This is a genomic window from Stappia sp. P2PMeth1 (genome assembly GCF_900185735.1).
Classification (GTDB): domain Bacteria; phylum Pseudomonadota; class Alphaproteobacteria; order Rhizobiales; family Stappiaceae; genus Stappia.
Window position 1 is genome coordinate 1 of sequence record NZ_FYAW01000040.1, and the last position, 56,518, is coordinate 56,518.

Genomic DNA, 56,518 nt, shown 5'->3' on the forward strand with positions numbered 1-56,518 from the left:
TGGAAGAGATGCTTGGACGTGTCCATGCCGATGCGCGTAATCTCGTTCATTGGGCGGCTCCTTCGATGTGTTGGGACCATCATCTTGGCGCAAAACGGCGCCGGATGGGGGCCGTCCACCCCAACGGAACCGGCGAGCCACGGCGGTCATGGTGTCTTTCGGGAGCGCGTGGCGAGGGCCGTGCGATGGCACGCGATCACCTCCGGCTGTCGTCCCGGTTTCGGCCCAGCCGAAGACCGGTCCGGCCCACTTCTGCACGGCCGCAGCCGTGTTGTCGATCCGCCGCACACGGCCCTCGGCCGGGTCGAAGAGATCCAGCCAATCCTTGGAAACATCGCATCCCACGTAGCGATCGAATATAGTCATGAGGCCTGTCCCTGTGATGCGAGGTCTGATGCAACCAGCCTCGTGCAACTGTTCAGGTTGATCATGCGAAGCGGGACGGGGCCAATGCCGGCTCACGGTCTCACAACGACCAGGGGCCCAACGGCCTCCGTCCCGCAAGCATCATGACACAGCCCGGACATACAGGGACCCAGTAACCACAGGTCGTGCGGCTCAGGCCTCGGCGCCGGGACAAAGACGCATCCGCCGGCGGCCTTGCCACGCTCCCCAGCGGATACTGGATGCCTGCCTTCGCAGGCATGACACCAGAGAGGGAGGCGGCGCTTCCCGCCTCACGCCGGCCGGGGCGCCTTCTACCCGGGGCCGGCGCGCGCGCCTCACGCCTCGCGCCAGTTGTCCCCGGCGAGCGCGATGATTTCCGCGTGGATTGGCGCCGGGATCGACACCCCCTCGCGGGCGGCGCGGGCGCGCGCCTCGATCCGGCGCGAGCCCGGCAGGCGCACCCCGTCCTGCGCCTCGATCGCCGCGACCAGCGTCGCCATCCGCTCGCCATAGGCCCCGTCGGAACTCAGGCCCGGATCGATGGCGATCACCGTCTGGCCGAGGTCGGGCGCCGCCCCCTCGCCCGTGAATAAGCTGGAGGCCTCGAAGGCAAGGCTGGCGCCGACCAGCGCGGCGGCCATCACCTCGACCATCAGCGCCAGCGCCGCGCCCTTGGCCTCGCCGATGGGGATCATCGTGCCGGCCATGCCGGCATCGGCATCGGTCGTCGGGTTGCCGTCGACGTCGAGCGCCCAGCCTTCCGGGATCGACTTGCCGGCCTTTTGCGCCGACAGGATGCGCCCGCGCGCCACCCGCGAGACGGCGAGATCGATGACCAGCGGCGCCCGCCCCTCGGACAGCGGCGCGGCGAAGGCGATCGGGTTGGTGCCGAACAGCGGCTTGCTGCCGCCCCAGGGGGCGATGGCCTTCGGCGCATTGCCGAAGACGAAGGCGACGAGGCCCTTTTCGGCCAGCTTCTCGCAATGGGCGCCGGCCTGGCCGAAGTGGTGCGAGCGGCGGATGGCGGCAAGGCCGATGCCGGTCTCCGCGACGATGCCGGGCAGCGCGTCGATGACCAGATCGAAGGCCGGATAGGCAAAGCCGAGGCCAGCATCGACCCGCAGCAGGGCCGGCGCGGGGCGCGAGAACTCCGGCACCGCATGGCCGTCGACCTTGCCGCTTCGCGACTGCGCCGCGTAGGAGGGCACGCGCGACAGGCCATGGCCGGCCTGGCCGTCGGCCTCGGCGGCAACCAGGGCGCGGGCGACGGCTTCGGCGTTTTCCGGCGAGGTGTCGGCGGCGATCAGGGCGGCGCGGGCCAGCGCGCCGGCCTCGTCCAGCGTCAGGGAGATCATGGAGGTCATGGAGGTCATGGCGAGCTTTCGTCTGTGGGGGCCGGCGGCGGCAGCGCGCCGGGTCTTCCCGCCGTTTAGACCGCTTCGTCCCGCGCGAAAAGGGGAAAGCCGCGCGTGTCGCGGCCCCGGCACGCCGCGAAACGCGCCCCGCCGGCTGGGGGTATCTCCCGGCTTTGCGTTGCTGGTTGCCGGCCGGATGCCTATGATTGCTCAAGAATCCCGGTCGACGGGTGGCGCGCGGCCGGGCATTCCAGATCCCCGTCCCTCGCCGGTGCACCGCCTTGCAGGACCTGCGCAAGGCCTCGCCCCAGGGCCCTCGCACGAGATACCGGCCGCCTCCCGCGCATGCGGCCGCGACAGCACAAGGGCCGGCCCGCACGGGCCCGCCAACAACAACGGGAGCGCAAGCATGATCAGCGACCACAGGCTTTTCAGGCAGTCCTGCCATATCGGCGGATTGTGGACCCATGCCGACACCGGATCGGTGATCGAGGTCGACAATCCGGCGACCGGCGAGATCATCGGCACCGTGCCGCGCTGCGGCCGGGCCGAGACGGCGCGGGCCATCGAGGCCGCCTATCTCGCCTTCCAGGACTGGAAGGCGACGACGGCGGAAGAGCGCGCCACCCTGATGCACAAGCTGTGCGACGCGATCCTTGCCAATCACGACGCGCTGGCGGAAATCCTCACCACCGAGATGGGCAAGCCGCTGGCGGAGGCAAAGGGCGAAATCGCCCTCGGCGTCAAATATGTCCGCTTCTTCGCCGAGCAGGCCAAGCGCATCGACGGGGACATCATCCCCTCGCCCTGGCGCGGCAAGCGCATCCTGGTGACCAAGGAGCCGGTCGGCGTCACCGGCGCGATCACGCCCTGGAACTTCCCCCACTCGATGATCTCGCGCAAGCTCGGCGCGGCGCTTGCCGCCGGCTGCACCATGGTGATCAAGCCGGCGAGCCAGACGCCGTTCTCCGCGCTCGCCCTTGCCGCGCTCGCCGAGGAAGCCGGCTTCCCGCGCGGCGTGGTCAACGTCCTCACCGGCTCGGCCGCCGAGATCGCGGCGGAGATGTGCGAGAACCCGCATCTGCGCAAGATCACCTTCACCGGCTCGACGGAAGTGGGCAAGAAGCTCGCCTCCCACGCCTCCGCCCATATGAAGAAGATCTCGATGGAGCTCGGCGGCAACGCGCCCTTCATCGTCTTCGACGACGCCGATCTCGATGCGGCGGTCGAAGGGGCGATGGTCTCCAAGTTCCGCAATTCCGGCCAGACCTGCGTCTGCGCCAACCGCATCTATGTGCAGGCCGGCGTCTATGACGCCTTCGCCGAAAAGCTCAAGGCCGCCATCGCCGCACTCAAGGTCGGCAACGGCCTGGAAGCGGGCGTGACGCAGGGACCGCTGATCGACGGCAAGGCGGTGGAAAAGGTCGAGGAGCACATTGCCGACGCGCTCGCCAAGGGCGGCAAGGTGCTTGCCGGCGGCACGCGCCACGGCAATGGCGGCCGCTTCTTCGAACCGACGCTGGTCGTCGGTGCCACATCGGAGATGAAGGTGGCGCGCGAGGAGACCTTCGGGCCGCTCGCGCCCCTCTTCCGCTTCGAGACCGAGGACGAGGCGGTGGCGCGGGCCAACGACACCGAATACGGCCTTGCCTGCTACTTCTACACCCAGGATCTGGGCCGCGCCTTCCGCGTCATGGAGGCGCTGGAATACGGCCTCGTCGGCGTCAACGAGGGGCTGATCACCACCGAGGTCGCGCCCTTCGGCGGGGTCAAGGACTCCGGCGTCGGCAACGAGGGCTCGAAATACGGCGTCGAGGACTATCTCAACATCAAATATGCCTGCGTCGGCGGGCTGGGGCTGTAACGCCCCCGCCTCCCGCACCGGACACGCGAAGGGCCGCCCTGGGGTGGCCCTTTTGCTTTTCAGGTCAACGAGTTGCGCGCCCGCACCTCGGCGAGCATGGCCGCGACATCGGCAACCAGGAGATCGGCGACGCGGGCGGCGATGCGTGGCAGCGCGCGGCGGGAACTGATGGCGAGCGCGATGCTCTGCGGCACCACGTTCTGGCCCGTCACCGGAATGGCGACGAGGCGTCCGTCCAGCAATTCCTGCGCCGTGTCGAGTTCGGAGGTGAGCGCGGCATGGCTGCCGGAGACGACGAGTTGCTTCAGCAGTTGCAGCGAGTTGGTGACCACCGGCGGGCGGTTTTCCGAAAACATCCAGCCGTGCCGCGCCTCCAGCATGCGGCGGATCGCCAGCGACGGGCTCTGCACGACGATCGCCTGGTCGCGCACCCTGGAAAGGCTCACCTCGCTCATGCCGGCCAGCGGATGGCCCGGCGCGACGACGCAGTGCAGCGGCAGTTCCGCGCTCCACACCACATGCAGGTCGCGATGCGGGCGCAGGTTGAAGGCAAGCGCCACGTCCGCGTCGCCCCGGTCCAGCACGGTCAGCGCATCGTCGGGCGTTGCGATCTCCACATCGATGCGCACCCTCGGATACACCTCGGCCACATGGTGCAGGAAGCGCAGCAGCACGCCATTGACGAGGCTGTCCATCGTCACCAGACGGATATGGCCGAGGCTGACGCCCTGCATCTGCTTGACGTCGGACCACAGGCGGTTCTCGTCCGCCCGCCAGCGCCGCGCCAGCACCACGAACATCTCGCCGACCGGCGACAGGGTCATGCCCGTGGTCATGCGGTCGAACAGTTGCTCGCCGAGCCGGTCCTCCAGCAGCTTGATCTGGCGGTCGATGGCCGAGGCCGCAATGCCGATGGCGCGCGAGGCGGCCTGGATCGAGCCGTGCTCGGCGACGGCCTCGACATAGTGAAGACCGCGGGGGACGAGGTGCAGCGACATGGGCCATCCTGATTTCTAGAATGCAGGATTGTCGATAATGTCATGGATTGCAATGACGAGGGCCGGCTAGCCTCAATCTGTCAGCCACCGGACGGCAAAGGGCCGCCATGACCTCCGCCCTCGACTTGCTCAACTCGGCCCCCCGCGAAACGGCGCTTGCGCTGCTGGAGCCCTTGGTCGAGCGCTCGCCCTGGGTGGTGGACCTGACCGTCGACCGCCGCCCCTTCGCCGACGATGCGGAGCTTGCCGCCGCGCTGGCGGACACCATCCTTGCGGCCTGCCCCGAGCGCCAGCGGCGGCTGTTTTCCGCCCATCCCGAGCTCGCCGGCACGGAAGCAGCCGAAGGTCGCATGACCGACGCCTCGACCGGCGAACAGGCGCGTCTCGGCCTGCTGGCGCTCACGGCCGCCGACGCGGCCCGGCTGCGCGCCCTCAACGCCGCCTATCGCGCGCGCTTCTCCCATCCTTTCATCATCGCCCTGCACCGCGTGCCGGACCTTGAGACCCTGCTTGCCACCTTCGAGCGCCGCCTTGCCGCGCCAGCGCTGGAAGAGCATGCCGCCACACTGGAAGAGATCGCCTCGGTGATCCGCTCCCGTGCCGCCCGCGCCTTCGGGCCGGGCGCGAAACCGCCCCGGACCTCCGTCGCCGCAACCCTGGAGCACCCAGCCATGAAAGCCATTCTCCCGCTTGTCGCCTCCACCGCCCTCGTATTGTCGGCCGCGATGGCCGACGCCAAGGACACGATCCGCGTCGCCGGCAATTTCGCCACCGAGCATTCCTCCTCGCTCGCCATCGCGAAGTTCGAGGAAGAGCTCGAACGCCTGTCCGGCGGCGAGATCGACGTCAACGTCTTCCCGGCGCAGCAGCTTGGCGGGGCGGCCGAAAACGTCCAGGCAGTGAAGATCGGCGCCATCGAGATGATGTGGGTCGGCACCGCCTACCTGACGCGGACGGTCTCCGAACTCGAGGTGATCGGCCTGCCCTTCCAGTTCCCGAGCCGCGAGGCGGCCTTCGTGATCGCCGACGGGCCGGTCGGCGCCGCCCTCGACGACATGCTGGCGAAGGAAGGCATGACCTCCCTCGGCTATATGGAACTGGGCTTCCGGCACCTGACCAACAACGTTCGGCCCGTGGTCGCCATCGGCGACATCGAGGGGCTGAAGATCCGCCTGCAGCCGAACGAGACGCACCTTGCCACCTTCCGCGCGCTCGGCGCCAATCCGGTGGCGATGGACGTGAAGGAGCTTTACTCGGCTTTGGAACAGGGCGTCATCGACGGACAGGAAAATCCCTTTGCGATCATCAACGTCGCCGGCTACGCGGAGGTGCAGAAGCACGTCTCCAACACCGGCCACTTCTTCGACTTCATCTCCGTCGTCGGCAATCGGAAGTGGTTCGACGGCCTTGCCCCGGAAAAGCAGGCGATGATCCGCGAAGCCATGGCGACCGCCGTCGCCTATCAGCGTGAGCTGGCGGCCGAGCAGGACGCGGCGGGTCTGGCGCAGTTGACGGCCAAGGGCATGACCTTCACCGAGGTTTCGCCGGACCTGGCGGCGGCCTTGCGCGAAAAGACCGCCGGTGTCGCCGCCGAGACCAAGGCCCGCCTCGCTCCGGAGCTGGTGACGCTGCTGGATGCCGAGACCGCCAAGCTCGGCATGTGACCCGATGGCGCCCGACCGCCTTCTCACCTTCATCCTCGCGCGCGCCGACACCGGCGCGCGCTTCCTGGTGATCCTTGGCGCCGCCGCCATGGTGGTCGTGGTGTCGGCGCAGGTGGTGATGCGCTATGTCTTCAACGGCTCGTTCGACTGGGCCGACGAGGTCAGCCGCATCGCCTTCGTGTGGACGATCTTCCTGGCGATCCCGCTCGGCATCCGCGACGGCACCCATGTCGGGATCTCGATCCTGGTCGAGCGCCTGCCCGTGCCGCTGCAGCGCCTTGTGGCGCGGGCGACCAGCGCGCTCGCCGCCGTGCTGATGGGCGTCGTGTTCTGGACCACCATCGGCGTGGCGCTGGCCACCTGGTCCGAGCGGCTCGGCGCGCTCAACGTCACCTCGAGCGTCTTCTTCTTCCCCGTCATCGTCGGCGCGCTGCACTCGGCCCTGCATCTCGTCCATCTCGCGCTGGTCCCGATGGAGCGCCGGCCATGAGCCTTCTCGTCATCGCCACCTTTCTCGTGCTGGCCCTCCTCGGCATGCCGCTCGCCTTCTCGCTCGGCGTTGCGGCGCTCGCCGGCCTCTGGCTGACCGGCATCGACGTCGCCGTGCTGGCGCCGCGCCTGATGAATTCGGTCAACTCCTTCCCCTTGATGTCGATCCCGCTGTTCATGATCGCCGGCGAGCTGATGCTCAAGGGCGGGATCATGGACCGGCTGGTCGACTTCGCCAACGCCTTCATCGGCCGGGTGCGCGGCGGGCTGGCGCAAGTGACCATCGTCGCCGGCGCCGGGCTCGCCTCCGTCTCCGGGGCCGCCGTCGCCGACGCCTCGGCCCTGTCGTCGACGCTGGTGCCCTCGCTCCGCAAGCAATACGGCCTCGGCTTCTCCACCGGCATCGTCGCGGCCGCCGCCAATCTCGGCCCGATCATTCCGCCCTCCGGCGCGATGATCGTCTATGCCTTCATGGCCGGATCCAGCGTCTCGGTCGGCGGCCTGTTCATGTCCGGTGTGGTGCCGGGGCTGATCCTGTTCGCCCTTTTCATGGTCCTGTGCTGGCTGATCGCCTGGAAGCGGAACTACCCGCTGGCCGGCACGCCGGTGACGCTCTCCAACATCCTGCGCGAGCTCAGGCGCAGCCTCGTCGTCTTCCTGATGCCGGTGCTGGTCATCGGCGGCATCGTCGGCGGTGCCTTCACCCCGACGGAAGGGGCGGCCGTCGGCGTCTGCTACGCGCTGTTCCTCGGCTTCTTCGTGACGCGCAAGCTGAGGCTCGCCGACCTGCCGGTGGTGCTGCTGACCGCCGCCAGGACCTCGGCACTGGTCGGCGCGATGATCGCCTTCGCCTCGACGGTGACCTTCCTCTTCACTATCGACCTGCTGCCGATGAAGCTCGCCGGCCTGATGCAGGGCGTCACCGACAGTCCGTTCCTGTTCCTCTGCCTCATCGCGGTGCTGCTGCTCGTCATCGGCATGTTCCTGGAATCCAACGCTGCCTACATCATGCTGGTGCCGCTGTTCCATCCGATCGCGCTGCAATACGGCATCGATCCGCTGCATTTCGGCTTTCTCTTCGTCTTCAACCTGGTGATCGGCATGCTGACGCCGCCGGTCGGCGTGGTGCTGTTCGTCGTCTGCGGCATCACCGGCGTCAGGATGGGCGAGTTGGTGCGCGAGAGCTGGCCCTTCATCGCGGCGATGTATGCCGTGCTGCTGGCCTGCATGGTCTTTCCTGGCATCGTCACCTGGCTGCCGGGGAGGCTGGGCTATTGATGCGCCTCCTGCTGCTCAACCCCAACACCACCGAGGCGCTGACCCGGCGGCTCGCACGCAGTGCCGCCGAGGTGCTGCCGGCCGATGTCGTGCTGCTGCCCCTCACCGCGAACCGAGGCTTTCCCTATATTTCCTCGCGCGCGGAGGCCCAGATCGCGGGGGCAGCCGTGCTGGAAATGCTGGCGGAGCAGGAAGGGCGCTTCGATGCCGCGGTCATCGCCGCTTTCGGCGACCCCGGCCTTTCGGCGGCGCGCGAGCTCTTCGACCTGCCGGTCACCGGGCTTTGCGAGGCAGCGATGCTGGCCGCGCTGGCGCTGGGACAGCGCTTCGCCTTCGTCACCTTCTCTCCCCGGCTCACGCCCTGGTACGAGGAGCAGGTGACGCGCGCGGGGCTTGGGTCCCGCTTCGCCGGCACCTTCACGCCGGATGCCGGCTTCGGCTCCATCGCGGCGGTGGCGGAGGAGATGCGCGTGCCGCTGGTTAAGACCTGCCGCCGCGCCGCGGCCCGCGCCGACGTCCTCATTCTCGGCGGCGCACCGATCGCCGGACTGGCCAGCGAGATCACCGAGGAGGTACCGGCCGTGCTCCTCGATCCGGTGAAGGCCGCCGTCCTGCAGGCCGTCTCGCTCCACCGGCTGCGACCGACCGGTGCCGACCGCGGCAGCTTCGCCCGTCCGCCGGCCAAGGAGAGCTCCGGACTTGTCCCCGCCCTTGCCTGTAGGATTGCCGGCAAGGACACGTCGAAGCCGGACTGAGCACAGGACGTCCCGCGTCCCCCTCCTCCTCCTTTGGCACCAAGCCCCCGTTCCCGCCTTGTGAGCGGCGCCCGCCCATGCGAGCATCAAAGCGGGAGGAAATAACCATGGTGTCGACCCTGTCGCACATCAGGGAGATCGAGCGCGTCGCCATGGGCGGGGCGAGCGGGCGGGATATGCCCGTCGTCCAGTCGTGGCTGCGCTGCGTCAACGACTACCGGCTCGACCCGGCGCAGGCGCAGGAAGCCTATATCGTTCCGGAGACGACGCTGCGCGAGCACCGCGAGCAGGCGGAGGAACTTATCCGCATCGGCCGCAGCGGCCTGGAGACGCTGTTCAACCAGGTCGCCGAGCAGAAATACGTGCTGCTGCTGTCGGATGCGCGCGGCGTTACCGTCGAGTTCATGGGCGATCCGACCTTCGACAACCAGTTGCGCAAGGCCGGGCTCTATCTCGGCTCCGAATGGTCGGAAAACCGCGCCGGCACCTGCGCGGTGGGCGCCTGCATCGTCTCCGGCAAGCCGGTGGTGATCCACCAGGACGACCATTTCGACACCAGCCATATCGGCCTGACCTGCACCGCCGCGCCGATCTACGACACGCTCGGCGACCTCACCGCGGTGCTCGACATCTCGCAATTGCGCTCGCCCACCGCCAAGGCCAGCCAGCAACTGGCGCTGCATCTGGTCGCCGCCACCGCCCGGCGGATCGAGCTCGCCAACCTGATCTCCCGCACCCGCAACGACTGGGTGCTGCGGCTGTCGCGCCTGCCGGACTTTCTCGATGTCGACCCGGACGCGGCGCTGTCGCTCGACGGCACGGGGCGCGTCACCGGCATCACCCATGGCGGCTTCAACGCGCTGGCGCGGGCGATGAACCTGACCGCCTTCACCGCGCGCGACCTTGTCGGCGAGCGGATCGACCGGTTCTTCGAGATCGAGATCGACGACCTGCCCCGCTACATGCGCGGCGGCGCCGACCGGGAACGGGTGCTGCGGGCGCGCGACGGCTCGGCCTTTTTCGCCAGTTCCATCGCCCCGGTGGTGCAGCCGCGCGGGCCGGCGGCCGCCCGCCCCCGCCTGCCGGGCGCGCTCTCCAGCCTCAGTTTCGGCGACCCGCGCATGGAGGCGATGCTGGCGCGTGTCTCTCGGCTTGCCGGGCTCGACATCCCGATCCTGATCCACGGCGAGACCGGGACGGGCAAGGAGGTTCTCGCCCGCGCCATCCACGAGAGCCGCGAGCGGCCCGGCCCCTTCGTCGCCGTCAACTGCGCGGCGATCCCCGAGCATCTGATCGAGTCCGAGCTGTTCGGCTATGCGCCGGGCGCCTTCACCGGCGCGGCGCCGCGCGGCAAGACCGGCCTGATCGAGGCGGCGGCCGGCGGCACGCTGTTCCTCGACGAGATCGGCGACATGCCGCTGTCCCTGCAAAGCCGCCTGTTGCGCGTGCTGTCGGAGGGCGAGGTGCAGCCGGTCGGCGCGCTGAAGACGCGGCCGGTGCGGCTGAAGCTGATCTCCGCCTCGCACCGCGATCTCGGCCGGCTGGTCGCCGAAGGGCGCTTCCGCGAGGACCTCTACTACCGGCTCAACGCCGCCACCTTCACCCTGCCGCCGCTGCGCGAGCGGCTGGATTTCGACGCGCTCGCCGACCGGATCCTGGCGCGGATTGCCGCCGAGATCGGGCGCAGTCCACGCCTCTCCCCCGGCGCCCGCATGGCGCTGCGCGCCCATCCCTGGCCGGGAAACCTGCGCGAATTGCACAATGCGCTGAAGGTCGCCGCCGCTCTGTCGGAGGGGGAGATGATCGATCCCGACGCCCTGCCCGAGCAGATCGTCCGGCCGGGCGCACGGCCGGGGTTTCGCCCTACCCTCGCCCCGATACCGCCAGCAACACCGCTTGGCGGCACGGATGCGATAGGCGAAGGCGATCTCCTGCGCGAGCTCGCCGCCTGCGGCGGCAATGTCTCGGCGCTGGCGCGCCGGCTCGGCGTCAACCGCTCCACCGTGCATCGCTGGCTGAAACGCGGCGGAGTGCGCGCAAGGTGAGCCGTGCCCGCCTGTCGCAGCATCTGCGACAGGTGTTGCAGGCCTGTTGCGCAACGCTGCGACAGGCCGCGCAACAACCGATGTAACCCTTTGATAAAAAAGCGCTCTCGGCGCAGTATCAACTGGCACGCGGCTTGCCATCTCCCCCTCACCGGGCGGGCTTATCCCCGTCCCCGGACACTAGAGCAACGGGAGGAGACGATATGCTCGACAAGACACCGACGGCCCGCGTGCAGGCCTTTCTCGACCGGTTCGGCGGGGTGCTGGAGGCGGGCCGGATCGACGAGGCCGTCACCATGTTCGCCGAGGAGTGCTACTGGCGCGACCTCGTCACATTCACTTGGAATATCAAGACCGTAGAGGGTCGCGGCGAGGTCCGCGACATGCTGGAGGCGCAGCTTGCCGCCACCAGGCCGACCGCCTGGCAGGTGGCCGAGGGCGAGGAGGCCAGCGAGGCCGACGGCGTCACCCAGGCCTGGATCACCTTCGAGACCGATGTGGCGCGCGGCTATGGCCTGATCCGCCTCAAGGACGGGCGGATCTGGACGCTGCTGACCACCATGGTCGAGCTGAAGGGGCATGAGGAAAAGGCCGGCTTCTCCCGTCCGCTCGGCGCCAAGCACGGGGTCAATCCCGGCGCCAAGACCTGGAAGGAGGAGCGCGAGGAAGAGGCCGCGACGCTCGGCTATACCAGGCAGCCCTATGTGGTGATCATCGGCGGCGGCCAGGGCGGCATCGCCCTCGGCGCAAGGCTGCGGCAGCTCGGCGTGCCGACGATCATCGTCGAGCGCAACGACCGGCCGGGCGATTCCTGGCGCAAGCGCTACAAGTCGCTCTGCCTGCACGATCCGGTCTGGTACGACCACCTGCCCTATATCGATTTCCCGAAGAACTGGCCGGTTTTCGCGCCGAAGGACAAGATCGGCGACTGGCTGGAAATGTACACCAAGGTGATGGAGCTGAACTACTGGACGCGCTCCACCGCCCGCTCGGCGAAATGGGACGAGGCCAACAAGGAATGGGTCGTCACCGTCGACCGGGACGGCGAGGAAGTGGTGCTGCGGCCGAAGCAGATCGTCTTCGCCACCGGCATGTCGGGCAAGGCCAACATCCCGCAGTTCAAGGGCGCGGAGCGCTTTGCCGGCGAGCAGCACCACTCGTCGAAACACCCCGGCCCCGACGGCTACAAGGGCAAGAAGGTCGTCGTCATCGGCTCGAACAACTCGGCTCATGACATCTGCGCCGCGCTCTACGAGGCCGGCGTCGACGTGACCATGGTGCAGCGCTCGACCACCCATATCGTCCGCTCCGATCCGCTTATGGAGCACGGCCTCGGCGCGCTTTATTCCGAGCAGGCGGTGGCGAACGGCATGACGACGGCGAAGGCGGACCTGATCTTCGCCTCGCTCCCCTACCGGATCCTGCACACGTTCCAGAAGCCGATCTACGACAAGATCCGCGAGATCGACGCCGACTTCTATGCGGCGCTGGAAAAGGCCGGCTTCCAGCTCGACTTCGGCCCGGACGGCTCGGGGCTCTTCATGAAGTATCTGCGGCGCGGCTCGGGCTACTACATCGACATCGGCGCCTCGCAACTGATCATCGACGGCAAGATCAAGCTGGCCGCCGGCCAGGTTGAGGAGATCACCGAGACGTCCGTGAAGCTCGACACCGGCGTCGAGATCCCCGCCGACGTCATCGTCTATGCCACCGGCTACGGCTCGATGAACGGCTGGGTCGCCGACCTGATCGACCAGCAGACCGCTGACAAGGTCGGCAAGGTCTGGGGGCTCGGCTCCGACACGCCGAAGGACCCCGGCCCCTGGGAGGGCGAGCAGCGCAACATGTGGAAGCCGACGCAGCAGGAGGCGCTGTGGTTCCACGGCGGCAACCTGCACCAGTCGCGCCACTACTCGCAATTCCTGTCGCTGCAGTTGAAGGCGCGGATGGAAGGCATCCCGACGCCGGTCTACGGGTTGCAACAGGTGCATCACAAGGGCTGAGCCACGGCCAGCCGACACAGGGCCGGGCGGAGCGATCCGCCCGGTTTTGTTTTCCGAAAGCCGCTCAGCCGAGCGGCTGGCCGACATCGATGCGGTTTCCGTCCGGGTCCTCGAAGACGAAGGCGCGAAGGCCGAAATCCTTGTCGCGCAGGCCCTTGACGATGCGCAGGCCCTGCCGCCGGCAGATCTCGTGCAGCGCGTCGACATCGCCGACCATTAGATGGGCGACGTTGAACGGCGCAGCGCGGTGGTCGGGCTGCTGGGTCAGGTGAAGCTCCGCCTCGCCCTGCTTGAGAATGACGAAGCCGACGGGGTTGCCGTTCTCGAACGTCTTGGTGAAACCCAGCGCGCCGACATAGAAGTCGAGCGCCCGCGTCATATCGCTCACGGGCAAGGTTGCGGCGATCCGGCCGAACCGGATCCCGCCAGGAAGGGGCATGGTCATGCGACTGCCTTGGCTGGCGAAACGCTGCGCCTTTCGGGGACGGTGACCCGGCCGGTAGCGCCTCGCAGGGAGATGTCAGGACGGTGCCCGGCGCCAGAATGCCCCGGAAAGGCCGGGTTGACCAGCGAGAGGGCATCATCGCTGCACATAAATTGGCGTCCACTCCACCAGCGCGGTCCGGCTCGCCTGCTTTCCAAGAGTTCGGCTTATGCGGTTAAATATCTTTGATATTGCTAAACAACTCTGAAACCAGCCTTTTCCGAAATACCCTAGCAGATTTTCAATCACCCGTTAACCATTTAATAGATATGAATACAATAGATTTTGTAACGTGAGGTTGCAATGTTAACGATCCGCACGCGACTTTTAGTAACCCTTGTCACCCTCTTCGCCTGTATTCTGGCGGTGGTAGCGACCGGCTTCTGGGGATCGGATACCGCGGAAAAATCCTTGCGCGAGATCAACGACGAGCGGGTCATACCGTTGCGTGACCTCAAGATCGTTTCCGACATGTACGCCGTCAACGTTGTCGATGCCTCGCACAAGGTTCGCAACGGCAACTGGAGCTGGGACGAAGGCCTGCAGTCGCTTGCCGAAGCCAAGACGGCAATCGAGCGTCATCTTCGAGCCTATCTTTCGGGGACGATCGACGAGGCGGAGCGCCCGCATGTCGATGAGGTGCGCCGTCTGATCGCCGGTGTCGATGCCGCGATCGTCGAGTTGGAAGGCATCCTGGGCACCAGGAACAGCGCCGGCCTCGACGCCTTCGTCAAGGACAAGCTCTACCAGATCATCGATCCCCTGACCGAGGCCATCGGCAAGCTGGTCGATGTGCAGATCGAAGGGGCGACCGAAACGGCGGCGGAGAGCAGCCTGCGGCTGGAGCTCATTCAATGGGTGTCATGGCTGGTGCTGGCCGCCGCCATGGCCATCGTCCTCGGCGCGGGCTGGATGGTGCTGTCGCACGTCACGCGGCCGTTGCGCGCCCTCACCGAAGCGGTCAGAAACCTTGCCGAGGAGCGTTATGACACGCTCGTCCCCGGGCGGGGACGCCGGGATGAACTGGGCCAGATGGCGGAGGCCATCGACACGTTGCGGGTCGCCGCCATCCAAAGCCAGGATCTCGCCAGGGAGCGCGAGCAGGCGCAGCGCCGCGATCTTGCACGGGCCGAGGCCGTCGGCCGCCATGTCGCCGAGTTCCGCGCGACCGGAGCGAGCCTGACCGCAACGCTGAAACAGGCAACCGCCGGCCTGGACGAGACGGCCGGCCAGATGGCGCAGTCGGCGTCCGGGACGAAAACGCAGATCGCCGCCACCGCCGCGGCCGCCAGCGAGACATCGCACTCCGTGCAGGGCGTTGCCTCGGCGACCGAGGAACTGTCGATCTCGGCGCGGGACATCAGCGAGCAGGTGGCCAGATCCGCCCAGGCCGCGCGGGTCGCGGTCGAGCAGACGCTCGCCACGGACCAGGCCGTCAAGGCGCTGGCCGAGCGCAGCATGAAGATCAGCGCCGTCGCCGAACTGATCCGCTCGATCGCGGAGCAGACCAACCTACTCGCGCTCAACGCCACCATCGAGGCCGCGCGCGCGGGCGAGGCTGGCCGTGGCTTTGCCGTGGTGGCCCAGGAGGTCAAGGCGCTGGCCGGCCAGACGGCGAAGGCGACCGAGGAGATCGCCCTGCAGATCGACAGCATCCGGGATGGCACCCAGGAGGCGGTCTCCGCCGTCGAGCAGATCAATGCCGCGATTGCCGATGTCGATACGATCGCGTCGAGCGTTGCCGCCGCCATCGAGGAGCAGCAGGCCGCGACCGGCGAGATCAGCCATGCCGTTGCCTCGGCAGCGAACGGGGCGGGCACCGTCGCCGACAACCTGCGGGCCGTCGATCAGTCCTCGCTGACGGTGGCCAGCGCCTCCGAGGCGGTTCTCGCCGCCAGTTCGGAGATCGGGCAGACCTCGGCGGCGCTCGACGCGGCCATCCAGGCCTTCATCGGCAAGGTCCAGGCGGCATAGGCCGCACCGATCAGGCCGCGCTTCGCAGGGAGATGTCAGGACGGTGCGCGCAAGGCCTGCGGTCAGTCGGTGCACCCGGCGCAGCCTCCGGTTCCGTTGAAGAATGGTGGAAACATCCCGCTTTCACGACACACCGCTTGACCTTGCCTCGCATGTGATTGATAAGTCTGCCCGCTGGCCTCGTGGCGGAGTGGTGACGCAGCGGATTGCAAATCCGTGCACCCCGGTTCGATTCCGGGCGAGGCCTCCAGCACCCTCCCGTCCGTCCCCGATATAGCTGCCGCCCGCCCCTGCGGCTGGTGATTGCCGCGTGCCTGTCCCGCGCATCAAACCCGCTCTGCCGGCGCGATCTCCCCGGCCATGTGCATTTTCGTTTTTCCTGCCGCCGTCCCCGTGGTCTATCTGTCATGCAGACGGCAACAACAGGATCACTCACCGGAGGCGGGCGCATGAAGCATGGCGGCGATCTGGGCGGCGCGATGGCCCGGTATGGCGGGCTCGCCGAGGACTGGCTGGACCTGTCCACCGGCATCAATCCGCATGCCTATCCCGTGCCCGCCTTGCCCGCCCGCTGCTGGCGGGAGCTGCCCTCGCAAGGCGCGCTCGACCGGCTGCTTGCCGCCGCGCGCAAGGCCTATGAGGTGCCCGCCCACCTGAAGCTCATTGCCGCGCCGGGCACGCAGGCGCTGATCGCCTTGCTGCCGCATGTGCTCCCCCAGGGCGACGTCGCCATCGCCGGGCCGACCTATGGCAGCCACGGCGATGCCTGGCGGCGCGCCGGACGGCGGGTCTGCGAGGTCACCTCGCCGCATGCGGAACTGGCGCCTGAGGTGAAGGTGCTGGTCATCGTCAACCCGAACAATCCGGATGGCCGGCTGGTCGACCCGTCGAGCCTGCGCCACATGGCCGGGCAGATGGCGGAACGCGGCGGCATGCTGGTCGTCGACGAGGCCTTTGCCGACTGCGTGCCGGGCGCCAGCGTGCTGCCGCATCTGACCGGGCGCCCGGCGGTCGTGCTGCGCTCCTTCGGCAAGTTCTACGGCCTTGCCGGACTGCGCCTCGGCTTCGCCGCCGGGCCGCAGAGCATCGTCGCCGCGCTGCGCGAGCGGCTGGAAAGCTGGGCCGTCTCCGGCCCGGCGATCGAGACCGGCGCGCAGGCGCTCGCCAATGATGCCTGGCGCCGGGCGATGATGGCACAGCTTGCGGATGAGGCCGCCGATCTGACGCTGTCATTGCAGATGCACGGGCTTTCCGTCTTCGGCGGCACGCCGCTCTTCGTGCTGGCGGGCACGCGCAATGCCGCCGGCCTGCACGAGGCGCTCGCCCGCCAGCGGATCTGGACGCGCATCTTCGACTATGCCCCGACCTGGCTGCGCATCGGCCTGCCCGGCGGGCGCGAGGGGCTGGCCCGGCTCGAAGCCGCGCTGCAGGGCGCCATGGCCGACAGCGGCGTGGCATCGGGACGCTGAGGCGATGCTGCTCTTCGCCGACACCGCCTTCCTGCTGCTGCTGGCATTGGTGCTCGATGCGCTTGTCGGCGATCCGCGCCGGCTATGGGCAGCGGTGCCGCATCCGGTGGTGCTGATCGGCAAGGTGATCGAGATCGCCGACCAGGATTTCAACGATCCCGCCGCCTCGCCGCGCGCGCGCAAGATCTATGGCGCGGTGTTCCTCGCCAGCCTTGTCGCCTGCTCGCTGCTGGTCGGCGTGCTGATCGAGGTGATCCTGCGCACATTGCCCTTCGGCGAGATCGGCGTTGCCGTGATCGCGGCGATCTTCATCGCCCAGAAGAGCCTCTACGAGCATGTGGCGGCGGTGCGCGACGGCCTGCTGGAGGACGGGCTTGCCGGCGGACGGCGGGCGGTGGCGATGATCGTCGGCCGCGATCCGCAGCAGCTCGACGAGGCCGGCGTTGCCCGCGCAGCCATCGAATCCTGCGCCGAAAACGCCGCCGACGGGGTGACCGCTCCAGCCTTCTGGTTCCTGCTGTTCGGCCTGCCGGGCCTCATCGCCTACAAGGCGGTGAACACGGCGGATTCGATGATCGGCCATCGGACCGAGCGGCACGAGGCGTTCGGCTGGGCCTCGGCCCGGTTCGACGATCTGGTGAACTGGCCGGCCGCCCGCCTGTGCGGGCTCGCCATGGCGCTGACCGCGCCGCTGAACGGCCGCAGCCTCCAGGAAAGCCTTGCCGTGATGCGGCGGGACGCGCCGAAGCACCGCTCGCCCAATGCCGGCTGGCCGGAAGCGGCGATGGCCGCCGTGCTCGGGCTGGCGCTGGCCGGCCCGCGCGCCTATCCCGGCTATACGGTCGACGATCCGTTCATGAACGAAGGCGGCCGGCGCGAGGCCACCGCCGGCGACATTTCCCGCGCGCTGAAAGTGTTCCGCCAGGCGATGGTGCTGCAGGCGGTCGCGGTCGCGGCCATCGCGCTCGTCCCGCTGTTCCTGTGAGGTCCGCCATGCTTCCCTTCGCCCCCTCCGCCGAGCGCAACAAGGACGCGATCCTGGCGGGGCTCCGTCCCCACCTCGCCCGCTGCCGGCGCGTGTTGGAGATCGGCAGCGGCACCGGCCAGCACGCGGTGCACATGTCTGCGGCCCTGCCGCAGCTTGTCTGGCAGTGCAGCGAGTTGCCCGGCACCGTTTCGGGGCTTGCGGCGCGACTGGAGGCCGAGGGGACTGTCCGCACGCCGCCGCCGCTCGCCCTCGACGTCGCCGCCCCGCCCTGGCCGCTGCCGGCATCCGGCGCGCCCGATGCCTTCGACGCGGTCTTCACGGCCAACACGCTGCACATCATGTCCTTCGCCCATGTCGGGCAGTTCTTTGCCCGTATCGGCGAGGTGCTGGCACCGGGCGGCCTGTGCTGCGTCTACGGGCCGATGAAATATCGCGGCGCCTTCACCACAAAGAGCAACGCCGAATTCGACGCGCAATTGCGGGCGCGCGACCCGCTGAGCGGCATTCGCGATTTCGAGGCGCTCGACGAGTTGGCGCAAGCGCAGGGGCTGACCCTGCTGGAAGACATTGCGATGCCGGCGAACAACCAGTTGCTGATCTGGCTGCGCGCCGGCGGGTAGGTTCACCGCGCGCGGGCGATCTCCAGCAGCGCCTCGATGTCGAGCGATGCGTCCAGATGCGCGGCCAGCGCGTCGAGCGTGCGGTCGATCTCGCCCTCATAGGCGCGGGTCGAGCCGCTGCCCAGTTCCGCCAGCAGGCCGGCGCGGAACGTGTCCGACGCGAACAGCCCGTGCACATAGGTGCCGGCGATGCGCCCGTTTGCCGAGACCGCACCGTCCGGCTCGCCCTGTTCGCCCAGCAGCGCGAAAGGTCGCGAGGTGTCCGGCCCTTGCGTGCGGCCGATATGGATCTCGTAGCCGGCAAGCGCTGTCCCGCTCGCCGCATGGCGGCCGATCACCTCGACAAGGCGCTTGTCCACTGTTAGCACCGTGTCGACGTCGAGCAGGCCAAGCCCGTCGACAGTGCCGGGCGTGCCCTCGATGCCGTCGGGATCGCTGATCGTCCGCCCCAGCATCTGGTAGCCGCCGCACACGCCCATGACGCGGCCGCCGCGCCGCACATGGGCGGCAAGATCGATGTCCCAGCCTTGCGCGCGGAAGAAGGCGAGATCCCCGACCGTCGACTTGGAGCCGGGCAGCAACACGAGGTCGGCATCGCCCGGCAGCGGCCGGCCCGGCCCGACCAGCTCCAGCGTCACGCCCGGCTCCAGCCGCAGCGGATCGAGATCGTCGAAATTGGCGATGCGGCTGATCACCGGCACGGCGATCTTCACCGAGCCGTCGCCGTCGCTTTCCTCCAGCGCCAGCGCATCCTCCGCCGGCAGGCGGTGAGCATCGGCAAACCACGGCACCACGCCGAGCGGGCGCCATCCGGTACGCGCGGCGATCTCCCGCACGCCTTCATCGAACAGCGACACATCCCCGCGGAAGCGATTGACCAGAAAGGCCTTGATGCGGCTCCGCTCGGCCTCGGGCAGGATCGCATGGGTGCCGACGAGGCTGGCGATCACCCCGCCGCGGTCGATATCGCCGCACAGGGCGACGGGAATGTCGACGGCCTCGGCAAACCCCATATTGGCGATGTCGCCGGCGCGCAGGTTGATCTCCGCCGGGCTGCCCGCCCCTTCCACCAGAACGAGGTCCGCGCCCTCGCTGAGCCGGTCGAAACTCTCCAGCACCTTCGGCAGGAGCTCGGCCTTGCGGCTGCCGTATTCGCGCGCGCGCATCGTTCCGGCGCGCTTGCCCTGCACGATGACCTGCGCCCCCACATCCGTCTCGGGCTTCAGGAGCACCGGGTTCATGTGCACCGACAGCGGCACGCGCGCGGCCATCGCCTGCAAGGCCTGCGCCCGGCCGATCTCGCCGCCGTCACTGGTCACGGCCGCGTTGTTCGACATGTTCTGCGGCTTGAACGGCCGCACCTTCAGCCCCCGGTCCGCGAACAGCCGGCACAGCCCCGCCACGACAAGGCTCTTGCCGACATTCGAGCCGGTGCCCTGGATCATCAGGGCGGGGATGCGGCGGCCTGCCGCCATCAGAACTCGATCCCCTCCTGCGGCTTCACGCCGGAGCGGAACGGGTGCTTGACCTGTTCCATCTCGGTGACGAGGTCGGCGATCTCGATCAGCTCGTCCTTGGCGTTGCGGCCGGTGACGATGACATGCACGTCCTCCGGCTTCTCGTCGCGCAGGAAGGCAGCGACTTCCTCGATCGGCAGGTAGTCGTAGCGCAGCACGATGTTCAGCTCGTCGCACAGGACGAGGCGATGCTCGCGCGAGCGGATCAGGTCCTTGGCCGCCTCCCAGGCGGCGCGGGCGGCGTCGATGTCGCGCTGGCGGTCCTGGGTCTCCCAGGTGAAGCCCTCGCCCATGCGCTTGATGGTGACGAGGTCGGAGAAGCGCTCCAGCGCCATGCGCTCGCCGGTCTCGATGCGGCCCTTGACGAACTGCACCACGGCGACCTTGTGGCCGTGGCCGAGCGAGCGGAACACCATGCCGAAGCCAGCCGTCGACTTGCCCTTGCCCTTGCCGGTATGGACGATCAGGAGCCCCTTTTCGATGGTCTTGGTCGCCATGATCTTGTCGCGCGCGGCCTTCTTCTTGCGCATCTTCTCGGCGTGGCGGGCGTTGAGCTCCTCTTCGCTCATTTCGGCCTTCTTATCGCTCACGAGGTCGTCTCCCTTTCCTGCCCCTGCGGGGTCTTCCCAAGCGGGCTTTCGATGTTCAAGGCAGCGCGCACCGAATTGCGCCGCGGCCGCCACAGATCGCGCTCGACCGCCTCGCGGAAGCGCGCCTCGATTTCCTCCAGCGCCTTCGGATTGGCCTCGGCCAAGAAGGCGCGGACCTTGCCGTCATCCAGATAGGCATCATAGAGCTGGTCGAAATGGTGGTCGCCCACCGCATTGGTGGTGGCGGCAAAGGCGAAGAGATAGTCCACCGTCGCGGCGATCTCGAACGCGCCCTTGTAGCCGTGGCGCATGACGCCGGCGATCCACTTCGGATTGGCGGCGCGCCCCCGCACCACCCGGCCGATCTCCTCCGACAGGGTGCGGATCACCGGGCGCTCGGGGCGCGAATGGTCGTTGTGATAGATCTTCGGCGCCGTGCCCTTCAGCGTTTCCACCGTCGCGGCGAGCCCGCCCTCGAACTGGTAGTAGTCGTCGCTGTCGAGCAGGTCGTGCTCGCGGTTGTCCTGGTTGTGCAGCACCGCATCGACCTGCGACAGGCGCGCGGTCAGGCTGGCGCGCGCGCCCTCGCCCTTCGCCCCGCCGCCATAGGCATAGGAACCCCAGGCGAGGAACGCGTCGGCAAAGTCCGCGCGGGCGTCCCAGAGCCGCTCGTCGATCAGCGCCTGCAGGCCGGCGCCATAGGCACCGGGCTTCGAGCCGAAGACGCGGTAGAGCGCCTGTCGGCGGGCCTTTTCCGGCGCAAGGCCGTCCGCCTCCAGCCGGGCGGCTTCCTTGCGGGCGCGCGCGGCCAGCGGGTTGGCGTCCTGCGGCTCCTCCAGCGCGGCGATGGCGGCGACCGCCGACTGGAACAGGTCGACCTGATGCGGGAAGGCATCGCGGAAGAAGCCGGAGATGCGCAGCGTGACGTCGACGCGCGGCCGGCCGAGTTCGGCCAGCGACAGAATATCGAAACCGGTGACGCGGCCCGAGCCCGCCTCCCATTTCGGCCGGGCGCCGATCAGCGCCAGCGCCTGGGCGATGTCGTCGCCGCCGGTGCGCATGTTGGCCGTGCCCCAGCAGGTCAGAACCACGGCGGCCGGATATTCGCCCTCGTCCTGGAAATGCCGCTCGACCAGCCGTTCGGCGCTGGCCGCGCCGATGCGCCAGGAGGTCTCGGTCGGCACGGCGCGCACATCGACGGAGTAGAAGTTGCGGCCCGTCGGCAGCACGTCGGGGCGCCCGCGCGTCGGCGCGCCGGACGGGCCCGGCGGCACGAAGCGCCCGGCAAGGCCGGCGAGAACGCCGGCGGTCTCGGCGTCCCCGGAAGCGCTGACGGCCGGGCGGATGCGGGTCTCGATCTCCTCCAGCACGGCGGCGGTGGTGGCAAAGCCCTCCGGCGCGCGGCCCTCCTCCACCAGCTTTGCCGCCAGCAGTTCCAGCCGCTCCACCGTGTCGCCGCAACTGCGCCAGGGGCTGCTTGCCACCTCTTCAAGCAGCACCGGGCGCGGGCCGTCGAAGGGCAGTTCATAGGCGCAGGCGAGCGGATCGAAGCCTTCAAGTCCGAGGTCGCGGGCAAGCGCCCGGGTGATGCCCTCATGCGCCGGCCCCTCGCCGCGCGGCACCCGCACCAGCGCCACCAGGAGCGCGGTCAGCAGATCGCCGCCAGGTGCAGCGCCCAGCACATGCAGCCCGTCGCGGATCTGCAACTCCTTCAGGTCGCACAGATGCGCATCGAGCCGAGCCAGCCGCGTCTCCTCGTCCATCTCGCTGGTCAGGCCGATATCGCGGTCGAGGCCGTGCCGCTCCGCCGCCTCGAGAATGTCGCGGGTCAGCGCCTTCAGCCGGCGCGGGTCGACGCCCTGCGCCAGGTAATATTCGTCGAGCAGCACTTCCAGCTCAGCGGTAACGCCGTGGCTTTCGGCCCGCGCCAGCGGCGGCGTCAGGTGGTCGACGATGACGGCGGAGGTGCGGCGCTTGGCCTGCGCCCCCTCGCCCGGATCATTGACGATGAAGGGATAGATGTTGGGCAGCGGCCCGAGCACGGCTTCCGGAAAGCAGTTTTCGGAGAGCGCCAGCGCCTTGCCCGGCAGCCATTCGAGATTGCCGTGCTTGCCCAGATGCACCACCGCATGGGTGCCGAAGGTTTCGCGCAGCCAGATGTAGAAGGCGAAATAGTGGTGCGGCGGCACCAGGTCCGGGTCGTGATAGGTCGCCTTGGGATCGATGTTGTAGCCGCGCGCCGGCTGGATGCCGACGACCGCATTTCCGAAGCGCGTCACGGCAAGGCGGAACGCCCCCTCCTCCACATGCGGATCGTCTTGCGGCCGCCCCCAGCGCGCCGTGACCGCCTCGCGCACCGCCTGCGGCAGCCGGGCAAAGGCCGCGGCATAGTCGGCGAGCGGCAGCTCAGCGCCGCCATGGCGCACGCGGCGGGCAGCGATGTCGTTGGTCGGGCCGTCGCTGATCCGCGCCATCAGCTCGGCAGAGCCCTGCGGCGCGCCGTCGATGCGGTAGCCCTCGGCGGCAAGCGCCTGCAACAGGCGCGCGCAGGAGGCCGGCGTGTCGAGGCCGACGCCATTGGCAAGGCGCCCGTCCTTGTTGGGATAGTTGGCAAGGATCAGCGCCACCTTGCGCTCCGCCGGCGGGGTCGCGGCGAGGCGGGCGATCCGCGCGGCCTGGGCCGCGACGAAGGCCACCCGGTCGGGTTTCGGCACGAAGCGCATGGTCGCCGACTGGGTGAGCGGATCGTGCGGGGCCTGCTCCTTGAAAGAGACGGCGCGGGTGAGAATGCGCCCGTCCACCTCCGGCATCACCACATGCATGGCGAGATCGCGGATCGACAGGCCCTGATCGGCGTCGCGCCAGCCCTCCTCCGAGGAGGACGAGAACACCACTTGCAGCACCGGCACGCCCGGCGCATCGAGCGGCGTTCCGCTGTGCGCCTCGCCGGCCTTCGACACGGCGAAGGCGGTGGCGTTGAGCACCACGGCGGGCGGCGCCTCGGCGAACAGCGCGGCGAGGACGGAGGCGGATTCGGCCTCCTTCAGCGAGGAGACGAAGACCGGCAGCGGGTTGATGCCCTCGCCCGCCAGCGCCGTGCACAGGGCCTCGACCGGCGCGGTCGCCGCGCTCTGCATCAAGGCCCTGTAGAAGACGATGGCGGCGACGGGGGCGGCCGGATCAGTCCAGCTCGCCTTAAGCTCGGCCAGCGTCGGGTGCGCACGGCCGGGCAGCAGCAGGCCGGCGCGCGGCAGCGGGCGCGGCGGATCGGGCTCCTGCGCCCCATCCAGCAGATGCGCGGCGTAGCGCAGGAAGTTGCGAAGGTTTTCCGCCCCGCCTTCGGCGAGATAGCGCCACAGGCGCATCACCTCGTCGACGGGCAGCGTGGAGCGGGCGGCAAGGTCCGCGTCCCAGCGGTCGTCGCCCGGCATCACCGCCAGATGCAGGCCGTGGCCGCGCGCCGCCTCGGTCAGCCGCTCGACGCCATAGGGCCAGTATTCCGCCCCGCCGAGCAGGCGCAGCACGACCAGCCGCGAGCCCGCCACCGTCTGCTCGGCATACATGTCGACCGAATAGGGGTGCGACAGGGCCATCAGGTTGGCAAGCCGCAGGCTCGGCTGCCCCGCCCCGCCCCCTGCTGCCACGGAGGCGAGCGAGGCGAGTTCCGTGTCGGCCGCCGACAGCACCACCACATCGGCCGGCGACTGGCCGAGATCGACCGCCTCGTCGCCCTGGTCGATGCGCCCGCTGCGCCCTGCGAGAATATGCATGCCGTCTCCTGCGCCTTGCCTGCCGTATGGATCAGGCGGCGAGCGCGCTGGCGAGCAGACCCTCGACGCGGGCAAGGTCGAAGCCGGCAAGGCCGATCACCACGACCCGGCCGGGGGCGCGCGCGTCGCGCGCGAACCATGCCTCGACGCGCGGGCCGACCGCCTGCACCATCGCCGGCGCGGCCTTGCCCTCGATGCCGACCGCGCCCTTGATGCGCAGCACGCCGGGCACCGCCATGGCGGCGGCGACGCGCGCCTCCAGATCCTTCAGCGAGGCGAGCGGGGCGAGCTCGACCACATGGCTGACGAAGTCGTCGTGGTCGTGATGATGGTGATGGTGGTGATCATGATCGTCATGGTCATGATCATGATCGTCGTGATCGTGGTCGTGGTCGTGGTCGTCGTGGTGATGATGCTCGTGATGGCTCTCGCGCCCGTGCATGTCGTCTTCCGAAGCGCTCATCCGGCCGAGCAGCACGTCGGCGGCGAGCCTGCCCTTTTCCGCCGCCACGATCTCCACCGCCGCGCGGACGCGGCCGGCGACCTCGGCCCGCACCCGCTCCAGCGTCGCCGCATCGACGAGATCGGCCTTGTTCAGCACGACGAGGTCAGCGCAGACGAGCTGGTCCTCGAACAGTTCCTCCACCGGGCTGTCGTGGTCCAGCGCCTCGTCGGCGGCGCGCTGCGCGGCCAGCGCCGCCTCGTCGCCGGTCACCCGCCCTTCCGCGACGGCTGCGGCATCCACCACCGTCACCACCGCGTCCACCGTCACGCGGGTCTTGACGCTCGGCCAGGAGAAGGCGCGCACCAGCGGCTGCGGCAGGGCAAGGCCCGAGGTCTCGATGACGATGTGGTCCGGCGCCTCGTCGCGGGCGATCAGCATTTCCATCGTGGGGAGGAAATCGTCGGCGACGGTGCAGCAAATGCAGCCATTGGTCAGCTCCACCACCTCTTCGGCGGCGCAGTCCGGATCGGCGCAGCCGTCGACCAGCGAGCCATCGAAGCCCATGTCGCCGAACTCGTTGACGATGAGGCCGATGCGCTTGCCCTTTGCCTCGCGCAGCAGGTTGGCGAGCAGCGTCGTCTTGCCGGCGCCGAGGAAGCCGGTGACGATGGTGGCCGGGATCTTGCCGGCGGTGCGGGGCGTGGATGCGGTCATAGGCGGATCTCCGGCTGGAGGTGGGATGGCTTGAGAACGAGCGGCAGGCCGGCGGCGACAAGCACCGCTACATCGGCGAGTTCCGCGATGCGGCGATTGAGGCGACCCTGCTCGTCGCGAAAGCGGCGGGCGAGCGCATTGTCGGGCACGATGCCCGAGCCGACCTCGTTGGTGACGAGAACGATGGGGCCGGGCGCGGCGCGCAGCGCCCCGGCGAGCCGGGCCGTCTCCGCTTCCGGATCGGCTTCAGCGAAAATCAGGTTGCTGAGCCACAGGGTCAGGCAATCGACGAGGATGGCGCGCTGCGCCGTGCTCTCGGCAGCGAGGACGCCGGCAAGGTCGCGCGGCTCCTCGATGGTCCGCCAGCCCTCGCCCCGCTGGTCGCGGTGGCGGTCGATGCGCTGGCGCATCTCCTCGTCATGGGGCGTGCAGGTGGCGACATAGACGCGCTCGCGCGCCGAGGCGAGCACCAGCCCCTCGGCATAAAGGCTCTTGCCCGAGCGCGCGCCGCCCGTCACCAGCACGGTGCGGGCCGCGACAGGAGCCGGGGCGGTTGGAGAATCGGATGCGCCGCTCACGCGCAAGCCGTCCGGCAGCGGGATATGCCGGGAGGGCTGAAGCGGCGGGCGCCCTTCAACGGGAACATTCTGGCCTCCTGCCGTCCACCCGACGGCGCGTGACGTTTCGGGCCGGGCCCCTTGGCGGGGGCTCGGGTGATCCGGCTCGTCTCCTGGCTCGCGGGTCGCGGCCTTGCCCTGCCCTTCCCGGACCGAAAGGCCCAGTGGTTCATGCAGGAAGGCTCGCCGCTCACAGTTGCGGGGGCAGCTACGGATTCGGGAGCCCGACTTGGGTCCTCCCCCACCGTATTCCGACTTTCCCCTTTCACCGGACTTCGTCCGTCAGAAAGGACCGGAAGATCACGACTCATAGCCTGCCGAAGGGGCCGGCGTCCAGCAGCGAGACGTGGACGGCTCCGGGAAGCTTCCGCAGCGGCGCCCGCTCCACTCACAGCGGATGCGGCCGGATGCCCGCGGCTCTTGCCGGTGCAGCTTGCCGGTGCACGCTCCCCGCCCCTCCCCACTCCCCGACTGTGGAAAAGTTTTGCGACAAAGGGCTTGGCAAGCGGCGGCGCAGTTTGCTATACGCCTGCCATCGACGCGGTGCGGATGCCCCGCGTGTTTCGTGATCCCCGGTAGCTCAGTGGTAGAGCAAGCGGCTGTTAACCGCTTGGTCGCTGGTTCGAATCCGGCCCGGGGAGCCACTTCCTCCTTATCTTCCCAAAAATCCTCCAGTCTTCCCGAAAACATGCGCCGCCTGGCGATATCGGGTTTCCTGCGGCCGAATGGGCTCTAGGTCGTGAATTCATAACTGTGCCGTTTCTCGCCAGACTTACGAGTCCACGACCTACGCGCGTTCCTTCAGGAAGTCGACAAAGGCGCGCACGCGCGGAATGGCCTGGCGGCCGGGAAGCATCAGGGCGGAGATCGGCTTGGGATCCGCGTCGTGCTGTCCTTGGAACAGTTCAACGAGCTGCCCCTCGGCAAGCGCCTTCCTGCCGAGAAAGTCCCCAAGACGGATGATGCCGACGCCCTCGATCGCCATCTGCAACAGCGTATCGGCGCTGTCCGCGGTGACGCTCCCGCGGACGGGCGTCCGCACCACGGCTCCCTGCTCGATCATCGGCCAGTAGGCTTGGCCGGGAAATCCGGTCAGCAACAGACAGTCATGGCTCGCCAGGTCCTGGGCGGTCGTCGGTGTGCCGCGCCGTTCCAGATAGGCGGGGCTTGCGGCGATGACGCGGCGGACCGTGCCGAGGCGAGCCGCGATCAACTCGCTGTCGTCCAGCAGGCCGACGCGGATCGTCACGTCGATCTGCTCCTCGAACGGGTCTATGCGGTGGTCGGAAACCGAAACCCCGACCGTCACTGCCGGATGTCGGCGCAGGAACGCCGGCAGCAGCGGCGCCAACCGGTGCCGCGCGAAGGCGGTGCCGCAATTGACGCGCAGATGGCCGCGAACCTCGCCGTGCCGGTGCGACAGGTCGACCTCGGCCGCCTGTGCGAGCGCAAGCATGCGGCGAGCATAGCCGATGAAGACGGCGCCCTCCGGCGTGAAGGCAAGCCGACGGGTCGAGCGGTGCACGAGCTTGATGCCGGTGCGCTTCTCCAGGCGCGACACCATGCGGGACACGCCCGACGGCGTCATCCCCGTCTCCTCGGCGACAGCCGCCAGGGTGCCGAGATCGGCCAGCCGCAGGAGCAGGATGACTTCGGGTGCGAGCATGGATCCCTGCAGCATTCGTGACGTAGCGGCACGACAGAGTTGCGGCCGGAGCGGCTGCCTCTGCGGCGCATTCATACTATAGGTTGCACCCATAAAAACCAGTCAACCGCATGCTCCGGCACGCAACCGGCCACCTGGCCGGGCTGCTGGTCACGACTGCACGTGCAAGGCTCCGGACCAGAACGCAACGAAGTATGAGGAGGCGACATGGATACTGCATTATCCACTGAAGTCGAACGCTTCGAGGCCAGCCCGGCGTCCGGCGGCTTGCCCTATGTGATGCATACCGACAAGTACGGTCTGAACAGCGAGCATTTCAAGGCGCTCGCCAGGGGCGAGGTCCGCGTCATCCGGGTTGCGGCCTTTGCGAACGGTCCGTCCTGCGAACTGATCTCTCGGGGGCAGGCCTCCCTCGGTTTCGAGCCCTACATCAACGTCTCGGAGGTCCGCAAGATCGGCATGGCCTTCTACGAGACCGAGCTCAAGCCAGAACTGATCGAGCGCTATTTCGTGGTCGCGCGGGAGCATCTGAACGATTTCCGCAAGGCCTGCGAGCCGTACGGGTCGCCCCTCGACACGCTGCGCGGCATTCTCGACGAGATCTGGCCGGCGGGTGCAAACCTGCAGACGCTGTTCGGCCGCAAGATGTTCGTCGGCCTGTCGCGGATGGTGGAGCCGAACACGACGTTCCTCGCCCACCATGACATCTTCTCCGAGGATGCGCCGGGGATCGAGGAAGCGGAATCGCTGCTCGCCCAGTTCGCCGCCAACATCTATTTCCAGGTCCCCGAAGTGGGCGGCGAACTGCTGATGTGGCATCGCAACATGACGACGGAGGAATTCGACCGCAGGCGCCGGGGCAAATACGGCATCGCCGTCGAGGACCTGCCGACGCCCGACGTCATCGTCAAGCCCGGACGGGACGACCTGCTGATCTTTGATTCCCGCAAGATCCACGCGGTCGCTTCGCCGCACGATACGGCGCGCATGGCCGTGTCCTTCTTCATCGGCTATCGCGGCGACGACCAGCCGCTCACCTACTGGAGCTGACGCCATGACCCTTGCCCGTCCCGATGTCTCGTCCGCCGCCCCGATCGATCCCGTGCGCGTCGCCCCCACCCTCTCGCTGGACGACGTTCTGGCCCTGATCCGCAACGAGATCCAGGTCCTGCGCGTGCCGGAGTTCATTTCCGCCGAGGCGTGCCGAACCATCTCGCAAGGACTGAAGTCCACCGGCTATAGCGACTATCTCAACGCTCCCAAGGTCGGCCGGATCGGCATGTCCTATTTCGAAACAGGCCGCAAGCCGGAGATCATCGAGCACTATTTCGCCACCGCGCTCGACAATCTCAACCTGCTGCGCAGGGCCTGCGATCCCTATCCCTGCCCGATGGACACATTCCGCTGCGTCATGGACGAGACCTGGGGCGCCGGCTGCACGCTGCAGACGCTCTACGGCCGCAAGATGTTCGTCGGCCTGTCGCGCTGCATGAAGCCGGGCATTCCCCTCAAGGCTCACCACGACATGTTCGGCCGCCATGCCCCCGACACGCCGGAGGCCGCGTCCCTGATCAGCCAATTCGGCATCAACATCTATGTCGATGTCCCCGAAACGGGCGGCGAACTGGCGATGTGGCAGGACGAACTGTCGGACGCGGAGTTCCTCGATCAGCGCGGCGACGACTACGCGATCCCGCTGGAGAACCTTCCGCCCTGCAACTATTCGGCAAAGCCGGAGAATGGCGACCTGATCCTGTTCAATGCGCGCAAGCTGCATGCGGTGCTGCCCGGCGAGGGCATCGACCGCCTGACGATCTCGGGCTTTCTCGGCTACCGGGGAGACAGGGAGCCGCTGACGGTATGGAGCTGACCCGCCCTGCGGCGAGCAAGGGTCACCTGGGCGCTGCCGTCCTGGTGATCTTTGCCGCCGGATACCTGCTGTCCTCGCTGTTGCGCGGCGTCACCGCCGCGCTCGCCCCCATGTTCACCGAGCAGTTCGCCCTGTCCGCCGGCGAACTCGGCTTGCTGGCCGGATCCTATTTCGCCTCTTTCGCGATCCTGCAACTGCCGATGGGGGCCCTGCTCGACCGGTTCGGCGTGCGCGCCGTGCTGGTGGTCTCGCTCGCCATCGCCGCGTTGTCCTGCGTCCTGTTCGCTGTCGCGGAGAGTTTCGAAGGCCTGTTCGGAGCGCGGCTGCTCACCGGCGTCGGCGTCAGCGCCTGCCTGATCGCCCCCCTCACGGCCGCCCGCCTGTGGACGACGCCGGCGCTGCAGCAGCGGCTCAACTCGTGGATGCTGATGGCCGGAGCGCTGGGGCTGATCCTCGGCACGCTGCCGTCCGAAAGCCTCGCCACGCGCTTCGGCTGGCCGATGCTATTCCTCGTGCTGGGGGTGCTGTTCGCGGCCGTCGCGCTGCTGGTCGCGTTGCAGGCACCGGGGCATCGCCCGGCCGCCGGGGTGTCGCCGCATGGCATCCTGCGTGGCTATGCGTCGATCGTGCGGACCGCGCATATCTGGCGGATCGGGGCCCTCGGCTTTTTCAACTACGCGATCCTCGTCGCCGTGCAGACCCTGTGGATCGGGCCATGGCTGACGGAAGTCATGGGCGAAAGCCCGCGCGGTGCGGCGCTGGAGCTGCTCTACATCAACGTGATCATGCTCTTCGTGTTCCTGGTCATGGGCTATCTGTCGCCGCGATTTCTCTCCAGCGCCGAGGACGGGGAGCAGGTGTTGCGGCGCTGGACGCCGGCCAGCATCGTCCTGCTCGTCGTCATTGCCGCCCTCGGCGCCCGCGCCGACTGGTATCTGTTCGCGCTGTTCTGCGTCGCCGCCTGGCCGCTCTCGGTGACACATCCGCTCGTCGGCCAGAGGTCGCAGCCCGCCGAGGCCGGGCGCGCCATCGCCTTCTTCAACCTGCTGCTGTTCGTCGGCGTGTTCCTGTGGCAATGGGGCTTCGGCGCCCTGGTGTCCGCCCTCGCCCCGGAAGTCGGCGTCGAGGCCGCCTATCGGCTCGCGGTCGGCGCGCTGGCCGCCCTGTCCCTTGCCGGCTATCTGGTGTTTGTCACCGGCGCGCGGGTCGTCACCATCCGTGCGCAGGACGCACGCCCGGCCGCCTCCCCGGTCAAGGACCGGTCCTGATCGGGCGGCGGAGGTCTTGCGTTTACCTCACTCCTCCCGGTTCAGCCGCCAGATCGAGAAGTTCAGCGCGACGGCGAAGCTGACCCAGGCGAGATAGGGCACCAGCAGCAGCGCCGCGAGCATGTGCACCGGCCAGAACAGCAGGATCGTCGCGAGGATCGACAGCCACACCAGCACGATGTCGATCATGCCGAGATCCGGGCGGTGCAGGCCGAAGAACAGCGGCGTCCAGGCGCCATTGAGCACAAGCTGGAGGCCGTAGACGGCGAGCGGCAGGGTCGCGCCGGCAAAGCCCGCCTCGCGCCACACCAGCCAGCCGGACACCGCGATCATCACGTAGAGCACCGTCCAGACCGGCGGGAACAGCCGGTTGGGCGGGCGCCAGGCCGGCTTTTTCAGCCGCTCATACCATTCACCGGGGCGGAACAGCGCGCCGGTCAGGGCGGCGAGGAAACAGGCTGCCAGAAACCCCAGCAGAGCCGGCAGGGTGGACATGTCCATGAGCTTTGCCTCGACATTTCGCGAAGTACGGCGCTGGGGAGCGGGCCCCGTGCCAGGTCAGCGCCCTGCAGGTTCCCTTGTCGCTGCAGGACACGATCGCGAGACTGACAGGTTCCGCCGGCCGCGCAAGACGCCCGCCCTCACCTGTCCTCGGCGAGCGTATGGGCGACCAGCGCATTGGCATGGCCATGGCCGAGCCCGTGGGTCGCCTTCAGCCAGGCGACGAGTTCCATGTGCTTGAGGCCGGATTGCGCACGGATCAGGGCCTTCCACTCGGCAATGGGGCGGCCGTATTTCTTTTCGATGGACGGGAAATAGGAGGCCGGTCCCTTGACGGTCCCCTTCACCGGCGGCTTGCCTTCGGATGACGACATGTCCCGTCTCCTTTCACAGATCCTGCTGGCGGATCGTCTCGGACGGGTGGATGCAAACCAGCTCCAGTTGCTCCGTCCCCACGTTGAGATAGCGATGCGGCACATCGGCCGGCGCGACGACGATGTCGCCGGCAAAGGCGCGCAGCCGCTCGTCGCCGACCAGGAATTCCGCCGCGCCTTTGCGCACCACCCAGGTCTCGCGATAGGGGTGGACATGCAGTTGCGAGCCGGTGCCCGGCGCGCTGTCGGTGATGAACATGGACACCGGCGAGCCGTAATCCTTCCCCTCGAAACGCACCGTCCGGCTTTCGCCCGGAACCGGCGGGCGATGGCGGCGGACCGAGATATCGGGCCGTCCGGCATCCTCGGCAAAGGCCTGCGCCGGGGCGTGAACACTGGCTGTCATGGCAATCCCTCCCGCATTTATCTTGACGAGAAGATACTTCCAAAGATTTGTCTTTGCGTCAAGATAATTCTCTTGATATCGAGAGACTGAACCCGGAAGCCGCCCTTGAGCAGCAGGCGGGGTCCCGACGCGGGGGGATGTCATGGCGGATCATATCGACAGGTTGCGGGCGCAATGGGCGCGGGAACTGCCGGATCTCGACACCGAGCCGATGGCGATCCTCGGCCGGGCGCGCAGGCTGACGCTGCTGGCCGGCGGCAGCATCGAGAAGATCTTCGCGGGCTACGGGCTCGACCGCGGCGAGTTCGACGTGATCTCGACCCTGCGCCGCGCCGGCCCGCCCTACCGGCTGACGCCGACCGAGCTCTATTCGACGCTGATGATCTCCTCCGGCGGGCTGACGCACCGGCTCGGGCGGCTGGAGACCGCCGGGCTGATCGCGCGTGAAAAATCCGCGCGCGACGGGCGCAGCCTCGAAGTGGTGCTGACCCCGGCCGGCCGCGCGCTGGCGGAAGAGGCCTTCCGGGCGGATATGGCGAACGAGGCGCGGTATCTCGCGCATCTTGCCCCGGCCGAGCGCGAGACGCTGGCCGGCTTGCTGCGCAAGCTGCTGGAGGAGATCGAGGCGCCGGGCGGCGGCGCCTGACCGGCTCCCGCCTCAGCCAGTCGTCAGGCGACGGTCAGGCGGCGGTCAGGCGGATGCGGGTGCCCCAGGGATCGGCAAGGGCAAGCCCGTCGCCGCCGGCTGCGACATCCAGCCTGGCCTTGTGTGCCGCATCGGCGATCGCGCCGAGCCGGTCCGTCTCGCGCAGCACGATCTGCAGTTCGGCAAGGCCGGTGTGACCGTCCTTGCGCGGCCCCGCGCCCCGGCTGTTCCAGATGTTGCCGGCAAGCTGGTGGTGATAGCCGCCCGAGCCGTAGAAGCTGGCGCCCGGATAGCGGGTGGCAATGTCGAAGCCGAGCAGCGCCGAATAGAAGGCATCGGCGATGTCGGTGGCCCCGACCTGCAGATGCACATGGCCGACCAGCGTGCCGGCCGGCGCGCCGTGCCACATCGTCCCGGCCGCCTCCGCCAGCAGCGAAGGCGCATCCAGCGGATCGGTCGACATGACAATCGCGCCGGTCGCATCCGTCCAGGCGGACGGCGTGCGGTCGGCATAGATCTCGATGCCGTTGCCTTCCGGATCGGCGAGATAGACCGCCTCGCTGACCTTGTGGTCGGACGCGCCCTGCAGCCGCAGGCCGCGCGCGGCGGCAAAGGCGAGCCAGCGGCCGAGATCGGCGCGCGAGGGCAGCAGAAAGGCGGTGTGGAAGAGGCCCGCCTCAGACCGCGGCGCAGGGGCGAGGCCGGCATCGCCGCGCAGGCGCAGCAAGGGCACCCCGCCGGCGCCGAGCAGCACCTCAAGGCCGTCGGTGCCGAGATCCTCGAGCCCCAGGACCTCGCGATAGAACGCAGCGACGCGCGCGCTGTCGCGCACCGCCAGCGTCACGAGGCCGACGCGCAGCGGCGCCGCCGCCATGTCGAAACGGTCGCCCTGCGCGGCGGTCCGGCTGTCGAGGGGGATGGCGGGCATGACTGTCTCCAGATCTCGGCACAGGCCATGGGGCCTGCAATCTATCGACCGAAATGTGCGCCGCGTGCGGCATGATTACAATCCGCCATTCCCTCACAGTATCGTTCACTCAGGGAGAACAATACCGCCAGCCTGCTCCGCCAGGGCGGGATCGGGAGGCTCGGCCCGGATCCATCACGCCGCGTCGAAGCGGGCGATGAAGTCGTGCACCGAGGTCCTCAGGTTGTCCGCCTCGCGGTGCACCGTGCGCGACAGTTCGCGCACCCTGGCCGCCTCTTCGCCGGCCTGGCCGATGGCGGAAGACATCTCGCCCATCGTGTCGGCGACCTCGCCGGTGCGGGTCGAGGCCTGCTGCGCGTGCTGGCTGATTTCCCCCGTTGCCTGGCCCTGCTGGTCGACCGCCTCGGCGATGGACCCGGTGAAGCCGTCGACATCCTGCATGGTGCGGGTGATCTCGCCGATGGCCTGGACCGCATCCTCGGTCGAGGCCTGGATCGCGGCGATCTGGGCGCCGATCTCCTCGGTCGCCTTGGAGGTCTGGGTGGCAAGCTCCTTGACCTCGGCAGCGACGACGGCAAAGCCCCGACCGGCCTCGCCGGCCCGCGCCGCCTCGATGGTGGCGTTGAGGGCGAGAAGGTTGGTCTGCTCGGCGATCGCCTGGATCAAGGAGACGACCTCGCCGATCTTGCTCGCGCCGGCAGCAAGCCGCGACACCGTCTCGTTGGTGCGCTTCGCGTGGTCGCTCGCCCGCGACACGACCTCGGTGGTGGAGGTCACCTGCCGGGCGATCTCCGAGATCGAGGAGGACAGTTCCTCCGCCGCCGCCGCGACGGTCTGGACATTGTCGGACGCCTGGCGCGAGGTGGCGGTGGTGCGCTCCGACAGGTCGCCCGAGCGCGCGCTCATCTGCTCCAGGGTGTCGACGGCCGTCATCAGCGCGCCCGCCGCCCCGTCCAGAGTGTCGAAGAAGCCGCGGGTCGTCTCGTGGAAGGACTGCGCGGTGCGCCGTTCCAGTTCGCGCTGCTCGACGGCCCGGCGGGTCTCCTGCTCGCTCGCCTCCTCGGCAAGCTGGCGCTGGCGTATCACGCCTTCGCGGAACCGGGCGAGCGCCTCGCTCAGGCGTCCCAGTTCATCGCGCGAGCGCCAGGCCGGCGCCGGCACATCCGTGTCGCCGTTCGCATAGGCGCGCGCGACGCGATCGAGATCGCGGAGCCGCACCGTCACGGAGCGGTACACGAAGACGGTCCCGGCCAGGAAGACCAGAACCATCGCGGCGACGCCGCCGAGACTGACGTTGCGCGCCCACGCGGCTTCGGCACGCAGGTTCGCAAGGCTTGCCGCAATCGAGGCCTTGAGCAGTTCCTCCGCCTCGTCGGCGCGCTCGATAAGGGTCTCGAACGTCGCATCGAAGATCTCGTCGGCCTTTGAGCCGGCTCCCCCGTCCACGCCCGAAACGAGGCCGGCATGGCGCTCGCGTGCGACCTCCTCCAACGCGTCGATCTTCGCCGCGACATCCCGCACGACCTCGCGCACCCCCGGATCGGAGGTGGCGATGAAAGCTCCCTCGCTGTTGCTTCCCCCGTCCAGGATGGCGCGGGCATAGAACCGTGCCTCGTCGATCAGCCGCCAGACCTCGTCGATGCTCTCCCCCTCGTCGCCGGACATGATCTCCTCCAACAGGAGATGGGCCCGGGTGGCGGTGAGCTTGATCTCCATTGCCGCATCGGCCAGCGGCGCCTCGACCTCGCCCAGCCGAATGCCGTTGTCGCCAACCCGCTGCGTGGCGTCGAGGGCGAACAGGCTGGCGCCCACGGAGACCACGATCAACAGGGCCATGGTGGCGCCGATCTTGCGCGCGACACTCAGATTGAACGCTCCCTTGCGCATTCCGCCCTCCAGTTTCGAGAATTACCTGTTCCCGAGATTGGAGGATCTGGCGTGAACACTCCGTAAAGTTGCGCAAAAAACGGAAAAGCGGCGAGAATACCTGACGAATTTTCTGAGCATGGCCGGACATTTCGAATCGCTTTCAACAAAACCGCTCCACTGCAGGCGCAAATACCTCCATGTGCCTCCAGCCCCCGCCTGCACCACGGGGTTGCGCCGGCCCTGCTTTCGCCGCTAAGCCGAGAAAGGATCCACCGGACGGCGCGCCGATGCAGGACGCGCCCCTTCGCAAGCACGGCAGGACAGAATGGCCCAAACCGCAAGCCCCCGCGCAACAACCCCAGCCACCCCCGGCCCTGCCACCCTCGGCCTTGCCACCCTCGGCGTTGCCGGGGTGCTGGCGCTCGCCCCGCCGCCGGCCGGCGCACAGGAGGGGGACTGGGTGTTCAAGGTCGTCGGTACGGCGGCCTATCGCGAGCGCATCGCCATCGGCAGCGGCGCGGAGCTGGTCGTCGAACTGCGCGAGATGGCGGCGCTCGAGCCCGGCGTCGAGGCCGGGAGCGTGCGGCTGGTGGCGGAGAAGCGGCAAAAGCTCGAAGGCCGGCAGGTGCCCCTTCCCTTCTATCTGAAGGCCGAGGGCGACCGGCTGGTGCCCGGCACGCGCTATGCGCTCCGGCTCGTGCTCGCCGATGGCGAGGGCCCCGGCTGGGTGTCGCAGCCGGTGGCGGTCGAGGCCGCGCCCACCGGACCGGACGGGGCCGGAACGGATGCCGGCGACGTGCTGCTGCTGCGCCAGCTTCCCGTCTCGGTGACGGTGAACCTTACCTGCGGCGAGGTCGCCGGCGTGCTGCGGCAGCGCGACGACAGCGCCGTGCTGGAGCTTGGCGACGAGACCCTTGCCCTGAAGCAGACCCCGGCCGCCAGCGGCGTGCGCTACGAGGCCGGGGACGATCCCGCCACCGTGCTGTGGACCAAGGGGCTGGAGGCCAGCTTCACGCTGCGCGGAGAGGAACTGCCGCCCTGCGGCCTCGAAGTGGAGGTGCCGCGCTTTGCCTCGGGCATGGACGCGCTGCCCGGCGGCGAATGGGTGGTTGAGGACATCTCGGGCGGAGGCATCGTCGACGCTTCCCGCGTCACTCTGGTCTTTTCCGACGAGGGCCAGCTCGGCGGGCAGGCCACCTGCAACAGCTACGGCACGCGCTTTGCCACCAATGGCGAGCGGATCGCTGTCGACCCGCGCACCGTCTCGACCATGATGGCCTGCGCCCCGGCGCTGATGGAGCAGGAGCGCAAGTTCCTCGACACGCTCCCCGAGCTGAGCGAGTGGCGGATCGACGAGACCGGAGCGTTGCTGCTGCGCGGCGAGAGCGGGGCGACGCTCACCGCCCGCCGCGCCGGCTGACCCGGCGGGCGGCGCCGCCGCCTCCGCCAGATCGGTGCGTCCCCCGCGCGCCCACTCCCGCCGCGTCGCACACCCGGACGCTCGGGATCGGGAGTGGATTTTTCGGCGATTTTGTGCGTTCCTTCCCTTCTGAGGGAGGAAAATCAGGAATGCAGAGCTTTACGGCAGTCCTGGGAGACGCCGTCGCGCTGATCCTGTCGGGCGACGCCAGCCTCATGGGCATCATTGCCCTGTCCTTGCGCGTCACGGTGACCGCCGTGCTGATCGCCTGCGTCATCGGCCTGCCGCTCGGCGCCGCGGTCGGCGCCTTCCGCTTTCCCGGGCGCACCCTGGCGACCGTCCTGCTCAATTCGCTGATGGGCCTGCCGCCGGTGGTGGTCGGCCTCGTCGTCTATCTGGCGCTCTCCGCTTCGGGGCCGCTCGGCCCGCTCGGCCTGCTCTACACGCCCACCGCGATGGTGATCGCGCAGACCATCCTGGTGACGCCGATCGTCGCCGCCCTCACCCGCCAGGTGATCGAGGATCTCGACCGCGAATATGCCGAGCAGTTCCGCTCGCTCGATGTCGGCCCGCTCGCCCGCATCACCGCGCTGCTGTGGGATGCCCGCTACAGCCTGCTGACCGTGGCGCTGGCCGGATTCGGCCGGGCGATCGCCGAGGTCGGCGCCGTGCTGATCGTCGGCGGCAACATCAACCACGTCACACGGGTGATGACGACGACGATCGCGCTGGAGACCTCGAAGGGCAATCTCGAACTGGCGCTGGCGCTCGGCGTGGTGCTGCTGGTCATCGCCATCCTGGTCAACGCCGCCGTCATGGGCCTGCGTGCCTCCGCCGCGAGGGCCGCCTATGCGTGAGGCCCTGGCCAGAAACGAAGCGGAGGGCGCCCAGCACCCTGACGCGGCACCCGTCCCCGCCCTGCTGGAGGGGCAGGGCCTGCTGCTGGAGATCGGCGGCAAGCGGCTGATCGACGGCATCGACATCCGCATCGACGAAGGCCGCCGGACCATGGTCATGGGCGCCAACGGCGCCGGCAAGAGCCTGCTGCTGCGCCTGCTGCACGGGTTGATCGCGCCGAGCGCGGGCGCGATCGCCTGGCGCGGCGGCCCGCTCGACAGGACCGCCCGGCGAGCGCAGGCGATGGTGTTCCAGCGCCCGGTGATGCTGCGCCGCTCGGTCATCGCCAATCTCGCCTTCGCGCTGAAGGTGCGGGGCCTGCGCGGGGCGATGCGTCAGGCGCGCATCAATGAGGCGCTGGAGAAAGCGCGGCTGACCGATCTTGCCCGCAGCCCGGCGCGGGTTCTGTCGGGCGGCGAACAGCAGCGCCTCGCCCTGGCGCGGGCGCTCGCCTGCGATCCCGAGCTGCTGTTTCTCGACGAGCCGACGGCCAGCCTCGACCCGGCCTCGACCCAGGCCATCGAGACCCTGATCGCCGATGCCAGCCGGCGCGGCGTCACCGTGGTGATGGTGACCCACGACCTCGGCCAGGCCCGGCGGCTGGCGGACGACATCGTCTTCCTGCATGCCGGCAGGGTCGCGGAGAGCGGGCCCGCTGCGCGGGTGCTGTCGTCCCCCCGTTCCGAAGCCGCCAGCGCCTGGCTGGAGGGGCGGCTGTTCCTCGACGAGCCGCGCACGCAAAACTGATCAACAAAGAGGGAGGTCCAACATGCTTCGTCGCCAGTTCCTGACACTTGCCGCAGCCGGCCTGCTGGCGGCGGGTGTTTCCGCGCCCGTCCAGGCACAGGACACATTCATCATCGTCCAGTCGACCACTTCGACGCAGAACTCGGGCCTGTTCGAGTTCATGCTGCCGAAGTTCCAGGAAAAGACCGGCATCGAAGTGCGCGTCGTCGCCGTCGGCACCGGCCAGGCGATCAAGAACGCCGCCAATGGCGATGGCGACGTGCTGTTCGTCCATGCCAAGCCGGCGGAGGAAAAGTTCGTCGCCGACGGCTACGGCGTGAAGCGCTTCGACGTGATGTACAACGACTTCGTCGTCGTCGGCCCGCCGGCCGATCCGGCCGGCATCGCCGGCTCCAGCGACATCACCGACGCGCTGAAGAAGATCGCCGAGGCCAAGGCCCCCTTCGCCTCGCGCGGCGACGACAGCGGCACCCACAAGGCCGAGCTTGCGCTGTGGGCGGCGGCCGGGGTTGACGTCGCGGCGGCCTCGGGCGGCTGGTATCGCGAGACCGGCTCGGGCATGGGCGCGACGCTCAACACCGGCACCGGCATGGGCGCCTATGTGCTGACCGACCGCGCCACCTGGATCTCCTTCGGCAACAAGGGCGCGTACCGCATCGCCGTCGAGGGGGACGAAAGGATGTTCAACCAGTACGGCATCATTCTGGTGAACAAGGAGAAGCTCCCGAACGTGAAGGCCGATCTCGGCCAGCAGTTCGTCGACTGGGTGATCTCCGAGGAGGGGCAGCAGGTCATCGCCGACTACAAGATCGACGGCCAGCAGTTGTTCTTCCCCAACGCCCGGCCCAGCGGCAGCTAGACCCGGTCCTTCCGAACCGACGCGGTCACGAAAACGTGACGTTTACCACGCCACCTTGTGGCCGCGTCTCTGCCGCATTCCTGCCCGGTTTGAAATTCCCGAGATTTCAGCAGCTTACCCAAGGGGATCCGGCATCCGTAAAAAAACCGTTTCGCACGGAACCGCGTCTGTGTGATGCGCGTTACGGTTTTGTCAGGATGTTTGAGAGACGTTGGGGCACGCTTGGCCTAGAATATTTGGGAGTCGTACACCAAATCTCAAGCTTAGCAACATTCAGGCGGTCACCGGCCACAGAACTCGGGACCGCCCAGCCTTGGGAGGCGACGAATGTTTGGACTTGCAAAGACTATCGTTGCAGGAAAGTCACGCAGTGTGGCTTCGCGGCACGGCGTGGCCCGCAGCGGGCTGGCGCTGGCGGCGGCGATCGCCCTCGTTGCGGCGTCCGCCGGCGCGGATCTGCGCGCGCAGACCGCCGACGCGGTGCTGGCGAAGAGCGACCGCGAGACCTTTCTCCTGCCCCAGGACCGGCTGTCGGTGACGCTCGGCACGCCGCAGGGCGCCGTCGAGGAAAGCTCCTATGCGATCTGGGTCGGCGAGGTCGAGCGCCAGGGGCGCAAGACCGTCTGGGTCGAGCTGATCGACGATCACGGCGAGGTCATCTACGACAGCGAGGTCGCGCAGAACGAGACGCATCTGCTGCCGGACGGCCGCGCCGTCGTGGTCCGCGCCATGCTCGATCCGCAGGATGACCAGACCCGCGTGGCGAAGACCGACCAGTCCCGCGTCGCCCCCGATGCGCGTCTCGTGGTGACCCGCCGCGTCGTCGACGATCCGGAACTGCAGACCACCATCGAGTTCATCGAGGAGACCCCCCGGTCGGAACCAACCACGATGATGCGGATCGCCGCCTTCGGTGATGCGCTGTGGAGCGCCATCCTCGCCAGCCTCAGCGTGGCGGCGGACAGCATCGTCGTTGCCTGGCACTGGATCACCGAACCGTTCCGCGCCTAGAACGTGGCCTGAACCACTGGCCTGAAACATTGGCCTGAAGCATTGATGAGCGATCCGAAGAACGGCTGCGCCCCGGGTGCGGCCGTTCTTCGTTTGCGCTGCGCCCCGCCCGGTGCAAGGCGCGGACAGGCTCCGCGACGCGGCCTGCGCATTTCCGTCAAAAGTGCTGATCCATCAGTCACAAGAGGACGTAAGTGGATCAGATACCCGCTGAAGACGGACATTCCGCCCCATGCCCTCGAAGGTCAGCCTGCCCCCGATTGTCGTCTGGTTCCGCGAGGACCTGCGCCTTGACGACAATCCTGCGCTCGCCGCAGCGCTCGCGGAAGGCCGGCCCGTCATCGCCCTCTATGTGCTCGACAGCGGGCCGGATGCGCCGCGCGCGCCGGGCGGGGCCTCGCGCTGGTGGCTCAATCTGTCGCTGAAGGCGCTTGCCGGGGACCTTGCGAAGATCGGCGTGCCGCTGGTCCTGCGCAAAGGCCCGGCGCTGACGGCCGTGCGCGAGGTGCTCGCCGAGGCCGGCGCCGCGCATATCGTCTGGAACCGGCGTTATGAGGCGGCCGGCATCGCCATCGACGCGGAGCTGAAGGCGGCCTTGCGCGGTGACGGCCTCGTCGCCGAAAGCTTCAACGGCGCGCTGCTGGCCGAGCCCTGGGAGGTGCTGACCGGCGCGGGCCAGCCCTATCGGGTGTTCACCCCCTTCTTCCGGGCGATGACCGCGCGCGGCGCCCCGGCGCAGCCGAAAGACGTCAAGGCCCCTTCCCGCCCCTTGCCGGAGCCGCCCGTGCTTCAGAGCGAGGAGATCGACGCGCTGCTGCCTCTGCCCGCGCGCCCCGACTGGGCCGGCGGCCTGCGCGACACCTGGACGCCGGGCGAAGCCGGCGCGCACCGGCGGCTCGAGGCCTTTCTCGACAGCCGGTTGCACCGCTATGCGGGCGAGCGCGACATACCCGGTGCGGACGCCACCTCGCTGCTGTCGCCGCATCTGCGCTTCGGCGAAATCTCGCCCCGCCGCGTCTGGTTTGCGACCAGTGAGCGGGCCGCCGCCGGCGACTTCGACGACCGGCATCTCGACAAGTTCCGCTCCGAGCTCGGCTGGCGGGAGTTTTCCTACCACCTGCTGTTCCACTTCCCCGATATCGGCCATGCCAGTTTCCAGCCGCGCTTCGAGGCCTTTCCCTGGCGGGACGACCCGGACGGGTTCCGCGCCTGGACGCGGGGGCGAACCGGCTATCCGCTGGTCGATGCCGGCATGCGCGAGCTCTGGCACACCGGTTACATGCACAACCGGGTGCGGATGGTCGTCGCCTCCTTCCTGATCAAGCATCTGCTGATCGACTGGCGCCAGGGCGAGGCCTGGTTCTGGGACACGCTGGTCGACGCCGATCCGGCCAACAACACCGCCAGTTGGCAGTGGGTGGCAGGATCGGGCGCCGATGCCGCTCCCTACTTCCGCATCTTCAACCCCACCAGCCAGGGCGAGACATTCGACCCCGACGGCGCCTATGTGCGGCGCTGGGTGCCGGAACTTGCCCGCCTGCCCGCCTCATACATCCACAAGCCTCACGCAGCCCCGCGCGAGATGCTGGAGCAAGCCGGCATCCGCCTCGGCGACACCTATCCCCGGCCGATGGTCGAGCACGGCGCGGCGCGCCAGCGCGCCCTCGACGCTTTCCAGTCCATAAAAAACGCTGCCTGAAGAGAAGGACATTTAATGCGCATCGCCGTCATCGGTTCCGGCATCGCCGGCAACAGCGCCGCCTGGGCCTTGAGCGAAAGGCACGACGTCACGCTCTACGAGAAGCGGGCGCGCCCCGGCGGCCACAGCGCCACCGTCGACATCGACTATGACGGCACGCGGCTGGCCGTCGACACCGGCTTCATCGTCTACAACGAGCTCAATTATCCCAACCTGACCGCGCTGTTCGATCACCTCGGCGTCGCCAGCGAGGCGAGCGACATGAGCTTCTCCTTCTCGCTCGACGGCGGCGTGCGGGAATGGTCGGGCAGCAGCCTCGGCACGATCTTCGGCCAGCGGCGCAACATGGTCTCGCCGCGGTTTCTGTGGATGCTGCGCGAGATCCTGCGCTTCAACCGCCTGTGCGTCCTTGACCGCGCCTGCGGCGACCTCGTCGGCCTGTCGCTCGGCGACTATCTCCAGCGCCGGAAATTCTCGCCCGGCTTCGCCTCCGACTATCTGCTGCCGATGGGCGCGGCGATCTGGTCGACGCCGCCGGCCCACATGCTCGATTTCCCGGCGGAGAATTTCGTCGCCTTCTTCGAGAACCACCGGCTGGTCAACCACGACCGTCCGGTCTGGCGCACGGTCACCGGCGGCAGCCGCAGCTATGTCGAGCGGCTGCTGTCGCCCCTGCAGGGCCGCGTGCGGCTGGCGACCCCGGTCGCCGAGGTCACCCGCCGCAAGGGGCGGGTGCATGTGCGCGACACGTCGGGACAGGAGGACGTCTTCGACCATGTCGTGCTCGCCTCCCATACCGACCAGACGCTGGCCATGCTCGCCGATGCCTCGCCGGAAGAGCGCAACATCCTCGGCGCCATCCGCTACCGGCCGAACCAGGTCTACCTGCACCGCGACCGCGCCCTGATGCCGCGCCGGCGCCGGGTCTGGGCGTCGTGGAACTACATCGCCTCCAGCGATCCGGGCGCGCCCTATCGCGATGCCTCGGTCAGCTACTGGATGAACCGGCTGCAGAACCTGCCGGGCGACAAGCCGGTCTTCGTCAGCCTCAATCCGCTGGTGCCCCCGCGCGAAGACCTTACTTTCGGCGCCTTCGAGTACGATCATCCGCAGTTCGACGCGGCCGCCATCGCCGCCCAGAAGGCGCTCGGCCAGATCCAGGGCGACCGCAACACCTGGTTCTGCGGCGCCTGGTGCGGCCACGGCTTCCACGAGGACGGCCTCGTCGCCGGCCTTTCGGTCGCCGAGGCGATCGGCTGCGACATTCCCTGGCGGGTCGGCGCGGACGGCGTCGCGCGCACCGCGGAGGCCGCAGAATGACCAGGCCACGCCCCATGGCGACGACGCAGGAGGCCAACGGCCCGCCGCCGGAGGCCGCGGCCGTGCTCTATCCGGGCAAGGTCATGCATGCGCGGCTGAAGCCGTTCGGCCACCGCTTCGACTACACGGTGTTCTCGCTGCTGATCGACCTCGACCGGCTGAATGAAGCCGACCGTCAGTCGCGGCTGTTCTCCGTCGGCCGCTTCAACCTCGCCTCCTTCCACGCGGCCGATCACGGCCCGCGCGACGGCACGCCCTTGCGCGCCCATGTGGAAGGCCTGCTCGCCGCGCGCGGGATCGACACGCCGCCGGCGCGCATCCTGCTGCTGTGCTATCCGCGCATCCTCGGCTACGTGTTCAACCCGCTGTCCGTCTATTTCGCCTATGGCGCGGACGGGGAGCTCGTGGCGCTGGTCTACGAGGTGCGCAACACGTTCGGCGACATCCACACCTATGTGGAGCCGGTGCGCGAGCGCCAGCGCGGGCCGGAGGGCATCCGCCAGTCCCGCGCCAAGGCCTTCTATGTCTCGCCCTTCATCGACATGGCGCAGACCTATGCCTTCCGCGTGCTGCCGCCGGGCAAGGCGGTGCGCGTGCGCATCCTGGAAAGTGACGCTACGGGACCCTTGCTCTCCGCCGCCTTTGCGGGAACGGCGGTGCCGGCGACGAGCCGCGCACTGTTCTCGCTCTGCTTGAAAATCCCGTTCATGACACTCAAAGTAATCGCCGGAATCCACTGGGAGGCGTTCCGGCTCTGGCTCAAGGGCGCGCCCTTTCATTCGCCGTCTCAACGTCCGGGAACCATTCGACGCCACAAAGCATATACGGGGAGCTGAAGTGTCCCGGCTGTCCGACGAGGAGCGACCGATCATGTCGACTGCGATCCTTCTCACTCCTGAAAACGCCCGCCAGGTGCTGGCCGGACTTCCCCGGCTCGCCCGCCTCGGCCTGCGCATCGCCCTCAATCTCAAGGCCGGATCCTTGAGCGTGGAAACGCCGGAAGGCCGCCGCTTCCTCATTCGCGGCGAGGCGCCGGGCCCGGACGCGCAGGTGCGCATCCATTCCTGGCGCTTCATCCGCCGACTGCTCAGCGGCTCCGACATTGGCGTCGGCGAGAGCTATATGGTCGGCGAGTGGACCAGTTCCGACGTCACCACTTTCCTGGAACTGTTCTGCCGCAACCGCGACGCCACCGCCGACATGCTGCGCGGCAGTCCGATCTTTCGGATGATGGTGCGCGTCCGCCACTGGCTGAACCGCAACACCCGCTCCGGCTCGCGGCGCAACATCTCCGCCCATTACGATCTCGGCAACGCCTTCTACAAGGAATGGCTCGACCCGACGATGACCTATTCCTCCGCCCTCTATGACGGCGGCGTCAACGACCTTGAACAGGCGCAGAAGCGCAAGTACCGGGCGCTGGCGGAGGAAAGCGGCATCGCGCCCGATCACCATGTTCTGGAGATCGGCTGCGGCTGGGGCGGCTTCGCCGAGTTCGTGGCGAGCGAAATCGGCGCCAAGGTCACCGGCCTCACCATTTCGCGCGAGCAGTTCGACTTCGCCTCCAAGCGCATCCAGGAGGCTGGGCTCGCCGACCGGGTGACGCTGAAGCTGCAGGACTATCGCGACGAGCGCCGGCAATACGACCGCGTCGCCTCGATCGAGATGTTCGAGGCGGTCGGCGAGGAATACTGGAGCACCTATTTCCAGACCGTGTCGAACTGCCTGAAGCCGGGCGGCCGCGCCGGCCTGCAGATCATCACCATCCAGGACCAGTTGTTCGACGACTACCGCCGCACGCCGGACTTCATCCAGCGCCACGTCTTCCCGGGCGGCATGCTGCCGCCGCCGGGCGAGCTGGAAGCGCTCGGCGCCCGCACCGGCCTGCAGCTCGCGGCCCAGCGCATCTTCGGCCACGACTATGCGCGCACGCTGGAGGAATGGCGCCAGCGCTTCTGGACCGCCTGGCCGCGCATCCGCCCGCTCGGCTTCGACGACCGGTTCAAGCGGCTGTGGGAGTTCTACTTCCACTACTGCGAGGCCGGCTTCCGCTCGGGCAATATCGACGTGCGCCAGATGATCTATGTGAAGGCGCCCTGACACATGGCGCCAGCGCCGGGCCCGTCATGGGGGCAACTTGCGGCCTATGCGGGACCGGCGCTGCCGCTGGCGGCGCTCACCCTGCCGCTCTACGTCATCCTGCCGAGCTATTACGCCGGCACCATCGGCCTGCCGCTCGCACAGGTCGGCTTCATCCTGCTGATCGTGCGCCTTGCCGACGCTGTGTCCGATCCTCTGGTGGGGCTCGCCGCCGACCGCTTCCACCCGCCGCTCGGCCGGCGGCGCGGCTGGCTGGCGCTCGCCGCCCTTCCGGCCGCGCTCGCCGCCTTCATGATCCTGACGCCGCCGCCGGATGCCGGCTGGACCTATCTGCTCGGCTGGGGACTGGCGCTGTCGGTCGGCTACACGGCGGCGATCATCCCCTACACCGCCTGGGGCGCGGAGCTGGCCGACGACTATCACGGCCGCAGCCGCGTCGCCGGCGCGCGCGAGGGGATGGTGCTGGTCGGCACGCTGGTCGCGATCTCGGTGCCGGCGCTTGTCGAGGCGAGCGGCGCCGGCAGCCAGGGCGATGCGCTGGCCGTGCTCGCCTGGCTCGTCGCCCTGTCGCTGCCGCTGCTGGTCGTCGTCGCGGTCCGCACCCTCCCCGAACCGGCGCAGGCGAGCCGCGCCCTGCCGGGCCTGCGTCAGGGCCTTGCCCATCTGGCCGCCAACCGCCCCTTCCTGCGGTTGCTTGTGGCCTTCGTCGTCAACGGCTTCGCCAACGGCTTGCCGGCGACCCTGTTCCTGTTCTTCGTCGCGCGGGTGCTGGAGGCGCCGCAGATGCAGGGGCCGTTCCTGTTCCTCTATTTCTTCTGCGGCATTGCCGGCGTGCCGCTGTGGATCGCCGTCTCGCGCCGGCTCGGCAAGCATCGAAGCTGGTCGGTGGCGATGCTTGGGGCCTGCGCGATCTTCGCGCTGGTGCCGCTGCTCGGACCCGGCGACCTTGCCGGGTTCGCCGTCATCTGCGTGCTGACCGGCCTGGCGCTCGGCGCCGATCTCGCCCTCCCCTCGGCGATCCAGGCGGATGTGATCGATGTCGACCGCCTTGCGACCGGCAGCCGCCGTTCCGGGCTCTATTTCGCGCTGTGGGGGCTCGCAACGAAACTGTCGCTGGCGCTCGCCGTCGGCCTTGCCTTCCCGCTGCTTGAGCTTGCCGGCTTCGCGGCCGACGGCACCGGCACGGACGGGCTCGCCATGCTGGTCGCGCTCTATGCGCTGGTGCCGGTCGGGCTGAAGCTCGCCGCCATCGCCTTGATGTGGAACTTCCCGCTCGGTGCCAGCGCGCATGCGGAGCTTGCCCGCTCGCTCGCCGCGCAAAACGAGACGCCGGGCCGGCCCCTCGCATAGCGGGCAGGCTTCACTCCTTGGCGTCGTCCTCCGGCTCTCCCTTGCGCGACCAGCCGGTGGCGCGGGCGACAAGCGGAAAATACAGCCGGTAGGGCAGCAGGCGCAGCGCCTTGAGCTGCCGGGTGAAGCGCTTGGGGAAGGTGATCTCGAAGCCGGACGGCGCCTCCAACCCCTTGACCAGTTCGGCCACCGCCGCATCGACGCTCATCAGATGCGGCATCGGGAAGGGATTGTCCTTGGTCGCCGGCGTGTCGACGAAGCCGGGCGAGACCAGTTGCAGGCGGATGCCGAGCCGGTCGAGGTCGAACTTCATCGCCTCGGCCAGGTTGATCAGCCCCGCCTTGGTCGCGCCATACGCCGCCGAGGTCGGCAATCCGCGATAGCCGGCGACCGAGGCGACGATGGCGATCTGGCCGCGCCGGCGCGGCCTCATCGCCGCCACCAGCGGCACCAGTGCATTCACTGTTCCCTTGAGATTGACGTCGAAGGAGGTGTGAAAGGCGGCAAGGTCGGGATCGGTCCCGTCGACCGGCAGGTAGACGCCGGCATTCAGCACGGCAAGCGCGATGCCGCCATGCCGCTCTTCCAGTTCTGCGACGATCTCCGCCATGCGCCCGGCATCGGTGACGTCGCCCGGCATCGGCAGGATCGCGCCGGGCACGGCCCGCTGCCTCAGCCGTTCCAGCGCCTCGGCGGAGCGCGCCGTCACCGCCACGGTCCAGCCGTGCCGCTGCAGTTCGAGCGCCAGCCCGGCGCCGATGCCGGAACTGGCGCCGGTCACCCAGGCAATGCCGTCCTGCGGGCAAACTGTCGTTGTTGCCATCGTCTGCCTCCATCCTGTTTCCAGGGGTTTACGGCAGGCGGGCGCGGGCGGATCGCCGACGGATCTCTGGTTCAGCCGCGCATGAAGGGCGCGAAGAGCCGGCCGATCGGGCCGGTGAGCCGCAAGCTACCTTCCGTGACGGCGAAGCAGATGCAGTCCTCGTCGTCGTCGGCGACCGGACGATGGTCGACATCGTCGTCGGCATAGGCGACGTCGCCGCGCACATAGTGGCCATGCAGGTCGGTGAAGCCGCCCTCCAGCACCAGCGTCAGTTCGGAGCCGTGATGGGTATGGGCGGGCATCGCCATGCCGGCGCGGATCCACAGCAGGCTGGCGCTGCAGCCGTCCATCTCGGCGACCCGGTATTCCTTCAGCCCCGGAAGCTTGGTCTTCCAGGGCAGGTCCGCCACATCCTTGCCGATGAAGTCGAAGAGCGGCGCCGGCAGCCGGGTCTTCAGCGCCCGGTGCGGAACCGAGATCGGCTCGTCGGCCGGGTCCTGGAAAATCGGGGCCTCGAAAATCGCGGCGAGCATCGCGTCGCGATTGTCGATCCTCACCGGTGCGATCTCTTCCAGCATCGCTCCGCCGGCGGCTTCAAGATCGCGGACGAAGCCGCGATTGACCGGCGACAGGTCGAGATGGCTTCGCACGAGCAGCCTTGCGGGTTCGGCCAGCGTGCCGGCCACATATCCGGCCAGCAGCGCGTCGAACTGTTCGCGTTCGCGTGATGCGTCCATTCCAATCCAATCCCTGTCGCGGCACCCCCCAAGGGCCGCGTCTCATCGCTCATACTCCACTTGCGGCGTCGCGCCAATATATCCCGGATACGGGCGCGGGCGGCTCGGGAGAACCTCTCTGTGCCTGTTACGATGCGGACTGCAAGCTGGATCATCGCCAGCATGACATTCCAAGCTTATGTGCACTCTCATGATTTATCGATCAACTTTGTAGAACAGCGCCGAAAGGATTATCAACGTTCGCCTGACAATTGGCATGGGCTCGCTTGAAGCCCCCGCCCCTCCGGCCTACCCTGCCGGCCCATTCGACCAGATGGCCCCGACGGCCTGCAACCGGGGCCGAAAGCCCCTTGAACGGACGGAACGAGCGATGGACATCAAGACCTCCGTGATCGATGCGATCGGCAACACGCCGCTGATCCGTCTCAACCGGGCCTCCGAGCTGACGGGCTGCGAGATCTACGGCAAGGCCGAGTTCATGAACCCCGGCCAGTCGGTCAAGGACCGTGCCGCCCTCTACATCGTCCGCGATGCCGAGGCGCGCGGCACCCTGCGCCCCGGCGGCGTCATCGTCGAGGGCACGGCCGGCAACACCGGCATCGGCCTGGCGCTGGTCGGCAATGCGCTCGGCTACCGCTCGGTGATCGTCATCCCGGAGACGCAGAGCCAGGAAAAGAAGGACATGCTGCGGCTGGCCGGCGCGGAGCTGGTCGAGGTGCCGGCCGTCCCCTACCGCAATCCCAACAACTACGTGAAACTGTCCGGCCGCCTTGCCGAGCAGATGGCGAAAACGGAAGCCAACGGCGCGATCTGGGCCAACCAGTTCGACAATGTCGCCAACCGCCAGGCGCATCTGGAGACCACCGGCCCGGAGATCTGGCGCCAGACCGACGGCAAGGTCGACGGCTTCGTCTGCGCCGTCGGCTCGGGCGGCACGCTGGCCGGCGTCGGCATGGCGCTGAAGGCGCGCAACGCCGGCGTGAAGATCGGCCTCGCCGATCCGATGGGGGCGGCGCTCTACCACTATTACGCCCATGGCGAGTTGAAGGCCGAGGGCTCGTCGATCACCGAGGGCATCGGCCAGGGCCGCATCACCGCCAACCTTGAGGACGCGCCGGTCGACATGCCGTTCCAGATCCCGGATGCGGAGGCGGTGCAGATCGTCTTCGACCTGCTGGAGCACGAGGGCCTGTGCCTTGGCGGCTCCTCCGGCATCAATGTCGCAGGCGCCATCCGCATGGCGCGCGAGATGGGACCGGGGCACACCATCGTCACCATCCTGTGCGACTACGGCACGCGCTACCAGTCGAAACTGTTCAACCCGGAGTTCCTGCGCTCCAAGGATCTGCCGGTGCCGGCCTGGCTGGAAAAAAGCACCAGCGCCATCGCCCCTCCCTTCGAGGAGGTCGCCTGACCGGCGCGGCCGGGCGCCGGCGGTGTCGCCAGGCTGTCGAGAACGGGCGGTCGATAACAGACGGTCGATAATCGGCGAACCTGCCTTGTCTTTGGGCAGGTTCGTCCCTACCGTCTTCCCTCGACCCTCGTTTCTTCCGAGTTGAGATGATCCGCGACTTCAATCTCGCCGAGGCGTTTGTCGCCAACCTGCCGATCATCGCCGCGCTCACCTTCGCGCTCTACACGCTTGCCGCCGTCTGCGCCGTGCGCGAGGTGCTGAATTCGCGCACCTCGCAGGGCTCCATCGCCTGGCTGCTGTCGCTGCTGTTCCTGCCGTTCCCCACCGCCTTCCTCTATCTCGTCTTCGGCTGGAAGCGGTTCGAGGACTATGGCGAGGTGCGCGCCTATGCCGGCCGCACCACCCGCGCCGCGCGCGCCGGAGAGCTGCGGCTGGCCGACGCCACCACCAGCACGAGCTGGCCGGTGCTCACCCGCATCGCCCAGATCCCGTTTCTCGCCGGCAATTCGGTAGAGCTGCTGGTCGACGGGCCGGACACGTTTGACTCGATCTTCGCCGGCATCGCCGGGGCGCGGCACGAGGTGCTGGTGCAGTTCTTCATCATCCGCGACGACGGGCTCGGCCAGCGGCTCGCCGAGGTGCTGATCGAGCGGGCCCAGGCGGGCGTGCGCGTCCATGTGCTTTACGACGATGTCGGCTCAAAGCAACTGCCGCGCAGCTATCGCCGCCGGCTGCGCGAGGCCGGCGTCCGGATCGCCGGCTTCAACCAGCGCCACAAATGGCTGCGCTTCACCGGGCCGATGCGGCTCAACTACCGCAACCACCGCAAGATCGTCGTCGTCGACGGCGAGGCCGCCTGGGTCGGCGGGCTCAATGTCGGCGACGAATATATCGGCCTGTCGCCGGTCTTCGGCCACTGGCGCGACACCCATGTGAAGGTCGCGGGGCCGGCGGCCATCGCCTGCGCCCTGTCCTTCTGCGAGGACTGGCACTGGGCGACCGGCACGCCGATCCGCCCCTATCTGCCGGTGCCGATCCCGCAGCCGGGCGACGAGCCGGTGCTGGTCATGCCGACCGGCCCGGCCGACCGGTTCGACGACTGCGCCATCGCCTTTTCCGAGGCCATCGCCAGGGCGCGCGAGCGGCTGTGGATCGTCAGCCCCTATTTCGTGCCGGAAGAGGCCATCCAGACCGCGCTGATGGCCGCCTCCATGCGCGGCGTCGACGTGCGCATCCTGCTCCCCGAAAAGGCCGACCACCGGCTGGTCTGGCTCGCCAGCTACGCCCATGCCGACGACATGGTCGACTATGGCATCAATGTCTATCGCTACACCTCCGGCTTCCTGCACCAGAAGGTGATCCTGGTCGACGACGCACTCGCCGGCATCGGCACGGTGAATTTCGATTCCCGGTCCTTCCACATCAATTTCGAGGTGACGCTGTGGTTCACCCATGAGCGCAGCATCGAGCGGGTCGAAAGGATGCTGGAGGCCGACTTCGCCAATTCCCGGCCGACCACGCCGGAGGATCTGGAGGTGCGCTCCTTCGGCTTCCGCCTCATCGCCCAGGCCGCGCGGCTGTTCTCGCCGATCCTGTGAGGTGGGCGATCCTTGCCCCGGCGGGTGGTTGATTGCCGGTGCCGATCGGATAGGCTGGCGCTCCTGCCGGAATCATCGGGGATTTCTCATGACGGATCTGCTTTTTCGAGACGATGCCTATCTGCGCAGTTGCGATGCGCGGGTCACCGCCGTCACCGACCGCGGCGGCCTCGTTCTCGACCGGACCGTCTTCTATGCCGCCGGCGGCGGCCAGCCGGGCGACAGCGGCCGGATCGAGCTTGCCGACGGCCGCCAGATCACGATCGCCACCACCGTCTATGGCGAGGACCGCAGCCAGATCGTCCATGTTCCGGCCGAGGGCGAGGCGCTTCCCGCCGTCGGCGAGGCCATCGTTCTGCATCTCGACTGGGACCGCCGCTACCGGTTGATGCGCGTGCACACCGCGCTGCACCTGCTCTCGGTCGTCCTGCCCTTCCCCGTCACCGGCGGCCAGATCGGCGAGGGCGAGGGCCGGCTCGACTTCGACATTCCCGACGGCAGCCCGGACAAGGACGAGGTCGCGGCGAAGGTCAACGAGATCGCCGCCGCCGACCATGCCGTCACCACCGACTGGATCACCGACGAGGAGCTGCTGGCCAAGCCCGAGATGGTCAAGACCATGAGCGTCAAGCCGCCGATGGGCAGCGGCCGCGTGCGGCTGGTGCGCATCGGCGATGTCGACCTGCAGCCCTGCGGCGGCACCCATGTCAGCCGCACCTCGGAGATCGGCCCGCTCATCGTCACCAAGATCGAGAAGAAGGGCCGCCAGAACCGGCGCGTGCGCATCCAGCTCGCCGACTGACGCTCCTCCGCCCTCCCCCTCATTGCTCCAGCGAGGCTTTCAGCAATGGTGCTTTCCCCGCTCGTCTCGACCCAGTGGCTGGCCGACAAGATCGCCTCGCCGGACCTTGTCGTCGTCAATGCCTGGCTGCCGCCGGTCGGCCAGCCGGACGTGCCGCCGGAATATCCGCAAGGCCATATCCCCGGCGCGGTGTTCTTCGACGTCAACGCCATCGCCGACACCACCAGCGATCTGCCGCACATGCTGCCGCCCGCCCATGTCTTCTCCTCGATGATGCGGCGCATGGGCATCGGCGACGGCCAGACCATCGTCGTCTATGACGGCGTCGGGCTCTATTCCGCCGCCCGCGTGTGGTGGATGTTCCGCGCCATGGGCGTCGAACAGGTCTTCGTGCTCGACGGCGGCCTGCCCAAGTGGCAGGCGGAAGGCCGCCCGGTCGAGGATGGCGCCCCCGCCCCGCGCGGCGAGCGCCACTTCACCGCCCGCCTCAACAACGGCCTCGTCGCCGATCTCGACAAGGTGGCGCAGGCGCTGAAGAGCGGCCAGCAGGTACTCGACGCGCGCTCGCGCGGCCGCTTCGCCGGCACCGATCCGGAGCCGCGCGCAGGGCTGCGCGGCGGCCACATGCCCGGCGCGCGGAACCTGCCCTTCACCGAGCTGATGGAGGACGGCCGCCTGCGCCCGGCCGAGGAGCTTGCCGCCGCTTTCGACGCGGCCGGCATCGACCGCTCGCGCCCCGTCATCACCAGTTGCGGCTCCGGCGTCACCGCGGCGATCCTGTCGCTGGCGCTCGCCCTTACCGGCCACGACCGCTCCGCCGTCTATGACGGCTCCTGGACCGAATGGGGCGGGCGCGAGGACACGCCTGTCGCCACCGGCGAGGACTGACAAGACCCCATTTCACCCGCAGGACGACGATTGCGCGATGCCGACATGTCGGATCGCAAACAGTCGGCCCTGCCCTCAGCCTCTAGGATCGGCTTTCCAAATCGAACGATAGACGGCGGCAGATCAACGACCGCCCGGGAGAGGACAGTTTGCCATGGCCAGTGATATCGAGATTGCCCGCGCCGCCAAGATGAAGCCGATCGCCGAGATCGGCGCGAAGCTCGACATTCCGGCGGAGGCGCTGGACAGCTACGGATCGACCAAGGCCAAGGTCCGCTCCGACTTCATTTCCGGCCTTGCGGACCGGCCCGACGGCAAGCTGGTGCTGGTCACCGCGATCAACCCGACGCCGGCCGGCGAGGGCAAGACCACGACCACGGTCGGCCTTGGCGACGGGCTCAACCGTATCGGCAAGCGCGCGGCGATCTGCCTGCGCGAGCCCTCGCTCGGCCCTTGCTTCGGCATGAAGGGGGGCGCGGCCGGCGGCGGCTATGCCCAGGTCGTGCCGATGGAGGACATCAACCTCCACTTCACCGGCGACTTCCACGCCATCACCTCGGCCCACAACCTGCTCTCGGCGCTGATCGACAACCACATCTACTGGGGCAACGCGCTCGGCCTCGACACCCGGCGCATCACCTGGCGCCGGGTGATGGACATGAACGACCGGGCGCTGCGCCAGATCGTCGCCTCGCTCGGCGGCGTCGCCAACGGCTTCCCGCGCGAGGCCGGCTTCGACATCACCGTCGCCTCGGAGATCATGGCGATCCTCTGCCTTGCCCGCGATCTCGCCGACCTGCAGACGCGGCTCGGCGCCATCATCGTCGGCTATCGCCGCGACCGCAGCGCCGTCACCGCGCGCGATCTTGAAGCGGACGGCGCCATGACCGTGCTGCTCAAGGAGGCGATGCAGCCGAACCTCGTGCAGACGCTGGAGAACAATCCGGCCTTCGTGCATGGCGGCCCCTTCGCCAATATCGCCCATGGCTGCAACTCGGTGATCGCCACCCGAACCGCGCTCAAGCTCGCCGACTATGTGGTCACCGAGGCCGGCTTCGGCGCCGATCTCGGCGCGGAGAAGTTCTTCGACATCAAGTGCCGCAAGGCCGGCCTCAAGCCGGACGCTGCGGTCATCGTCGCCACCGTGCGGGCGCTGAAGATGAACGGCGGCGTTGGCCGCGAGGCGCTGGGTGAGGAGAATGTCGAGGCCTTGGTGCGCGGCTGCGTCAATCTCGGCCGCCACATCGAGAACGTGAAGAGCTTCGGCCTGCCGGTGGTCGTCGCCATCAACCACTTCGTCAGCGATACGGATGCCGAGATCGCCGCGCTCCAGGCCTATGCCGCCGGGCAGGGCGTCGAGGCGGTGCTGTGCCGCCACTGGGCCGATGGTTCCAAGGGCACCGAGGACCTCGCCCGCAAGGTGGTCGAGCTGGTCGAGGGCGGCAGCCCCAATTTCGCGCCGATCTATCCCGACGACATGCCGCTGCTTCAGAAGATCGAGACCATCGCCCGCAAGATCTACCGCGCCGAGGGGATCGCCGCCGACAAGCAGGTGGTCGAGCAGCTCGAGCGCTGGCAGGCGGACGGCTTCGGCCATCTGCCGGTCTGCATGGCTAAGACGCAATATTCCTTCTCCGCCGACCCGACCCTGCGCGGCGCGCCGACCGGCCACACCGTGCCGGTGCGCGAGGTGCGTCTTGCGGCCGGCGCCGGCTTCGTCGTGGCGATCTGCGGCGAGATCATGACCATGCCCGGCCTGCCCAAGGTGCCGTCGGCCAACCACATCCGCCTCGACGCGAACGGCCAGATCGAAGGACTGTTCTAGGCGCCGCCCTGGCGGGGCGGGCGGACAGATGCGCGATCACAACTACTATGTCTACATCCTGGCCAGCGGTGTCGGCGGAACCCTCTACACGGGGGTCACCAACGATCTCGCGCGTCGGGTTTCGGAGCATCGCGACAAGATCGCGCGCTCCTTCACCGCCCGCCACGACGTCACCCACCTCGTCTATTTCGAGCATCACACCGACATAGAAGCCGCCATCCGCCGGGAAAAGCAGATCAAGCGCTGGAAGCGGGCCTGGAAGATAAGGCTCATCGAAGAGCATAACCGCGATTGGCACGACCTCTTTCCCGGCCTCCCATAGCCCGCCAGGGCGGCACGCAGGCAGCCGCACAAACAGGCCGCTGCCGCACGCAGGCCTCGCCCCGCCCCCTCCGCCTGTCGTCCCTCCCAAGCCCCATCCCCTCCGCCTGTCGTCCCGGTTTCGGCGTAGCCGAAGACCGGGACCTAGTAACCACAGGCCGCGCGGCTCAGGCCGTGACGTTGCCGCGAGCGATCCTCGCGATGGCCGGAGGCGGCTAGCTTCGCCCCACCACCAGCCCCGGCGGATACTGGATACCTGCCTGCGCAGGTATGACAGCCGGGGAGGTGGCGACGCCCTCCCGCCTAATGCCCGCCGAGGGGGCCAATAGTTCCCGGGTCGCGGCTGCGCCTACGGTCGGGATGACGTCCTGAGAAAGTGGCGCGGCCTCGCATCCCCTCGCATCGCAGGAGGCTGAGATCGCACTTAAAGGCGGCCTATTGAAGCGAGGGAATTTTCATCGTCTTGATCGACGCAGGTGATCAAGAGCGCCGGCAAGAGCCTCCGGCCGACAGTGCTGAAGGCTCAGAGCCTTTGCCTGAGCTGCCTGTCCTCGCCGAGAAACTCCAGGACCCTGCGCACCCGCGCCACGTCCTTCAGGTCCGGGTGGATCAGGATCCACAGCGGAATGCCCAGCTCCTCGACCACCGGTCCGCAGCGGCGCAGGCCCTCGTCGGCATCGCCGAGATAGCAGGGCAGCACCGCCCGTCCCGCGCCGGCACGGACCGCCGCGTGGATGCCCAGCGTTCCCTCGATCCGCATCGCCGTCTCCCCGCCCTCCTGCCGGCGCAGCCAGCGCTCGTACTGGACATAGTTCATGGAGGCGGCCGGGCCGATCCACGGCAGGTCGGCATCGGCCGCGATATGCGCCGGCGCATAGACCGCCTGCCGGATCGTGCCGAGATTGCGCCCGAACAGGTGCGGCTCCGGTGCGGTGGTCGGGCGCACGGCGATGTCCGCCTCGCGCCTTGCCAGGTCGTGCAGGTCGTTCGACAGCCGGACCTCCAGCGAGATGGCCGGGGTCTGCGCATGGAACCGGGTCAGCGCCTCCGCGATCAGCCCGGAAAACAGCGCATCCGTCGTGGTCACGGTGACCAGTCCCTCCGCCCGGCGGTCGAGGTCGGCAAGCTGGCGCTCGGTCGAGACGGCCAGCTC

At 68.5% G+C, this 56,518-nt stretch carries 48 protein-coding genes, 2 tRNA genes, 1 pseudogene and 1 riboswitch (1 of these 52 cut by a window edge); of the genes and pseudogenes, 33 read left to right on the plus strand and 18 right to left on the minus strand.

Annotated features, from left to right (window positions below; translation table 11 throughout):
• A pseudogene (locus P2PM1_RS25275) lies at positions 1–366 on the minus strand (hypothetical protein); the annotation flags it as partial.
• A gap of 356 nt (positions 367–722) precedes the next feature.
• The gene (locus P2PM1_RS21635; protein WP_244301597.1) at positions 723–1,751 is read right to left on the minus strand and encodes an Ldh family oxidoreductase; all 1,029 of its coding nucleotides are present in this window, start codon (positions 1,749–1,751) and stop codon (positions 723–725) included.
• A gap of 400 nt (positions 1,752–2,151) precedes the next feature.
• Between P2PM1_RS21635 and P2PM1_RS21640 the strand changes: the two genes are divergently transcribed.
• The gene (locus P2PM1_RS21640) at positions 2,152–3,606 is read left to right on the plus strand and encodes an NAD-dependent succinate-semialdehyde dehydrogenase (protein ID WP_186400507.1); all 1,455 of its coding nucleotides are present in this window, start codon (positions 2,152–2,154) and stop codon (positions 3,604–3,606) included.
• A 59-nt stretch (positions 3,607–3,665) separates the two neighbouring features.
• Here the strand turns inward: P2PM1_RS21640 and P2PM1_RS21645 are convergent, their stop codons facing one another.
• Complete coding sequence (locus P2PM1_RS21645; RefSeq protein ID WP_186400508.1) at positions 3,666–4,604, minus strand: LysR family transcriptional regulator; 939 nt, start codon at positions 4,602–4,604, stop codon at positions 3,666–3,668.
• A gap of 107 nt (positions 4,605–4,711) precedes the next feature.
• Between P2PM1_RS21645 and uraD the strand changes: the two genes are divergently transcribed.
• The 6 genes from uraD to P2PM1_RS21675 all read left to right on the plus strand — a co-directional run bounded on the left by uraD (position 4,712) and on the right by P2PM1_RS21675 (position 12,838).
• Positions 4,712–6,268: a 2-oxo-4-hydroxy-4-carboxy-5-ureidoimidazoline decarboxylase gene (uraD, locus tag P2PM1_RS21650; RefSeq protein WP_186400509.1), complete on the plus strand. Its 1,557-nt coding sequence runs from the start codon at positions 4,712–4,714 to the stop codon at positions 6,266–6,268.
• 4 nt (positions 6,269–6,272) lie between these two features.
• A complete protein-coding gene (locus P2PM1_RS21655; protein WP_186400510.1) occupies positions 6,273–6,758 on the plus strand; it encodes a TRAP transporter small permease in 486 nt (161 codons plus the stop codon).
• On the plus strand, positions 6,755–8,035 hold the full coding sequence (locus P2PM1_RS21660; protein ID WP_186400511.1) for a TRAP transporter large permease: 1,281 nt from the start codon (positions 6,755–6,757) through the stop codon (positions 8,033–8,035). The genes P2PM1_RS21655 and P2PM1_RS21660 overlap by 4 nt, the downstream gene beginning before the upstream one ends.
• Complete coding sequence (locus P2PM1_RS21665; RefSeq protein ID WP_186400512.1) at positions 8,035–8,790, plus strand: aspartate/glutamate racemase family protein; 756 nt, start codon at positions 8,035–8,037, stop codon at positions 8,788–8,790. Before P2PM1_RS21660 ends, P2PM1_RS21665 begins: the two co-directional genes overlap by 1 nt.
• Before the next feature lie 107 nt (positions 8,791–8,897).
• The gene (locus P2PM1_RS21670; protein WP_186400513.1) at positions 8,898–10,835 is read left to right on the plus strand and encodes a sigma-54-dependent Fis family transcriptional regulator; all 1,938 of its coding nucleotides are present in this window, start codon (positions 8,898–8,900) and stop codon (positions 10,833–10,835) included.
• A 203-nt stretch (positions 10,836–11,038) separates the two neighbouring features.
• Positions 11,039–12,838 (plus strand): NAD(P)/FAD-dependent oxidoreductase, encoded by a 1,800-nt coding sequence (locus P2PM1_RS21675; protein ID WP_186400514.1) that lies wholly within the window; start codon positions 11,039–11,041, stop codon positions 12,836–12,838.
• Between the two features lie 64 nt (positions 12,839–12,902).
• On the opposite strand, the gene P2PM1_RS21680 is transcribed toward P2PM1_RS21675, so the two are convergent.
• Positions 12,903–13,283 carry a glyoxalase superfamily protein gene (locus P2PM1_RS21680; protein ID WP_186400515.1) on the minus strand — a complete coding sequence of 127 codons (381 nt, stop codon included), beginning with the start codon at positions 13,281–13,283 and terminating at the stop codon, positions 12,903–12,905.
• Between the two features lie 342 nt (positions 13,284–13,625).
• On the opposite strand from P2PM1_RS21680, the gene P2PM1_RS21685 reads away from it, so the two are divergent.
• The 5 genes from P2PM1_RS21685 (at position 13,626) to P2PM1_RS21705 (ending at position 18,373) form a co-directional block, all read left to right on the plus strand.
• A complete protein-coding gene (locus tag P2PM1_RS21685) occupies positions 13,626–15,296 on the plus strand; it encodes a methyl-accepting chemotaxis protein (RefSeq protein ID WP_186400516.1) in 1,671 nt (556 codons plus the stop codon).
• Positions 15,297–15,472: 176 nt separating this feature from the next.
• Positions 15,473–15,546, plus strand: a tRNA-Cys gene (locus tag P2PM1_RS21690).
• 199 nt (positions 15,547–15,745) lie between these two features.
• Positions 15,746–16,765, plus strand: coding sequence for a threonine-phosphate decarboxylase CobD (gene cobD, locus P2PM1_RS21695; protein ID WP_186400517.1), 1,020 nt, complete (start codon positions 15,746–15,748; stop codon positions 16,763–16,765).
• 4 nt (positions 16,766–16,769) lie between these two features.
• Positions 16,770–17,750, plus strand: coding sequence for an adenosylcobinamide-phosphate synthase CbiB (cbiB, locus tag P2PM1_RS21700; protein WP_186400518.1), 981 nt, complete (start codon positions 16,770–16,772; stop codon positions 17,748–17,750).
• 8 nt (positions 17,751–17,758) lie between these two features.
• Positions 17,759–18,373 carry a DUF938 domain-containing protein gene (locus P2PM1_RS21705; protein WP_186400519.1) on the plus strand — a complete coding sequence of 205 codons (615 nt, stop codon included), beginning with the start codon at positions 17,759–17,761 and terminating at the stop codon, positions 18,371–18,373.
• A 2-nt stretch (positions 18,374–18,375) separates the two neighbouring features.
• Here P2PM1_RS21705 and P2PM1_RS21710 read toward each other — a convergent pair whose 3' ends face one another.
• The 5 genes from P2PM1_RS21710 to cobU are packed head-to-tail and all read right to left on the minus strand — an operon-like array spanning position 18,376 to position 25,987.
• Positions 18,376–19,848 carry a cobyric acid synthase gene (locus P2PM1_RS21710; protein WP_244301593.1) on the minus strand — a complete coding sequence of 491 codons (1,473 nt, stop codon included), beginning with the start codon at positions 19,846–19,848 and terminating at the stop codon, positions 18,376–18,378.
• Positions 19,848–20,459 (minus strand): cob(I)yrinic acid a,c-diamide adenosyltransferase, encoded by a 612-nt coding sequence (gene cobO, locus P2PM1_RS21715; RefSeq protein WP_186400591.1) that lies wholly within the window; start codon positions 20,457–20,459, stop codon positions 19,848–19,850. The genes P2PM1_RS21710 and cobO overlap by 1 nt, the downstream gene beginning before the upstream one ends.
• Before the next feature lie 17 nt (positions 20,460–20,476).
• Positions 20,477–24,250 carry a cobaltochelatase subunit CobN gene (gene cobN, locus P2PM1_RS21720; protein ID WP_186400520.1) on the minus strand — a complete coding sequence of 1,258 codons (3,774 nt, stop codon included), beginning with the start codon at positions 24,248–24,250 and terminating at the stop codon, positions 20,477–20,479.
• A gap of 31 nt (positions 24,251–24,281) precedes the next feature.
• Positions 24,282–25,409 (minus strand): cobalamin biosynthesis protein CobW, encoded by a 1,128-nt coding sequence (gene cobW / locus P2PM1_RS21725; RefSeq protein ID WP_186400521.1) that lies wholly within the window; start codon positions 25,407–25,409, stop codon positions 24,282–24,284.
• Complete coding sequence (cobU, locus tag P2PM1_RS21730) at positions 25,406–25,987, minus strand: bifunctional adenosylcobinamide kinase/adenosylcobinamide-phosphate guanylyltransferase (protein WP_186400522.1); 582 nt, start codon at positions 25,985–25,987, stop codon at positions 25,406–25,408. The genes cobW and cobU overlap by 4 nt, the downstream gene beginning before the upstream one ends.
• Positions 25,988–26,111: 124 nt before the next feature.
• A riboswitch (cobalamin riboswitch) is annotated at positions 26,112–26,338 on the minus strand.
• Positions 26,339–26,595: 257 nt separating this feature from the next.
• Between cobU and P2PM1_RS21735 the strand changes: the two genes are divergently transcribed.
• Positions 26,596–26,670: transfer RNA gene (locus P2PM1_RS21735), tRNA-Asn, on the plus strand.
• Between the two features lie 143 nt (positions 26,671–26,813).
• On the opposite strand, the gene P2PM1_RS21740 is transcribed toward P2PM1_RS21735, so the two are convergent.
• Positions 26,814–27,692 (minus strand): LysR family transcriptional regulator, encoded by an 879-nt coding sequence (locus tag P2PM1_RS21740; RefSeq protein ID WP_186400523.1) that lies wholly within the window; start codon positions 27,690–27,692, stop codon positions 26,814–26,816.
• A gap of 207 nt (positions 27,693–27,899) precedes the next feature.
• Here P2PM1_RS21740 and P2PM1_RS21745 point away from each other — a divergent pair, with 207 nt between their 5' ends.
• Genes P2PM1_RS21745 through P2PM1_RS21755 form a run of 3 tightly spaced genes read left to right on the plus strand, consistent with a single transcriptional unit; the run spans position 27,900 to position 30,830 of the window.
• Entirely contained in the window at positions 27,900–28,742 is an 843-nt protein-coding gene (locus P2PM1_RS21745; RefSeq protein ID WP_186400524.1) for a 2OG-Fe(II) oxygenase, read from the plus strand.
• Positions 28,743–28,746: 4 nt separating this feature from the next.
• Positions 28,747–29,562 (plus strand): 2OG-Fe(II) oxygenase, encoded by an 816-nt coding sequence (locus tag P2PM1_RS21750; protein ID WP_186389830.1) that lies wholly within the window; start codon positions 28,747–28,749, stop codon positions 29,560–29,562.
• Positions 29,553–30,830, plus strand: a complete 1,278-nt coding sequence (locus P2PM1_RS21755) for an MFS transporter (protein ID WP_186400525.1) — start codon at positions 29,553–29,555, stop codon at positions 30,828–30,830. The genes P2PM1_RS21750 and P2PM1_RS21755 overlap by 10 nt, the downstream gene beginning before the upstream one ends.
• 27 nt (positions 30,831–30,857) lie before the next feature.
• Here P2PM1_RS21755 and P2PM1_RS21760 read toward each other — a convergent pair whose 3' ends face one another.
• From P2PM1_RS21760 to P2PM1_RS21770, 3 genes are all read right to left on the minus strand, one after another.
• The gene (locus P2PM1_RS21760) at positions 30,858–31,331 is read right to left on the minus strand and encodes a TspO/MBR family protein (protein ID WP_208985373.1); all 474 of its coding nucleotides are present in this window, start codon (positions 31,329–31,331) and stop codon (positions 30,858–30,860) included.
• 140 nt (positions 31,332–31,471) lie between these two features.
• Positions 31,472–31,705, minus strand: a complete 234-nt coding sequence (locus P2PM1_RS21765) for a DUF4287 domain-containing protein (RefSeq protein ID WP_186389833.1) — start codon at positions 31,703–31,705, stop codon at positions 31,472–31,474.
• Between the two features lie 13 nt (positions 31,706–31,718).
• Entirely contained in the window at positions 31,719–32,111 is a 393-nt protein-coding gene (locus P2PM1_RS21770) for a cupin domain-containing protein (protein WP_186400526.1), read from the minus strand.
• Positions 32,112–32,253: 142 nt separating this feature from the next.
• Here P2PM1_RS21770 and P2PM1_RS21775 point away from each other — a divergent pair, with 142 nt between their 5' ends.
• The gene (locus P2PM1_RS21775; RefSeq protein ID WP_186390094.1) at positions 32,254–32,757 is read left to right on the plus strand and encodes a MarR family winged helix-turn-helix transcriptional regulator; all 504 of its coding nucleotides are present in this window, start codon (positions 32,254–32,256) and stop codon (positions 32,755–32,757) included.
• 34 nt (positions 32,758–32,791) lie between these two features.
• On the opposite strand, the gene P2PM1_RS21780 is transcribed toward P2PM1_RS21775, so the two are convergent.
• Both P2PM1_RS21780 and P2PM1_RS25745 read right to left on the minus strand, forming a co-directional pair.
• The gene (locus P2PM1_RS21780; RefSeq protein ID WP_186400527.1) at positions 32,792–33,685 is read right to left on the minus strand and encodes a VOC family protein; all 894 of its coding nucleotides are present in this window, start codon (positions 33,683–33,685) and stop codon (positions 32,792–32,794) included.
• Positions 33,686–33,859: 174 nt separating this feature from the next.
• Positions 33,860–35,572 (minus strand): methyl-accepting chemotaxis protein, encoded by a 1,713-nt coding sequence (locus tag P2PM1_RS25745; protein WP_186400528.1) that lies wholly within the window; start codon positions 35,570–35,572, stop codon positions 33,860–33,862.
• A 307-nt stretch (positions 35,573–35,879) separates the two neighbouring features.
• Here P2PM1_RS25745 and P2PM1_RS21790 point away from each other — a divergent pair, with 307 nt between their 5' ends.
• From P2PM1_RS21790 to P2PM1_RS21835, 10 genes are all read left to right on the plus strand, one after another.
• Complete coding sequence (locus tag P2PM1_RS21790; protein WP_186400529.1) at positions 35,880–36,974, plus strand: META domain-containing protein; 1,095 nt, start codon at positions 35,880–35,882, stop codon at positions 36,972–36,974.
• 149 nt (positions 36,975–37,123) lie between these two features.
• Positions 37,124–37,831, plus strand: coding sequence for an ABC transporter permease (locus tag P2PM1_RS21795; protein WP_186389838.1), 708 nt, complete (start codon positions 37,124–37,126; stop codon positions 37,829–37,831).
• Positions 37,824–38,618, plus strand: a complete 795-nt coding sequence (locus P2PM1_RS21800; protein ID WP_186400530.1) for an ATP-binding cassette domain-containing protein — start codon at positions 37,824–37,826, stop codon at positions 38,616–38,618. Before P2PM1_RS21795 ends, P2PM1_RS21800 begins: the two co-directional genes overlap by 8 nt.
• 22 nt (positions 38,619–38,640) lie before the next feature.
• Complete coding sequence (locus tag P2PM1_RS21805; protein ID WP_186400531.1) at positions 38,641–39,477, plus strand: substrate-binding domain-containing protein; 837 nt, start codon at positions 38,641–38,643, stop codon at positions 39,475–39,477.
• A 372-nt stretch (positions 39,478–39,849) separates the two neighbouring features.
• Positions 39,850–40,488: a hypothetical protein gene (locus tag P2PM1_RS21810; RefSeq protein WP_208985374.1), complete on the plus strand. Its 639-nt coding sequence runs from the start codon at positions 39,850–39,852 to the stop codon at positions 40,486–40,488.
• A gap of 232 nt (positions 40,489–40,720) precedes the next feature.
• A complete protein-coding gene (locus P2PM1_RS21815) occupies positions 40,721–42,187 on the plus strand; it encodes a deoxyribodipyrimidine photo-lyase (protein WP_186400532.1) in 1,467 nt (488 codons plus the stop codon).
• 15 nt (positions 42,188–42,202) lie between these two features.
• Entirely contained in the window at positions 42,203–43,507 is a 1,305-nt protein-coding gene (locus P2PM1_RS21820; RefSeq protein ID WP_186400533.1) for an NAD(P)/FAD-dependent oxidoreductase, read from the plus strand.
• On the plus strand, positions 43,504–44,343 hold the full coding sequence (locus P2PM1_RS21825; RefSeq protein WP_208985375.1) for a DUF1365 domain-containing protein: 840 nt from the start codon (positions 43,504–43,506) through the stop codon (positions 44,341–44,343). Before P2PM1_RS21820 ends, P2PM1_RS21825 begins: the two co-directional genes overlap by 4 nt.
• Before the next feature lie 34 nt (positions 44,344–44,377).
• Positions 44,378–45,607 carry a cyclopropane-fatty-acyl-phospholipid synthase family protein gene (locus P2PM1_RS21830; RefSeq protein WP_186400534.1) on the plus strand — a complete coding sequence of 410 codons (1,230 nt, stop codon included), beginning with the start codon at positions 44,378–44,380 and terminating at the stop codon, positions 45,605–45,607.
• Positions 45,608–45,610: 3 nt separating this feature from the next.
• On the plus strand, positions 45,611–46,957 hold the full coding sequence (locus P2PM1_RS21835) for an MFS transporter (protein ID WP_186400535.1): 1,347 nt from the start codon (positions 45,611–45,613) through the stop codon (positions 46,955–46,957).
• 10 nt (positions 46,958–46,967) lie between these two features.
• Here P2PM1_RS21835 and P2PM1_RS21840 read toward each other — a convergent pair whose 3' ends face one another.
• Both P2PM1_RS21840 and P2PM1_RS21845 read right to left on the minus strand, forming a co-directional pair.
• Entirely contained in the window at positions 46,968–47,780 is an 813-nt protein-coding gene (locus P2PM1_RS21840) for an SDR family NAD(P)-dependent oxidoreductase (RefSeq protein ID WP_186400536.1), read from the minus strand.
• A gap of 71 nt (positions 47,781–47,851) precedes the next feature.
• Positions 47,852–48,517, minus strand: a complete 666-nt coding sequence (locus P2PM1_RS21845) for a ChrR family anti-sigma-E factor (protein ID WP_186400537.1) — start codon at positions 48,515–48,517, stop codon at positions 47,852–47,854.
• Between the two features lie 370 nt (positions 48,518–48,887).
• Here P2PM1_RS21845 and P2PM1_RS21850 point away from each other — a divergent pair, with 370 nt between their 5' ends.
• The 6 genes from P2PM1_RS21850 to P2PM1_RS21875 all read left to right on the plus strand — a co-directional run bounded on the left by P2PM1_RS21850 (position 48,888) and on the right by P2PM1_RS21875 (position 55,366).
• Entirely contained in the window at positions 48,888–49,931 is a 1,044-nt protein-coding gene (locus tag P2PM1_RS21850) for a cysteine synthase A (protein WP_186400538.1), read from the plus strand.
• Between the two features lie 146 nt (positions 49,932–50,077).
• Positions 50,078–51,529, plus strand: coding sequence for a cardiolipin synthase (gene cls / locus P2PM1_RS21855; protein ID WP_186400539.1), 1,452 nt, complete (start codon positions 50,078–50,080; stop codon positions 51,527–51,529).
• 88 nt (positions 51,530–51,617) lie between these two features.
• A complete protein-coding gene (locus P2PM1_RS21860; protein WP_186400540.1) occupies positions 51,618–52,331 on the plus strand; it encodes an alanyl-tRNA editing protein in 714 nt (237 codons plus the stop codon).
• A gap of 45 nt (positions 52,332–52,376) precedes the next feature.
• The gene (sseA, locus tag P2PM1_RS21865; RefSeq protein ID WP_186389850.1) at positions 52,377–53,219 is read left to right on the plus strand and encodes a 3-mercaptopyruvate sulfurtransferase; all 843 of its coding nucleotides are present in this window, start codon (positions 52,377–52,379) and stop codon (positions 53,217–53,219) included.
• A gap of 154 nt (positions 53,220–53,373) precedes the next feature.
• On the plus strand, positions 53,374–55,044 hold the full coding sequence (locus P2PM1_RS21870) for a formate--tetrahydrofolate ligase (RefSeq protein WP_186400541.1): 1,671 nt from the start codon (positions 53,374–53,376) through the stop codon (positions 55,042–55,044).
• Between the two features lie 28 nt (positions 55,045–55,072).
• Positions 55,073–55,366, plus strand: coding sequence for a GIY-YIG nuclease family protein (locus tag P2PM1_RS21875; protein ID WP_186400542.1), 294 nt, complete (start codon positions 55,073–55,075; stop codon positions 55,364–55,366).
• A 522-nt stretch (positions 55,367–55,888) separates the two neighbouring features.
• On the opposite strand, the gene P2PM1_RS21880 is transcribed toward P2PM1_RS21875, so the two are convergent.
• A protein-coding gene (locus P2PM1_RS21880; RefSeq protein ID WP_186400543.1) for a LysR family transcriptional regulator crosses the window boundary here: on the minus strand, positions 55,889–56,518 show its 3' portion. Its footprint extends 243 nt past the window's final position; only the last 630 of its 873 coding nucleotides appear in the window; the start codon falls outside the window, past its right edge; the stop codon is at positions 55,889–55,891.

Coding starts and splice junctions, on each gene's coding strand:
- P2PM1_RS21830 (WP_186400534.1), top strand. CDS start 44,378: ATGTCGACTGCGATCCTTCTCACTCCTGAAAACGCCCGCCAGGTGCTG.
- P2PM1_RS21815 (WP_186400532.1), top strand. CDS start 40,721: ATGCCCTCGAAGGTCAGCCTGCCCCCGATTGTCGTCTGGTTCCGCGAG.
- P2PM1_RS21850 (WP_186400538.1), top strand. CDS start 48,888: ATGGACATCAAGACCTCCGTGATCGATGCGATCGGCAACACGCCGCTG.
- cls (WP_186400539.1), top strand. CDS start 50,078: ATGATCCGCGACTTCAATCTCGCCGAGGCGTTTGTCGCCAACCTGCCG.
- P2PM1_RS21780 (WP_186400527.1), bottom strand. CDS start 33,685: ATGCCCGCCATCCCCCTCGACAGCCGGACCGCCGCGCAGGGCGACCGT.
- uraD (WP_186400509.1), top strand. CDS start 4,712: ATGACCTCCGCCCTCGACTTGCTCAACTCGGCCCCCCGCGAAACGGCG.
- P2PM1_RS21710 (WP_244301593.1), bottom strand. CDS start 19,848: ATGGCGGCAGGCCGCCGCATCCCCGCCCTGATGATCCAGGGCACCGGC.
- P2PM1_RS21645 (WP_186400508.1), bottom strand. CDS start 4,604: ATGTCGCTGCACCTCGTCCCCCGCGGTCTTCACTATGTCGAGGCCGTC.
- P2PM1_RS21670 (WP_186400513.1), top strand. CDS start 8,898: ATGGTGTCGACCCTGTCGCACATCAGGGAGATCGAGCGCGTCGCCATG.
- P2PM1_RS21795 (WP_186389838.1), top strand. CDS start 37,124: ATGCAGAGCTTTACGGCAGTCCTGGGAGACGCCGTCGCGCTGATCCTG.
- P2PM1_RS21705 (WP_186400519.1), top strand. CDS start 17,759: ATGCTTCCCTTCGCCCCCTCCGCCGAGCGCAACAAGGACGCGATCCTG.
- P2PM1_RS21655 (WP_186400510.1), top strand. CDS start 6,273: ATGGCGCCCGACCGCCTTCTCACCTTCATCCTCGCGCGCGCCGACACC.
- P2PM1_RS21680 (WP_186400515.1), bottom strand. CDS start 13,283: ATGACCATGCCCCTTCCTGGCGGGATCCGGTTCGGCCGGATCGCCGCA.
- P2PM1_RS21745 (WP_186400524.1), top strand. CDS start 27,900: ATGGATACTGCATTATCCACTGAAGTCGAACGCTTCGAGGCCAGCCCG.
- P2PM1_RS21675 (WP_186400514.1), top strand. CDS start 11,039: ATGCTCGACAAGACACCGACGGCCCGCGTGCAGGCCTTTCTCGACCGG.
- P2PM1_RS21755 (WP_186400525.1), top strand. CDS start 29,553: ATGGAGCTGACCCGCCCTGCGGCGAGCAAGGGTCACCTGGGCGCTGCC.
- P2PM1_RS21820 (WP_186400533.1), top strand. CDS start 42,203: ATGCGCATCGCCGTCATCGGTTCCGGCATCGCCGGCAACAGCGCCGCC.
- P2PM1_RS21685 (WP_186400516.1), top strand. CDS start 13,626: ATGTTAACGATCCGCACGCGACTTTTAGTAACCCTTGTCACCCTCTTC.
- P2PM1_RS21825 (WP_208985375.1), top strand. CDS start 43,504: ATGACCAGGCCACGCCCCATGGCGACGACGCAGGAGGCCAACGGCCCG.
- P2PM1_RS21800 (WP_186400530.1), top strand. CDS start 37,824: ATGCGTGAGGCCCTGGCCAGAAACGAAGCGGAGGGCGCCCAGCACCCT.
- P2PM1_RS21640 (WP_186400507.1), top strand. CDS start 2,152: ATGATCAGCGACCACAGGCTTTTCAGGCAGTCCTGCCATATCGGCGGA.
- P2PM1_RS21860 (WP_186400540.1), top strand. CDS start 51,618: ATGACGGATCTGCTTTTTCGAGACGATGCCTATCTGCGCAGTTGCGAT.
- P2PM1_RS21665 (WP_186400512.1), top strand. CDS start 8,035: ATGCGCCTCCTGCTGCTCAACCCCAACACCACCGAGGCGCTGACCCGG.
- sseA (WP_186389850.1), top strand. CDS start 52,377: ATGGTGCTTTCCCCGCTCGTCTCGACCCAGTGGCTGGCCGACAAGATC.
- P2PM1_RS21875 (WP_186400542.1), top strand. CDS start 55,073: ATGCGCGATCACAACTACTATGTCTACATCCTGGCCAGCGGTGTCGGC.
- P2PM1_RS21790 (WP_186400529.1), top strand. CDS start 35,880: ATGGCCCAAACCGCAAGCCCCCGCGCAACAACCCCAGCCACCCCCGGC.
- P2PM1_RS21770 (WP_186400526.1), bottom strand. CDS start 32,111: ATGACAGCCAGTGTTCACGCCCCGGCGCAGGCCTTTGCCGAGGATGCC.
- cobN (WP_186400520.1), bottom strand. CDS start 24,250: ATGCATATTCTCGCAGGGCGCAGCGGGCGCATCGACCAGGGCGACGAG.
- P2PM1_RS21765 (WP_186389833.1), bottom strand. CDS start 31,705: ATGTCGTCATCCGAAGGCAAGCCGCCGGTGAAGGGGACCGTCAAGGGA.
- P2PM1_RS21805 (WP_186400531.1), top strand. CDS start 38,641: ATGCTTCGTCGCCAGTTCCTGACACTTGCCGCAGCCGGCCTGCTGGCG.
- P2PM1_RS25745 (WP_186400528.1), bottom strand. CDS start 35,572: ATGCGCAAGGGAGCGTTCAATCTGAGTGTCGCGCGCAAGATCGGCGCC.
- P2PM1_RS21870 (WP_186400541.1), top strand. CDS start 53,374: ATGGCCAGTGATATCGAGATTGCCCGCGCCGCCAAGATGAAGCCGATC.
- cobD (WP_186400517.1), top strand. CDS start 15,746: ATGAAGCATGGCGGCGATCTGGGCGGCGCGATGGCCCGGTATGGCGGG.
- P2PM1_RS21835 (WP_186400535.1), top strand. CDS start 45,611: ATGGCGCCAGCGCCGGGCCCGTCATGGGGGCAACTTGCGGCCTATGCG.
- P2PM1_RS21750 (WP_186389830.1), top strand. CDS start 28,747: ATGACCCTTGCCCGTCCCGATGTCTCGTCCGCCGCCCCGATCGATCCC.
- P2PM1_RS21660 (WP_186400511.1), top strand. CDS start 6,755: ATGAGCCTTCTCGTCATCGCCACCTTTCTCGTGCTGGCCCTCCTCGGC.
- P2PM1_RS21840 (WP_186400536.1), bottom strand. CDS start 47,780: ATGGCAACAACGACAGTTTGCCCGCAGGACGGCATTGCCTGGGTGACC.
- cobW (WP_186400521.1), bottom strand. CDS start 25,409: ATGACCGCATCCACGCCCCGCACCGCCGGCAAGATCCCGGCCACCATC.
- P2PM1_RS21760 (WP_208985373.1), bottom strand. CDS start 31,331: ATGGACATGTCCACCCTGCCGGCTCTGCTGGGGTTTCTGGCAGCCTGT.
- cbiB (WP_186400518.1), top strand. CDS start 16,770: ATGCTGCTCTTCGCCGACACCGCCTTCCTGCTGCTGCTGGCATTGGTG.
- P2PM1_RS21845 (WP_186400537.1), bottom strand. CDS start 48,517: ATGGACGCATCACGCGAACGCGAACAGTTCGACGCGCTGCTGGCCGGA.
- P2PM1_RS21740 (WP_186400523.1), bottom strand. CDS start 27,692: ATGCTCGCACCCGAAGTCATCCTGCTCCTGCGGCTGGCCGATCTCGGC.
- P2PM1_RS21635 (WP_244301597.1), bottom strand. CDS start 1,751: ATGACCTCCATGATCTCCCTGACGCTGGACGAGGCCGGCGCGCTGGCC.
- P2PM1_RS21775 (WP_186390094.1), top strand. CDS start 32,254: ATGGCGGATCATATCGACAGGTTGCGGGCGCAATGGGCGCGGGAACTG.
- cobO (WP_186400591.1), bottom strand. CDS start 20,459: ATGAGCGAAGAGGAGCTCAACGCCCGCCACGCCGAGAAGATGCGCAAG.